Origin of the sequence: Faecalicatena contorta, assembly GCF_022835095.1 — a bacterium.
Lineage (GTDB): Bacteria > Bacillota > Clostridia > Lachnospirales > Lachnospiraceae > Faecalicatena > Faecalicatena contorta.
Genome location: NZ_BQNQ01000001.1, coordinates 3,284,882 through 3,342,552 on the forward strand (window position 1 = coordinate 3,284,882; position 57,671 = coordinate 3,342,552).

A 57,671-nucleotide genomic window follows, 5' to 3' on the forward strand; every position below is an offset into this window, starting at 1 on the left:
CGCACCCTGTCGGGTATTTGACACTTTGGTCTATGTAAGGTACCTCAAGTTTAATCATCTGCAATCACCACATCACTTTTCGGCGTAAACTTTTTCATGAGCGACAAAACGATAAACAGAATTGCAAGGCTAAGCAACAACGTAATCCACCATACTTTTACAAATCCGGCAATAATATAACCAACTACGCAAACGATTGCAACAACCATCGCATACTGCATCTGCGTCGATACGTGATTGATATGATTGCTCTGTGCCCCCGCCGAGGACATAACTGTCGTATCCGAGATCGGAGAGATATGGTCGCCGCACACTGCGCCTGCCAGAACTGCAGATACAGCAATAACCATCATTTCCATATTATTAGCGGAAGAGAACATGGCAACAACGATCGGTACCAGGATCGCGAAAGTTCCCCAGGATGTTCCCGTAGAAAATGCCAGGAAAATTGCCACCGCAAACATAATTGCCGGGATTGCCACGCTTGCGGATGCATTCGCCCCTACTATACCGCCTACAAAATCAGCAATACCAAGCGCGTCTCCCATTCCTTTCAGAGACCATGCAAAAATCAGAATCGCAACCGCCGGAATCATCAGCTTGAACCCTTCCACAAAACTGTCCATAAAGCCCCTGAATGTAATTACCTTTCGCGGCAGATATAAAATAAGCATAAATATAATGGTCAGCATGGTTGCAAAAATCAGGCTTGTCTCCGCATCACATCCCGCAAATGCATCGACTACGCCCGTGGCGCCGCCCTGAAAACCGGTAAATATCATGGCCCCTATGGCCGAAACAATCAACACTACAACAGGAAGTACCAGATCAATAACTCTTCCCTTAGCAGAAGAAGTCTCCTCCTTAATCTGATCAAATTCTTCCGCTCCTGTGGTAAACAGATCCCCTTTTGCCGCATTTTCCTCATGTTTTTTCATCAGGCCGAAATCAAAACCCGAGATGATAATAAATAATACCATGGCAATCGTCAGCAATGCGTATAGATTGTAAGGTATCGTTCTTAAGAACAGCTGGAAACCTGTGATACCAGCATCCTCAGGAACATAAGAATTCACCGCTGCAGCCCAGCTTGAAATCGGCGCGATAATACAGACCGGCGCAGCAGTGGCATCAATGATGTACGCCAGCTTAGCCCTGGAAACTTTATACCTGTCCGTTACCGGCCTCATTACAGAACCTACCGTCAGGCAGTTAAAATAATCATCCACGAAAATCAGAAGACCCAGGCCCGTAGTAGCAAGAAGTGCGCTCTTCTTCGTCTTAATCTTGCTCCCCGCCCAGTTTCCATAGGCGGCAGACCCTCCTGATTTCGCCATCAACACGATAATCATACCAAGCAGTACATCGAATATCAGAATATTCAGATTCATACTGCTCTTCATGATATCAAAAAATGCAACAAAAGAATCCCACGGCTGGAACCCGGTGTACAGCAACGCTCCCACCGCAACACCGATGAATAAAGAGCTGTAAACCTCTTTTGTTACAAAAGCCAGAATAATGGCTAAAAGCGGCGGTACCAAAGACCACCATGTTCCGATAAACATTGAACCGTCCATAAATCAACCTCTCTCTCATTTTTATTCCTGTATCTTATTCCTCAGTTTTGCTCCTGCACCGCCCACAAGGTATAAATAACGGGATGTTCCTGTGGATACCTGATTCTGCAGTTCTGCTGAAGGCCCGTCCGCCTGGCATCAGGTGCGTGGTATCTCCATGGATACTTCACCGCACAGCCTCTCTCCCGGAAATATGTATGGCAGGCATTCTCCGGGGCGAAAAAACGGGAAAATACAGATATGGACGCGTCTGCTTTTGCCGACACTATACTTATTTTATCGAATGAACGTGCAGAATACAATCTTTTTTTGTAATTTGTGTGGGGGCGCTAAGTGAAAGGCGGGCCTGGTTCCCGCGGCGGGGAGGTGTATGCCATTTCAATATCCTGCCCGCCGCGGGAACCAGGCCCGCCTTTCACTTAGCTTGACGCATCCAATCGGTAAAAAAAGATCTCCCTGCCGGGAGGGGCTCACCCACTAATACCGCCCCCTTAAACCATCACCTCTGCGCGTGCCGGGATGGAGGCAGCTGCCCCCGCCCGGGATACCGCGATTGAGGATGCTTTTGCCGCAAGCTTCAGCCCCTCGGACGGTTCCATTTTTTCTATGATGGATGTGATGAAATATCCCGTGAAGGTATCTCCGGCCGCGGTGGTATCCACTGCTTTTACGGGAAAGATTGCCTGTCGGCATATGCTGTCACCGTCCTGGTAAACTGCGCCGTCACCTCCGAGTGTGAGTACGGTTTTTACTGTAGGATACCGTTTTCTCAGCTCCTGCAGGATCTCTTCCGGCTCCTGCTTTCCGGTTACCTGTGCTCCTTCTATTTCGTTCATAAGGAACATAGACACTTTGGAGTAGTCACAGGTATCCAGGGCACTGTTATAAGGGGACGGATTCAGAATGATCATCATCTGTTTTGCATAGGCCTGATCGATCATGTAGTCCACCAGGTTGACCTCATTCTGCAGCAAGAGAATGTCCCCTTTGTCAAAATGTCCGAGAACTGTATCTATGTATTCTTTTGTCATCTTCTGGTTTGATCCGCCGTATAACAGGATGCAGTTCTGACCGTTTTTGTCTACCTGGATTATGGTATGTCCGCACGGTCCCTCCAGTTTTTGGATAAAGTCTGTGTGCACGCCCGCTTCTCTGCAGGTATCGATCAGAATCTCCCCGCCGTCTCCTACAAGTCCGGCATGATATACCTCTGCACCCGCCCTGGCAAGCGCGATAGACTGATTAAGCCCCTTGCCCCCGCAAAATGTCTCCATTCCATAAGAACTCAGCGTTTCACCTGGTAACACCATATGGTCAACCGAATAAACGTAGTCCAGATTTAAAGAACCTAAATTCAATACCTTCATGACTCCCTCGCTTTCTTTGCCGGACTCCTGTCCGCCAATCTATTTCAGTATTTTCATATACAGATTATTATACAAAATCCGGCCCGCAAGTACAAGGACGGATATCCTAAATATCCTAATATCTTATTCTCCGTTCCTTTTTATATATGGAGGGATTTTTTGATCCGGAGTTGCAAGGATGTGATTCGATACGTATTGAAACTTCTCATCTCCTTTTGGGCGCACAGTCACCTCATGTGTAAAGGCACAATCTGTATTTTCGTCTTCCCAGACGGCCTCCACTTTTAACGTAAGAGTGCCGTCCCCATTTTCTCTGTATGAGGTCACCTCCGGAACCGGCAGAATGCAGGAAGGAAAGTCTCCCATACCGCGCACTTTCCACTTATAGCTTCCTTCACCCGCATCAAATGCTGACATGATTTGCAGTACTGCTTCATCTACCTGGAGCCAGGGCTGCATCACTTCCGCAAATTCCTGCTGCGTTGCTTGTATTTCATCATCGTGTACATTGGCCTGGCGTCCCTGTTCTATCCCGTAAAGTTTTTCATACAAATCTTCAAAACTAAGTTCACCATAATCATTTTCTGACCAGTCTGTTAAAAACAGATTGTTGTCCTCATACCCTACCGGCAGAATGTATTTTCTGTTCAACTCCCGGCATTCCTGATCCAGCGGTTCTATTCGCACTGCATGATGGCCGGTTGGACCGTCATAGCCCGGAGGCTGGTATTTTTCAAATAATAAATAACCTTTCTCCGTATAACTCCAAGTACAGGCTGTAAATGTATCCAGGTAAGAGGCAGCAGGTTCACCGTCTGCCCAGGATACGGCATACCGGTCTATCTTCAGTTCTTTTTTACCGGACTTTAGGCTGTACCAAATCAGGCCTCCGTCATCCAGCAGGCGCAACAGTACTGTATCGCCGGATTCCCCCTGTACCGCACGGGTACAGAAGTCTTTTATGGATTCAAAATTGTACATGTCCAGTTGATTGTCCCAATCCACAGCAGAATATCCAGCATCTCCAAGCTTTTTTAAGATCTTCTCCTTCGTTGCCAGACTGTCCAGTGCCTGGCTGTCCCGCGCTTCCCTGTATATTTTTTCATACAGGCTGGCAGCATTTTCTGCCTCACGGAGAGTCTCTTTGTCTTCCAGTTCCTTCCGGCCGTCTGGTTTTTCATTCGTATCATGCGTGTCCACACCGGACTGAACCGGACTGCCTTCCAGGTCCGGCTCCTTCTGTCCCTGACAGCCGGACAAAGAGAGTATAAAACCTGCCAACATAAACAGTCCACTTCTGCAGCATTTTTTTATTCTATTCTTTATCATTATGCCTGCTCCTTTTTGTATCCACCCTGTGTATATCTATAGTGCCAGATTTCTGCTCCCGCCGTTATAGAAAGACATTTCGCAGTTTGAATCTAATCATTATATCAGCTTATTTTTTACCTTTTACTCATAGTCCATCCTTGGTATGTAGTCAGAAATACTCTCTTTTCCGCCCGCCAGGATATGATTGCCCACATACTTCATATGTCCGCTTTCATCAGGCTTCATCGTCACTTCGTGTGTAAATGCGGCGTCCTGCCCCTCCAGAATATATACTGCATCCACCACCAATGTCACGGTTCCATCCTGATGATGTCTGACCTCTACAACCTCAGGTACCTGCTGCGATTGATGTGACGTATTCCATAGTCCCACAGCCGTCCAGTCATAGCTTTTCTCTTCTTCATGATAGCCCGGCATCTGCTGCAGCTTCTCCGCTGATATCGGAAACCAGGATGTTATTACGGCCTCATACAGTGCAGCGGGTACCTTTCCCGGGCTCTGCCGGTCATCGTAAGCCTGCCCGTGTTCCATCTCATATAATATATCAAATACATCATTGAACACAATCTTATCCATGGATCCTTCATCCCATTCCGTCAGGAAAAGATTGCTTGCTTTATATTTTACCGGCTCAATATAATTTCTGCAGTACTCCCTGCACTCTTCTGTAAGGGGCAGTACACGGTACATGCTGTGCATGTCCAATTCATGGTTTTTGGACTTTGCTTTCTCCAGCATAAGCCAGCCCTTTTCCGTATATCTCCAGTCATACATCTGAACCTTTTCCATATAGGAAATATTCGGACCCCTGCCTTTTTCCCACGCTGCCGAAGCATAGGTCATCACCAGCTCACCTGCATCAAATTCCAACCGTCTCCACTCAAACGTACCGCTTTTGGTAACTGTAAAAAACTCCGTTGACACTGACTTCCCCAGCTCTGCCTGCCTCAGCACTTCATCCAAAGCCTCTGCACCTCGCATATTATAATCATTGGAACTGCAGGACGAAGCATATCCCTGGCCGGCAAGGCAGTCTGTCAGCCGGTGCCTATCCTCCTCCTTCAGCACAACATTATCCGCGCTGCCCTTATCCACACTTTGGTAAATATCACCGCAGCCTTCCACCGCCTGCAGAACTGTCTCACGAATCCTGCTCTTTTCCTCTTGGCTCATCGAAACCAAAACCGGCTCCATATCCTTCGTGCTCTCCCGCTCATCCGGACGAAGCATCCTTATATCAACAGCCTCTTCATCCGCAGACTCCGGTTCTGGATCCCGTTGAGTTTTTCCCATTTCCCAGATCAGCATACTGCCCGTAAAGGCTAATATCACTGTTATAATTATAACAGCCGCTTTTTTTTTGCTCATGCCGCCTCCTTAATCTTACACTTGTAGGATTTCATAATATTACACCTCCATCCTGCAAAAGTCAAGAGGAACACAAAAGGGAGATTCCAAGGTACATGTCATAGTCTGGCAGTAACCATGTAATCCCCGCGGCCGGAATCCCCCTTTACACTTTATTAAATTCAGATACAACGGAGCAGCCGCTCCATCTTATTTACACCCTCACGCTGTGATGTTATGATAGCCTGCAGAATGGGAACCAGCTCCGGACAGATATCGAAGCGAAGGACATTCTGAGACATTTGAATCGCGCCCTGATGGTGCGGGATCATTTCACGCATGAAATCCGCATTGATGTTATTGGATGCACAAGTATTCTCCATTTTACTGAACATCGTCTGCGTAATCTGCTGAAAGGCATTTTGATATAGGCATATATCCTGCTGTGAATTCTGCGCTTTGCTGCAGCACTGGAGTATATTCTGCATATTCCCGATGCTTTTTGTCTGTTCTTCAATGATATTTAAGGCAATATCCTGTAACGGCACGCAAGTGGTATACTGCAGCAAATTTTGTGACATTTCAATCGCTGCTTTGTGATGTGGAATCATCTGAACAATGAAGTTGTGCGAAAGGCTGTCCGTAAGCTCTGCGCCTGTCATATTCTCAATCATTTCCTCCAATATCCCATAAAAGCAGCAGAGGTATGATTTTGTAACATTACTGAATCTTTGCTGATCCTGCATAATTTATTCTCCTCTATGATGGCCTGATCTCGTTCCCTAATGTTATTTTATGCGGAAGAACACAGTTTGGTTACAGAGGCGCAACATATGATATTTTATAAAAATGCTTCAAGAATCCCGGCTACTGGCATGGCAGGCAGCAGAGAAACTTTCGTTACTGTTCACACCTTTCGGGCTTGTACAGTAACGACCTCTCCCCGGATGCATCACTTCCCTTGTGTTTTCCTTCATTTTGTTTTAGAATGTTCTCAATATGAGGTGATATTATGACGATTCAACAGTTAAAATACATAATTAAGATTGTAGAATGCGGTTCCATTACGGAAGCCGCACGGCAGCTTTTTATTTCCCAGCCCAGTCTGTCTGCTGCCGTGAAAGAACTGGAACAGGAATATGGCATCGAGATTTTTTACCGCACACCCAAAGGAATCTCTTTATCCGCGGACGGCACGGAGTTTCTCTCCTATGCACGGCAGATTATTGAACAAACGGAATTGATGGAGATAAGATATACAGACAGGAAGCCGGCCAAGCAGCTCTGCTCCGTGTCCACGCAGCATTATGCATTTGCAGTCAACGCTTTTGTTAATCTGATTGCGTCTCTGGATGCGGAGGAATATGAATTTACACTGCGTGAGACGAGAACTTATGAAATTATCGAGGATGTGTCCAATTACCGGAGTGAGGTAGGTGTTCTTTATTTCAGTGATTTCAATCAAAAAGTATTACAGAAGCTGCTCAGGGAAAACCAGCTGGAATTTACACCGCTTTTTCATGCCCACCCCCATGTATTTGTCAGCGCTGCCCATCCGCTTGCCGCAGCAGAAGGGGTCACTCTGGAAGACCTGGAGCCCTATCCCTTCCTAACATTTGAACAGGGAACATACAACTCCTTCTATTTTTCGGAGGAGATTCTAAGTACGGAACCCCGCCGGAAAATCATACATGTCAGCGACAGGGCAACTCTGTTCAACCTGCTGATCGGACTCAATGGCTATACGATCTGTACCGGCGTGTTAAGCAGTGATTTAAACGGTGATCATATCGTTTCCGTCAAATTAAAAACTGGGGAAATCATGCGTGTAGGCCTCATCACAAACAAAAAGGCGCCCTTGAGCTCTGCCGCCAAAAAGTATATCGCAGAGTTGAAAAAATTGATCGGAGAATACGGATATCCTGTGCTGCAGTAGCAACTGTATCTTCCGGCTATGCTGCAAGCACCCGGTGTACCGCTTCATATATCTTCGCGGCTATGTAAGGATTATTCATTGTATACAAATGAATCCCGTCAACGCCCTGTGCCGTCAGATCTATGATCTGGTCTGCCGCGTAGGCGATACCCGCATCGCGCATCGCTTCCGGATTATGCTCGTAGCGCTCCATCATTGCGGTAAACTTGCGGGGCAGATGCACACCGCACAGCGATACCATGCGCTCGATCTGTTTTTTATTGACAACCGGCATGATCCCGGCTTGTATTGGTACATGGATTCCGGCCAGAGAACATCTTTCCCTAAATCTGTAAAAATAATCATTGTCAAAAAACAGCTGTGTGATCAGCTGATCTGCACCGGCATCCACTTTTGTTTTCAGGTTACGGATGTCCGCTGCAATAGTTTCCGATTCTGTATGCCCCTCCGGGTAACAGGCCGCTATCACGTTAAAGCTGCAGCGTTCCCGGATGAAAGCGATCAGCTCGCCGGCATACCGAAAGTCTCCGCTCATCTCTCCGTCCTTTGGGATATCGCCCCGAAGAGCCAGTATATTTTCTATCCCTGCCTCCTTAAAATGCCGGATCTGCGATAAAACATCCTCTTTGCTCAGGCCAATACACGGAAGATGCGCCACACTCTCGATGTGGTAATTATTCTTAACAGCCGCTGCAATCTCAAGAGTTGCTTTGCAGTTCTCGCTCCCTCCCGCCCCATAGGTAACACTGATAAAATCCGGATGCAGCTTCTGCAATTCCTCAAGGGTACTGTAAATGGTATCTACGGCCCCCGTTCGTTTCGGTGGAAAAACCTCAAAAGACAAAACGGTATGTTTTTTAAATATTTCTGTTGTTTTCATGGCTAATTTTCCTTTCCCTCTAAGTGTGAAAGGAGTATAGCATGAAAAGAACATTATCAGGTAATATACATTTTATATAGATTGGCATAGAAAAAAACTATGGACAAATCGTTTTCCCGTTCTTTCCCCGGATTCACAGCAGGATCTCCGCCGTCGTTCCATCTGCCTCAGTTGATCTATAAAACAATTTCCAGCCATGCACACCGGCAATGTCATGACAAAGGCTGATACCAAACCCATGCCGGTCTGTATAAGATGCCGGAGTCCCCTGGCTTCTGTTCATCCATTTCAGCTTCTTTCCGCTGACTGCCTGGCCGTCATTCCACACAGTGATTCGGTAAGCATCCGCACTGACTCTCACCCGACTGCCCCCGGCGGCCGCATTCTGAATCAGATTTTCCAGCATACACCGTACCAGTGTCCTGTCGCCCTGCAGGAAATCCCGCATGCAATTCACCTCAATGTATGGGTACAGGCTCTGAATATCATTTAACATGTGTGCCAGATCTATCTTCTGCATCAGAACCCTGCCTTCCCGCACGCCGCCCATAATCAACAATTTTTCGACGATATCATTCATTTCCCGCGCACTTTGTTCCATCTGCTGCGCCGCAAAAAAGCGATCCTCTTCACTTAGATTTCCAAGCATCAGGTACTGCGCATACCCCTGGATTCCCGTGAGCGGAGTCCTTAACTCGTGGGCGATCCGGCTGACGGGCCGGTTGATCCGTTTCATCGTAAAGTACAGCATTCCACCCACAACTGCAGACAGAAGTACCCCCATCCCAGCCATGAAAAGCGCACGCCGCTGCTGATTCTGCTGCAGGGGAGCCATACTTTCCATATATGCAATTTTTGTAACCGATCCCGCATTTACCAGTCTGTCCTGAATCAGCACATAGGGGATATTCTGATGTTCGATGATCTGTACAGGTTTATCGTTGGGCAGATCCGCCGGTAAAAGGTCTGCTTGGATTCTTCCATCCTGTTCCACTCTCAGTTTCACACCCGAGAGCATATAACTCCGTAACACCGACGACTGATTGATTCGTGATGTATCACCTTCATCAGTTTGGATTTCCCGCAGAAAAAGCGCAATTCCCTTTTCTCCCGAGACGGCCCGGGCCATCCACTGTTCCAGCTCATTCCTGTAGAGAAGGCCATGGAGAAGAAGCAGGCTTCCGTAGATAATAAACAGGAACATCATAAATGTAACCAGAAAGTTTTTCTTCCATAACTGCATGTTATATCTCCAATCGGTAACCGTATTTGAATATGGTCCTGATGTAGTCTTCCATCCCCAGTTTCTGCCGCAGACGCCGAATATGTACGTCCACAGTCCTGTCATCCCCACAGTAGTCTATCCCCCACGCCAGATCCAGAAGCCGGTCCCTGGACAGTGCGATATTTTTATTCTCCAGGAGCACCTTCAGAAGTTCATATTCCCTGGTTGTCAGCTCTACCGGTATTCCGTCTTTCCTGGCTGCAGCCTTCGCCGTATCCACTTCCACGCTGCCCAGCCGGTAATATGTCTGTTCCTTGTGCTGGCGTCTCAGAGCAGCCTGGATTCTGGCTACAAGTTCCTCTACTGCAAAGGGCTTCACAATATAATCTTCTGCCCCGCCGTTGAGGCCTCTCACCCTGTCTTCTATCTCTCCCCTGGCAGTCACGCAGATCACCGGAATTTGTTTCCACTGCTTCAAAAGTTCAAATCCGCTGATGTCAGGCAGATTCATATCCAGCAGAATCAAATCCGGAACCTTCTGGTCAACGGCCTTTAAGGCCTCCCGTCCATCATGGACAGGAAGCCCCCTGTGTCCGGTCATGCGGACGGTACGCCTGATCAATTCATTAATGCTCTTATCATCCTCAACAATCAAAATATCTGCCATTGATGTTCCTCTTCTCATTCCGTTTTTATACACCTGTTACTTAAAGGAAGACCGTTTACTTGGGATGGTCCGATGTATTATAAGCCCTGATACCAATTTCAATCAGTTCCTCTTCGGAAAGATTTGAGACAACTGCTGTGTCTCCGTTGATACTTTTTTCCCGGCAGAACTGCTCGATTACTTTTTCAGCCCCGGAAAATGCATAAATATCCCCAATGTAAGCTTCCAGCGACCACTGTGTCGTACCGTCCTCCTTTTTCTCCGCATGTTTCGCATACAACGGACAGCCGCCGATATTCTTCAGAAGCCAGAGCGCTTCCTCATAATTCGTCATATCCCGTGTAACCTCGCCCATAGTCAGCGTCTCAAAATCCTTGCCGAACTTCTCACATGTTTTCCGCCCAAGATCTGCATCATCCACAAAGTCGCAATACAAATCAGTATCCTTCCAGCCAGGTGAATATGTGACTTCTCCGTCCGTCAAACTTTCCTCAACTTCCTTCGATGCTGCCTGAACCACATCCTTTTCTGCCATAGAATTAGACCAGCCGATCCCTGCCCCCAACGCAGCCGTCATACAGATCACAAGCCCTGCTGCCATCAGTGCAACTTTGTACCTGCTCCATTTTGCCTTCATAAATATACTCTCCTTTCTGCTTATTATAACTTCCTATTGTGCAGCACGTAAAGAGGAACTCCCCCTTACAAAGCGATCATACTCTCCACATATTGCAGACTTATTACAGGAACAGGAAAAATTTCCTATATCATAAAAAAACAGGTATTCTCTGCCGCTAATATAGAGAATAGCCCGTATCTATTACCCAGAGGCCGTCACTTAAAGGTGACAGTTCAGGCAGGGCTGAACTGTCACCTTTGGCGGCTTCTTTTGGGATGTCTATTTGGAGATTTACTGAAAACGCTTTTATTTCTGATACACAGAGCGAAAGTTCTCGTATGTAAACTTCATATTTTCCTGCAGACTGCTATACTGGAATGGAAGGTCTTTTGTGATTTTTTCACCGGTAAATAATTCATTATCCGCTTCGGTAAGTGGAAATGGCAGGGGGATATTTTTTTCTATAATCTCTTTGAGCGGCAGTTCCTCTACTGTAAACGGCAGATCACTGATGCTTTTTAGCAGCCGGATGAATGATTGATAGTCCAATACTTCCGGGGCGCTCAGAATGTAGGCCTGATTCGCCGCCTTCTCTTCTTCTATACAGCTTACAATCGCATTTGCCACGTCTTTTACAAAGACCATCTGGAACTTACCCGAAGTTTCTTTCGGCACCGGGAGGGACGTTCCCTCTATTATCTTCTTAATATAATAGGATTCTCTGGGCGCGTAGTTGAACGGACCGTAGATAAATGTGGGACGCAGGACTACATATTCTGCATCATGCTGCCTTGTGCTTACAAATAATTCTTTTTCTAAGAGCATTTTGTTGTATGTATAGCTTTGTACCTGGTCTGCTCCCCCTTCGCTCATCATTGGGGACTCTTCATTCCTTATTCCTGCTGTCTTCTCATGTACATCTGCAGTACTGATATAGATATATCTGCGGACGCTGCACGGCAGGTAGCTCCACAAATTCTCAATATCCCCAGGAGCATATGCACAAAAATCCACCACCGCATCATATTCTTTTTCCAGCGGAAGTTTGGACACCGTCTGATAGTCATGCCTGTCACAAGCATATTCTGTTACATTCTCATAGGACTTAACGGAGAATCTCCCCCTGTTCACTACCGTCAGCTCATACCCCTTTTGGGATGCCACCATGACAAATACTCTTCCTGTAAAATAGCTTCCACCAAGTACTAAAATCTTTTTACTCATTGTCTTCCCTCCTTTAAAAACTAAAAAAAGTGACCGCTATGATTGCGATAACCATAAATGCAGCCTTCCGCTCAACCTCATGTTGCACTGATTCTATCACTTCCGATTCCCTCTGTCAATCAGCTGTGACAGTCACTTTTGCCTTGACGGTTACAAGCGGAAGCATTCACTGGAATTTTGCGGGTTTAAACAACAGAATATAGGACGCCCCCTTGCAAGCACAGGCAAATTGATGTAGCATTTAAAGAAAATAATAAAAAATTTCGAATGCATCCGCATAAATACAGGCCTTTTGACGATTTCTTCCACTTAATTCCATTTCAGATATTACTTCCCATAGAGATTGTGAAAGAATCCACATAGTCCGAATTGAAAGTGCCTGTTATGTCTGTTATAATCGAAAAGTATGAAAAAGCCGAAAACCGGCAAGGAGGAACTTATATGAAAGTCATTGAAGGTTATATGCCTTATCTCGGGTATCAGACTTATTACCGTATTGTCGGGGAATGCAAAGGTAATAAGAAACCGCTCGTTTTACTGCACGGCGGGCCCGGTTCCACACACAACTATTTTGAGGTGCTGGACAAGCTTGCTGAGGAAGGGCGCGCCATCATCTCCTACGATCAGATTGGCTGCGGCAATTCTTATGTAGACGGGCATCCAAAGTTATGGTGTTCCGAAACATGGGACAACGAGCTGATTGAGCTGAGAAAACATCTCGGTCTGGACGAACTGCATCTGCTTGGACAATCCTGGGGAGGAATGCTCGCAATCGAATACCTCTGCGATTATAAGCCGCAGGGGGTTAAATCTGTTATACTATCCAGCACGCTGCCTGCTGCAGAACTGTGGGCTCACGAACAGCACCGTATGATCAAGTTTATGTCACAGGAGGATCAGGATGCAATTGCAAAGGCGGAAGAGACCGGTGATTTTGATGATCCGGCATATCTGGCCGCAAATGACAGATTTATGCTGCTTCACTGTGCAGGAGCCGTAACTGAAGACTCACCGGAATGCCTGCGCCGTCCGAAAAAGTCCGGAACCGAGGCTTATGTGGCAGGCTGGGGGCCGAATGAATACAACCCCACTGGCAGCCTGGGCGGATGGGAATACCGGGATAAGATTGTAGATATGAAGGAACCTGCACTGATAATCAGCGGTACAAATGACCTATGCACCCCGCTTGTAGCCAAGACTATGTATGATCTGATTCCGAATTCACGTTGGGAATTATTTGACGGATGCAGGCATATGTGCTTTGTGGAAGAAAATGAGAAGTACTGTGCACTCCTGAATGAGTGGATGGATCAGTACGATTCATAGGGTGGCTTCTCAGATGACAGGCCTGCAGAGCCGTACAAAATTCTTATAGGTATATATCATACGGACCGAAGAACCCTCATGAAAAAGAGTTCTTCGGTCCGTGCATCCGAAAAAACAAATTGTAATTTGAAAGAATTTGTAACAGTTCAGGCTGCTCTGAACTGTTACAAGAATTTTACTTCTACTTTGCAATATAGATACCGTCCGCTCCAAGCGCGCTTTCGTGTATAAATATCCCTCCGTTTTTCTCCATCCGGAAACGCCGAACAAACCAGTCGCATTTGCAGAGAAAAAGATAATAAATGTTCAGCCCGCATCCATGAAGCGACTCAAAATTTCCCTGCCCTTTGGATATAATCATATCAGCACCGTGAATCAGCTGTGAGGCCTCATCGCTGATATCACGAAGGGATGTTCCCGGGATAGCAGTTCCATTTCCTATTACAGGCACGACATCTGTCAGGCCGGTCTCTTTTGCGTCCTCAACAGTTGCATCATTGATTACCGCCTCTCCTCTTACAATTGCTGTAATCCGAAGATCCGGGTACTGCTTCCTCAAAAATTCGATCAGCAGCTTATCCAATACGATCTCACCGCAGTTATCGGTCAGATATACCAGGCTGCCGCCTTTCTCCAAATCCCCTTCAAAGCGTTTCAGCGTATCCTTATCAACCTGTTTTTTACCCGCCTCACGCACCAGCATATCCAGAACCGAGCCTTCCACTTCCCGCAGGGCGCCAAAATCTATGTAATTCCCTGTTCTTGCAAATGAAAGGGCGCAGGAAAGCGGGTCTTCAGCCGCTTCGATTTCTTTCCTGATACCCTCCTCCGCCAGCTGCATTTTTTTGTTAAAAGAATGCTTGATTGGGCTGTAATCCACACTTTTCCCAAAATATTTTTCATATGCCTTTTGTACACAAGCCGACAAAACGGGTGTCGTGTCCTCTTCCCTGCTGCTGCCAATTATGCGGAGGACTTCCTTCAGATATGCTGATTTTATCTGCTCATCCTCAAAATCCTTTATGTTTTCCGACTGTTTATCCACCATGCACTGGATACATGCTGCACTTATCCTCATTCTTTTCCACCTCATTATAATTGAACCGGCAGCCTGTCTCCAGGCTGCCGATTATCCCTTTTTTACCGTTCACAGTCAAACCTGTAAACAATGACTACGGATTCTCACTATTCACATTATAGGTGTTTTTTCCCAAGAGTGCAACCTTTCTGACTGCAAAGCAGATTACTATCGTGATCAGCATATCCGGCAGCGTGTTGCCCACGGGCATATCAACATGCATCAGCCCTCTGTATGCCAGAAATCCGATGACCCATATAGCCAGATTCGGCACATTTACTGCTTTGCTGCTCTCGTCCTTTTTCAACAGGAAGAAATCTGCTATCTGGATGGCGATCATTGGAGCAAATACAGAACCGATCAGGTAGAGGAAATCTGTAATATCATCCATGGGGAATGCAATTGCCGCCGCGGTTCCAATTACTGTCACCACGATTCCCACCTGCTTGGGGCTGATTCCTTTGATAATAGATTCGCTGGATACCCCCGCAGAGTATGCATCCAAAAACGTGGTTGTAACCGTAGAGAAAATAATGATCAGAAGCCCTGCAATGCCCAGTCCCGCCTTCACCATGATGGAGGCAATATTTCCTTCGCCGGTAAAGATAGCGGCCCCCATACCTATGGTATACATCCAGCAGCTTACGATCCCATAGACAATGGCACTGACCGCGGTTGCTTTCACCGGCTTTGCCGCCTCACGTGTATAGTCGCTGATCAGCGGCAGCCAGGACAGCGGCATGGCAACGGAAAGCTCTACCGCCGCTCCAAATGTCATCCCCTCCGGACTGATCATTCCGGGGGCTCCGCCTCCAAAAAAAATCACCTTGCATAATATCAGGGTCAGGATAAACAGGGCAGTCATTGCCACTGTATTAATCTTTCCAAGATTTGTTATCCCGATTGCGATCCACAGGATAATCAGCGCTCCAATCACCAGGCACCATACCCAGGCACCCGTCTTCACAACGCCATTGGCAGCCAGGGCTCCGTCATATATCATGATAGATGTCCAGCCCACCAACTGGAGCACATTCAGGATAGAAAACAAAAGGCTTCCCTTCTGTCCAAAGCTCATCTTAACGGTTTCCATCGAACTCTTTCTGGTTTTAGCCCCGATCAGGCCGGCCAGGAAAAGCATGGTACAGCCAATGACGTGGCCCAGTATAATGGCGAGCAGTCCCTTAGAAAACCCCAGAGGAGCCAGGTAGGTCCCCGTCAGGATCTCAGCAATTGAAACCCCTGCGCCAAACCAGATCAATCCGTTTTCAAAAATAGATGTTCGTTTTGTTTTCATGTTTAGCCCACCTCCATTTCTGCTGCTGATGCCTCCGCCGTAAAGCAGCCATCTATTGCAAATCCGTGGTTCATAGGCCCGCTGCCCTGCCCCAGATCCAGCATGGCCCCCAGGGCGCCGGATATATAATCTTTTGCGCGTTCTACTGCCTGCTCCATCGGAAATCCTTTTGCCAAATTGGAGGCAATGGCGCTGGAAAGCGTGCATCCGGTGCCGTGCGTGTTCGGATTTTCAATCCGCTTACCATAAAACCAGTGGGCGCTTCCACTGCTGTATAATAAATCATTTGCGTCGTTTAACTCGTGGCCGCCTTTTAAAAGCACCGCACACTGATATTTGGTACTGATTGCTGCTGCGGCTTTTTCCATGTCCTCTTCTGACAGAATCTGCATGCCCGAAAGAACCTCTGCCTCCGGTATATTTGGCGTGATTACCTCTGCCAGAGGAATCAATTTTTCTTGCAGTGTCTGCACAGCGTCTTCGCTGATCAGCCTGGAACCGCTCGTGGCTACCATAACCGGATCCAGAACAATGTGTTCTGCCCGATACTCAAGCAGCTTGCCGGCAATCGCCTCTATGAGCGGAGATGATGATACCATCCCGATCTTCACTGCATCCGGCCGGATATCTGTAAAAATACAGTCCATCTGCTCCTTTAAAAATTCTGGTGTTACTTCCATTATTCCTGTTACGCCGGTCGTATTCTGAGCGGTAAGCGCGGTGATTGCACTCATGGCGTACACGCCATTTGCTGTCATCGTCTTAATATCTGCCTGGATGCCGGCGCCTCCACTGGAATCGCTTCCAGCGATTGTTAATGCTGTTCTCATGATCTTTGTTTCCTTTCTTTATGTCTGCATTAATTTTATAGAGCGGCAGAGAGTGGTGCCCCCGGTCTGCCGCTGGGTTTATTGCTTTCCTTTTCTTGGTGGCCTGTCTGAATTCAGTTACTGTTCAGCCCGTGCCGTGCACTTTGCTGCGCAGGTACTGAATTCCTTAAATGTTTTCAGATAATAATCGGCTGTTTCTCTAATTTCCTTCTCCTGTCCGGCACTGTATCTGTCGTAGACGGCAGCAGTTTGAAAGCCTGCTTTTCCTGCCGTCTTCAGGGCATGCAGAACATCTTCGAAAACCAGGATATCTACTGGGGCTGCCTGCAGCCTTCGTGCCGCTTCCAGGAAAATATCCGGCTTTGTCTTATCTGTATGCATCTCCGAACAGGTCAGGATCTCCTGAAAATAGGACAGAATTCCATGTCTTGTGAACGCTGCTTCTACATTCACGCGGTCACTGGACGTCACAACAATCATAGGAATCTTCTGCCTTTTCAGTTCTTCCAGGCATTCCGGCACGCCTTCTTTGAGAGGGGCTTCGCAGCTGTAGAACCCGTACAGCATTTTATTGATCCCCTCCATGGCCTGCCGGATATCCAGCTGCAGTCCATAGTGTTCAATCAGATATTGTGTTCCCTGCCTTGTACTCATCGTGTTCAGGATTCTGCTCAGTCCCGGCTCTGGTTTCACACCCATGGATTCCAGATATCTCTCGCTGAGATTCTCCCAGATTTCCATGGAGTCCAGAAGTGTTCCGTCTACATCAAATACTGCCCCCTGTATCCGCCTCATCTTTTCTCCTGAAGCCCGGATACAGCTGCGTCCTCAGAAGGCACCTTTACCATCGCTTCCGTTAATGTCTTCAGTTCCCGCGCCGCTTCTTTAATATCCTGCTGTGCAAAGAGTGCGCTGATGACTGCAATCCCGCAGATACCGCTGCCGGCAAGTTCCATGACATTGCCCGCGCCGATGCCGCCGATTGCGATAACCGGAATATCCACTGCTCCGCAGATCGCCTTGACCGTTTCCATATCCACTTCTATCGCGTCCGCCTTAGAGCCGGTAGGAAAGACAGCCCCTACCCCCAGGTAATCGGCCCCGTGTTTCTGTGCCAGAAGGGCCTGCTCTACCGTCTGGGCGGATACGCCGATGATCTTATCTTCTCCCAGCCTCCTGCGCACATCTCCAGCTTCCATATCGCTCTGGCCTACATGCACACCGTCCGCATCCACGGCCAGTGCAATCTCAACACTGTCGTTGATGACAAAAGGAACCTGATACTTTTTACAGAGCACTTTAATCTCTCTGGCTTCCTCCAGAAAAGCCTCCGTCTCCAGATCCTTCTCCCTCAGCTGGATAAAAGTAGCGCCGCCTTCCAGAGCATCCTGCACCTGCTGGTACAGTGTGGACTCTCCCAGCCAGCTTCTGTCTGTTACCGCATATAAGAGCAGCTCTTCCTTACCGCACTTCATAGTTTGCACCTCTTTCCAGTTCTTCACCCGTCATGTTATAAATAGCATCTATAATGCGGTTCCTGTAGGTTGCATTTCCATCCCCGTCCTGCATTCGTGCAAATCCGGTCTCTCCCGCAAGCCCCATAGCGCAGACTGCAGCCGCAGCCGCTTCCAGCTTATGATCCGGATTCGCCGTAATAAAGGCGGTCATCATACCGGAAAGCTGGCACCCTGTTCCCGTAATCCTGCCCATCTCGGGACGCCCGTTGCGGATCACATAACAGGTTTCTCCGTCACTGACCAAATCAATTGCCCCGGTCACAGCTGCAATACTGCCGCAGCTTTTTGAAAAGGCTTTTACGAAGGCTGCCGCCTGCTCCAGGTTCTCCTCCGTCACTGCATCCGCCACATCTGCATCCACTCCCTTTGTCGTACCGCTCCCCTGGGCCAGTGTCTTGATCTCCGAAATATTTCCCCGGATTACATCGAATTTTATCTTTGCCATCAATTCCTTCGCCGTGCCGGTCCTAAGACTGCTGGCCCCTGCGCCCACGGGATCCAGAAGCACGGTGTGCCCCAGCTCATTGGCCTTCTCACCCGCCAGGATCATACTGCGGATGCTCCGCTGGTTCAGTGTCCCGATGTTGATATTGAGTCCCCCGCAGATCGATGTGATATCCACCACATCCTCCGGCTCATCCGACATAATCGGGCTGCCGCCGCATGCGAGCAGGATGTTCGCCACATCGTTTACTGTCACATAATTGGTAATATTATGCACCAGCGGTGACTTTTCCCTAACTTTGTCAAAACATTCTCTCATCATGGTACCTACCTCCTGTGTATCGTTATTTTGAATGTAAAAATGCGGATACACCAAAATAAGGCATATCCGCATAAAATGCAGTTCAATGTATCCCTACGTTGGCATTATCCAAATCAGGTTATGGGTCTAAGCAATACAGCTTACTCTCAGCCTGCTTCATGCAAGCTCCCCTTTCCAGGTTTTACAGTAATCATTATACTCTATTCTCAAAGAATTTCAACTATAACTTTTATAAAATCGGGATTTAGTCGGCAAGCTTTAGACTTGTCGACGGACGGGGACGCTTCATGACAGGGAGGCCGGGAAGGCACTGGGGCTGTATATGCCGTTGCGATATGCACCCGTGCTGCTAAGTGATTCTAGAACACCCGATGCCGGATAGGCGGGTACGCTGAACACATCACGGGAAATCTGATGATTTCCCGCGCTGGGTTCAGCAAAAACTTGATTTGGAGATCAAGTTTTTCCCCGCCTATCTGGCATCGGCTGTTCAAGAATCACTAAGCGCACTCCAGCATATCGCAACGGCATATACAGCCCCAGCGCCTCCCCGGCCTCCCTGTCATAAAGCTGGCTCATCCAATCGACAGGAAAGCTCGCCAACCGGGTGGGATCCCGGACCAGGGCAGCGGATGTGGATTGGCTATGCGTATCTTTTCATCTTCAAGATGTGTATTGAATTATTTTGATACTGGAACCGTAACCCATTGCTTATGTACACCTACTGGGGGCATAAAAGTCCCGCCAATTCAATACCATACGCTGCCCCCGCTTGAGGCCTCTCCTTAGAAACGAGCTTTTTTCTGCCGGTTGGATGCGCCAGCTCCATGAAGGGATAGCTGAAAGCCTCCCGGAGAACATCCATGTCCTTTCAAAAACGCGGCCGCGGACCTAAGAAATTCTTGGTGGGAAACAGCCCGGAAAATGGAGAGATTTTTGGATTCCGAATCCAAAAATCAGCTGACCCAGCGCGAGAAATCATCGGATTTCTCGTGATGTGTCAGTGGTGCTCCATTTTCCGGGCTGTTTCCCACCAAGAATTTCTTAGGTCCGCGGCCGCGTTTTTGAAAGGACATGGATGTTCTCCGGGAGGTTTTCGGCTATCCCTTTATGGAGCGCCCCCATCCGCGCCGAGACTAAAGCTCGTCGCTAAATCCCGATTGAGATTTCACCTGTTTTAAGAAATTTAATAACTGTTATATTTTATTATTAAATTCTTCGCAACCCCTTGAAAACACTGGATTTGTCGCAGGTGAGCTTTCCCTTATTATTTCCCTTGTGTTATATCGTCCCATCAGTGTTTATGCACTCTGATAAGGGCAAATACAAGGGCAAGAAAAATCTATAAAACAGTATAACACAAAATAAAACTGACATGGTGAACTGATTGAAATGCTTCTTAATTTTTGCTACTACTGATTGATTAAATGATAAGGAGATGGGATACGATGAGAACAATATTTGCAGAATACAATCCACAGTGCAACAGCATTGATGTATATACTAATACGGGCTATATACTCCGTATTGATTGTTGGGAAGCAGAAAAAAATTTAAGAACCACACCTGGATCTGATTGTGCTTTGACATCGCTTGCAATCGATGAGCCATTAGAATATGCAAGGTTATATCTTGATGGGAATTTACAGATGTGGGTAGATGCTGAATATTCATTAGAGTTATGATTATTCCAATCAAAATCTACTAGAATTTATTAAAAATTAGCTTCATAATTTTAAAAGGACAGCCCTATTGTGCTATGAGGCTGTCCTTAAAAATACAATAGATAAACCTAGATTATTCTTGCTACTATCTGATTGTTAAATTTTCTGTATTCCATATTGCAAATCTCCCTTTTCGCAATATTTTATTAGTATGAATGCCAGAATCGCTGAAAAAACACGTGCCAATACCGTACTCCACCATATCATAATCTGTCCACCAAATAAAGGTGGTAAAACAAGCATAAATATCAGCATCAATACTGGTTCAATGAATGTAAGAATGTATGACAATCCACTTTTTTCAGTAGCATAAAATCCAGCTGTCGCTATTCTGGTAATCGCAACAAATGGTAATGACACTAAAAATATAGGTACAATTTTAGAAATCTCAATACTTACTTCATAAGAAGCTCCGAAAACCCCTCCAATATTTGCTCTGTTTACATACATGATAATTCCACCACAAACAGCAAGAATTATTGCAAAAATGTATGCCATTCTCTGAACTCCTCTCAGGCTTTCTTGATCCTTCTCACCATAAAAACGGCTCATTAAAGGTTGACTTCCATCACCTACGCCCTGCAATATGAGATATATGATACAGATAATATAGGATACACATGCATAAGTTGCAATAGCTTTTTCTCCCCCATAAGAAGCGGAGAATCGGTTTATAAACACCAATGAAATATTAGGAGTCAATGCTAGCCCAAATGGTGCAAGACCTACTCTGAATATAGCGCCACACATTTCTTTTACATTTTTTAAGGATACATACACATAAAACTTTTTATTATATAATGCGTATATGATTGCAATTGCTGCAGTCACACCCTGTCCGGCTATTGTAGCTGTGGCTGCACCTTTCATGCCCATTTCATATATCCATACAAAGATAAAATCCAGAACAATATTGGTTATGAATCCACCAACCATCGCAAACATTGACCAGAAAGAGTTTCCATAATTTCTAATGAATGGCATCATTCCAGTTCCAAGAATCTGCAATATTGCTCCAAGTGCTATAATTTTGATATAATCTGTCGCATTTGTTAATATAATTCCATCTGCTCCAAGCAATCCTAAAATTTTAGACGAAAAGGAGTAAATAATTATGGTACTGATAACACTTACTATTACAAGAAGCCACCAGCTTGTAGCAATAAATTCTTCTGCCCGTTTTCCTTTCTTTTCTGCTGCATTAATTGAGTAATAAACAGCTCCTCCCATACCAATTCCTGTTCCAAGAGCCTGAATCAAAGCCTCAATCGGATATGCAATATTAATAGCCGAAAGTCCAGCATCTCCTATGGTATTGCCTACAAAATATCCATCCACTATCGCATATATTCCTGATAATGCAAATGCTATAATAGATGGAATAACATATTTAAAAAATAATGATTTATGATTCATTTTTCTTACAATCTCCTTCCTTGAAAAGTCTGATAAACAGCTCTGTATTATCATTAAGACTTTCTATATTCTCTAATCCCATTTTTTCGATTACATATATTTCTTTTGAGTGCAGTTTTTCTATGATATCTTTCGTATATTCCATTCCTGATTCTGTGAGGCATATCAGCTTATTTCTCTTGTCTGAATCATCAGATACCATATTGATGTATCCTTTTTTCTGAAAATCTTTTAGTATCGTATTTACCGTTTGCTTAGGTATATTCCATTTTTCACTTATCATTTTCTGCGTGCATCTTCCATTACTTTCATAAAATGAATACAAAGCAAAAACTCCATGTGAAGACAGTCCCTGATCCTTTGCCCATTCCTCATACATTGCTGTACATTCTTTCCATAAAGCATAATATCGTTGCAACTGTATTATCATATTATTATCTTTTCTCATCTTTTTCCTCCTTAAATTAGTACGAATCCGGACTTTTGTATTATAGTCCGAGTTCGTACTAATTGTCAAGATTTATTTATATACTTTTTCTTTATATAAACAATCAATAGTCCCTTACTAAGGACAGGAAGATTATGAAATTTCCCTGTCCTCTTTTAATAATATCCTCGTTCTTCCATCCAGTCTTTCACATAACATCTGATTCCAATATAAATAATATGCGACAGTAATAGCAATACAATAAGATTTATCGGATTAGCGTTTTTAATCCATTCTCCAAAGTAAATTACAACAGCTGTACTCGTTATCGCTACCACGATACTGATGATATCCCAACAATATTTCCGGTAGATTTTTCCTACCTGATAACCAATCCCGATTATCAGCCACCCGGTTATTACGAATAAAATTGCCATGACAGTACCGGCAATCAGCCAGTACACAATCCCGGAAAGAATACTGTTAGGTATTCCACTGCTTAACTGTCCGAAAGAGTCTGCACCTGTCACAAACTCCCGAAATAAACTTCCCATTCCTTTTCCTAACGCACCGAAAAAGACGATACAGTCGTTAAGGAAAACCGGCGAAAGAATCGCAGTAAACAGTGTTGTTGTTATGCTGTACCATGCCAGTAGAAACAAGATACTTTCATAACCAATCGTCATATTTTTATATTTCTTTTCTAACTGGCTTTTACGGCTATCGCATTTTTCTTTTGCTTTCCGGTAAGCAGTACGGTCACATTTTTCACATTTCTCATAAGGCACTTTTTTCTCAACAGCTACCTCTACCGTCTTTTGGTGTGTCTGTGCATAAAGTTTTTCCTGCTCTGCTTTTTCATACTTAAATTTCCATGCCACGGCTTCTGCGTCGGCTCTTTTCCTGCTGTCTGTCTCGCTGGTCAATCGTTCCTCTGTTTGCCTTAATCTTGTCCGCAATGCTTCGATATTCTCGGCTCTGTTTTCGCTGTTCAATTTCTCGTTCAAGGTCAGCGATTCGCTTAGCTGCCTGTTTAGTTCCTGGATTGTCTGGTCTTTCTGATCCAGTTCGTCCTGCATCTGTTCGGTCATCAGCAGAAGTTCTTCCACCTGCCCGACGTTCTCTAAGTTTCTGCATTCGCTCATCGATCTCCCTCGCTTTCTCTATCTGCTGTTTAAGGTCAGCAATTCGCTGTTCTGTTTCTGCAATAAGCTGTTCTCGTTGTTCAGCTTCTGCGTTAATTCCTGCCATTGCTGATTCTCGTTTTCCAACTGTTCGATTCTGGTTTTCTGTTGCTCGATCTGTGAGAGCAGTTCTTCTGTATCTGGCAAAAGATTTAGCAGCCTGGATAATTCGCTGTTTAAGCTTTTTAAACTCTGGTTCTGCTCCTGAAAAGACAGGAGCTGCCTGTCCCGTTCCTGCAATTCCTGTACCATCTCTGCCATAAGATTCTGCTGTTCCTCGATCTGGTTTATCATTGTCTCCATCATGGGAATGACTTCCCGGCTTTCTTCTAATGTCACGCAATCGCTCCTTCCATTGTGTTAATGCACTGGATACTTTTCCAAAAGAAATCTGTATTTTATCCAGCAGTGCATTTTGTCTTTTTATGATCTGGTTTTCCTCTACTTTCCATGAAGTAGAGGATGTCTGTCCGTTTTGAAATTTCTCGTCAATTTTTCTGGCATCTGCGCCCTCATGGATCGTCGGTATCTCTAATTTTCCCTGCCTTGCATAAGAACGATGGTCAATGTGATTTTCCGTTTTCAAATGTGCATTACAGACGTTTGCCCATTCGCTCCGCCATAGCTCACAATTTTTCGGATTGTTCCACCCGGTAGCATCGGTTAATACACGTTTCCACTGTTTGCGGTTCCTTGTCCCGACTTTCTGGACTCCATTTTCATCAAGTACGGGGATTCGGATTCCATGACGGTCAGGGTTCTTTTTATCCTGCCACCAGTCCGGATGGGATTCATCCACCACAATATTTCCATTTTCATCTCTGACAAACTCCCAATCCTTGATTTCTTTGTTACCCCATGAGTGGTCTGAATTGAATGGTCGCAACGTCACCAGTAAATGCACATGGGGATTACCATCTCCTTTATCGTGGATACTCCAATCCGCACACATTCCCTTATCTACAAAGGTCTTTTGAATATATTCAGTTGTATAATCAATCTGTTCCTGTCGGCTCCATTCTTTCGGAAGTGAGAACTCAAATGACCTGCCGAGTTGTGCATCTGAACTTTTTTCTATCCTCAAGACTTCATTCCATAAACGCTGCTTCTGAAAAGTAAGTTTGAATTTTTCCAGTGCAGCATTTTGGTTATCTGCCCTTTTATATCGGACAGATTTCTGGAACCGTCTGATATTTTCAGCAGGTACATTCTGCCATTCCTGTGGTGCATTTTCACACATCAGCAGGCTGGTATAAACGACTTCTTTTTTTGAAGTATAGTAGCTGATCCTGCCTGTTTCTTCATTTTTCATCACATCGCCATTGAGATAAGCAGACGCCGATATGATGGATTTTCCTTTGCTGCGTCCAACAATCTTTACTGTATAATGAAAAATCGCCATGCTCCGTTTCCCCCATTCTGCCGTATCCGGCTTTGATTTCCGGCAGGTAACGTTTTTCCTAAAAGAAAATGGTATCTGCCGGAGCACCCTCTGCGTAAGAGTGCCCTGTGCATAACAGCCTGCATGGAATGTGCCCCTCTGGCGAAGAGTGCCTCCTGCGGCATGAGCAGGTCTGGCTGAAAGCCCCGCCGACGGAACGAGCCCGGCAAGCGTAAGCGCAGACCGGTTGCCACCTGTGGCAAACTTATACGGACGACCTCTGGTTGTCCATAAGTGCGCCCTTCATAAAAAAGCAATGAAGGGAATGGAAACTCCACTCCCTCCGGCATTACACTTCCTCCGTATTTGCAACTGGCTCTTTCTGCATTGCCTTTGAGAAGAATTTCCCATTTGCTTCCTGCCTTTTTAAGAAGCCGATCAGCTTTGGGATATCATCTTCCTCAATCGCAGAACCCAGTACCGATTCCACTGCACCGCCAATCTGGCAGAGCCTGTGTGTCCGTTTTTTGGTTTCCACATCTTTCTGACGTTTCTTCAGTTCCCGTTTCTGTGCTGCATACTGTTTTGCTTTCTCAAGGCTTTCCTGTTCTTTCTTTTCCAACTGGAGCATACGCTCCTCATAACTCTTTGTTGATCTTGCCATAAATATCATCGTCCTTTCTTTTTTTCCAAACATAAGTTTCCTGTTGTCTGTCAGACGAAGTACATGGTATAATCTGCTTGCGTGTAGGTATATCATGACTCCGGTCTGATAGAACCTTTGGCGGTTTCTTCGGGAACCGCTTTTTTAAGTTGAACCGTTTCTTGTGACTGCTTTCACATTTCCCTTATCCCTCAAGTCCCTGCCCTCGTTGGCTTCCATAAAAAGTTCCAGCATATCCGTTTTGATCAGGACTTTTCTCCCAACCTTCAATACCGGAAGTTTCTTCCACTCTACCAACTTTCGCAGGGTGTTCCTGCCAATTCCCGTATAATCAGCAGCTTCCTCAATAGATAAGGCAATCTTTCTTTGCGTCATATGACCACCTCCTTTCGAATTGCATTATGCAATTTCATTTGTGCTGTCAGTATAGCGTGTTTATATTGCTTTGTCAAGCATTATGAAATTTTTCTGCTTTTCTTAAAATTGCATATTGCAATATATTTTGTTGCGTGGTATAGTAATGACATACCGAAAAAGGAGGCACATCAGCATGAAAGATAAAGAACTACGCAAGCTGATCGGCAGCAGGGCAAAACAGCGCCGTCTGGAATTAAATCTGACACAGCCTTATGTCGCAGAGAAGATGGGAGTTACCGCTTCCACAATCCTGCGTTATGAGAATGGTTCGATTGACAATACCAAAAAGATGGTACTGGAAGGTCTTTCGGAAGCACTTCATGTATCGATTGAATGGCTCAAAGGGGAAACCGATGAATATGAAACTGATATTACGGATAAGAAAGAATTGCAGATTCGTGATGCGATGGGCGACATTCTCAAACAGTTTCCTCTTGACCTCAATAAAACAGAAGACGCTTTTTCTAAAGACTTACTGCTGTTAATGTTAAAGCAATATGAACTGTTTCTGGATTCGTTTCAGTTCGCCTGTAAAAATTACAAAGGCAGTACCAAAGATGCGGACATTGCCAAAGTAATGGGATTTGAATCGAAAGATGAATATAATGAGATTATGTTTCTCAGGGAGATCACACATACTGTCAACGCATTTAATGATATGGCAGATGTTGTAAGGCTCTATTCAAAGAAACCGGAAGCGGCAGAACAAAGGCTTGCAAATCTTTTATCCGAAGTTATGTATGACGATTCTGAATCGGTATAGTAAGATAATCGGAGTTATGATACAATGAGCGCAAGCGAGTCAAGCTGTTTACAGATTTGACGAGCGGCGAATTGGCTTATGGACTTGTCCATAAGATGCCTACACGCAAGAAGCATTTCAGCAGTTCCGATTGTCTGATATCGAAAGGAGACATACGATTATGGCAAAAGGATCTGTTAGAAAAAAAGGAAAAAAATGGTACTATCGTTTCTATGTAGAAGATGCAAGCGGTAAAATGGTTCAGAAAGAATACGCCGGAACCGAAAGTAAAAGTGAGACGGAAAAGCTTCTCCGCAAGGCACTGGAAGACTACGAAGATAAGAAGTTTGTTGCAAAGGCAGATAATCTTACCGTAGGGGAACTTCTGGATATGTGGGCAGAAGAAGAACTGAAAACTGGGACACTCAGCAACGGTACAGTGGAAAATTATCTTGGTGCAATCCGATGTATCAAAAAACACCCGATTGCAGACCGCAAACTGAAAACAGTTACTGCCGAACATTTACAGGCATTTCTTGATCTGCTTACATTCGGTGGTGAGTTTCCAGACGGGAAAGTAAAAAAGGGATACAGCAAAGATTATATCCATTCTTTTTCCGCAGTGTTACAGCAGTCATTCCGTTTTGCAGTATTTCCAAAACAGTTAATCAGTTTCAATCCGATGCAGTATATTAAGCTGAAAAAGCAGGCAGAGGAAGTTGACCTCTTTTCCGATGATGAAGTGGAAGAAGGTACACAGCCGATTTCACATGAGGATTATGAACGGCTTATCCAATATCTGGAAAAGAAAAATCCACCTGCTATTCTTCCAATTCAAATTGCGTATTATGCCGGGCTCCGTATCGGGGAAACCTGTGGTCTTACATGGCAGGACATTAACCTTGAGGAACAATGCCTGACCATAAAACGCAGTATCCGCTACGACGGCATGAAACACAAAAATATTATCGGACCAACGAAACGGAAAAAAGTAAGGATTGTTGATTTTGGAGATACGCTGACTGAAATACTGAAAGCTGCCAGAAAAGAACAGCTCAAAAACCGGATGCAGTATGGCGAATTATATCACCGCAATTACTACAAAGAAGTGCATGTGAAAAACAGGGTATATTATGAATACTATCATCTTGACGGAACACAGGAAGTCCCGACAGATTACAAAGAAATCTCCTTTGTCTGCCTGCGACCAGATGGCTCTTTGGAACTGCCGAGTACACTCAGCATTGTATGCAGATCAGTGGCAAAGAAGCTGGAAGGATTTGAAGATTTCCATTTTCACCAGTTGCGTCACACTTATACCAGCAATCTGCTTTCCAATGGAGCTGCACCGAAAGATGTACAGGAACTGTTAGGACACTCTGATGTCAGTACCACAATGAATATTTACGCTCACTCAACAAGAAAAGCAAAACGGGATTCCGCAAGACTTCTTGATAAAGTAGCGAGCAATGCTTAACTAAAAATTTCCCTTATTTCCCTTGCGGATTCCGCATAAGGGCAAAAATAAGGGAAAATACATATCATTTCACTATTTAATGGGCTGAAAAGCCTGTAAAATAAGGAAAGTTCAGGAAATCTCTCCACAAATTCCGATTTATTGGTTTGGGAGTGATCAGCAGCGTCCCGGTAATACTCTGTAATCTCTGTATATCCCTGCTCTATCAACTGTTCTTTCTGGAACTTTTTATTTTTTTTCATTTTTACAATCAAGACCTGCCTGCCCGCCGCGCGTTCTCTTTTTGCAAGCTCCAATACTTTGAGCATTCCTTCAGCCGGCAGGTTCTTTTCTATCAGAAATGCTTTTTTCTCCCTGCCTGACGGCACCACAAAGCCCCGCTCCAGCAGGAGCATAACGATGCGTTCAAATCCGATAGAAAAACCAACCGCTGGGATATTCTGTCCAGTAAATTTTCCAATCATTTCATCATAGCGCCCGCCGCCACCGACACTTCCGCCGAACTCATCCATTGCGATTTCAAAAATGGTTCCCGTATAATAGGACATTCCCCGCACAAGCGCAGGATCGAAAATAATTCTGAAATTTGCTTCTTTTGCGCTTTTCACACTGGTAATGATCATTTCCAATGAATCCGCCGCCTCATCCTCAAGAAAACCTTTTAGTTTTTCTTTGCAGCTTCGTACACCTTCCACATCATTCGTAATCTCTTTAAATAACTGAAGATATTTGTCCACGGATTCTTTTGCATATCCGTTTTCCTCTAATTCTGCAGCCACGCCGTTCACTCCGATTTTATCCATCTTATCCAGTGTGATGAGGACACTTTCATAATCCGCTTCTGCAAATCCACTGTACGCCGCCATTGCTTTCAAGAATCTGCGGTCGTTGATACGGATAGTAAAATTCTGAAAGGAAAGTTTTCCAAGCAGCGTCGTGGTCGCCAGAATCAGCTCTATCTCCGCCAGGTTTCCCGGTTCATCCAGAATGTCAATATCACACTGCATGAACTGGCGGAAGCGTCCCCGCTGCGGCCTGTCCGCGCGCCACACATTCCCGATCTGCAAAGCTTTGAAGGGAGATGGCAGCTCATTTGCATGATTGGAATAATACCGGGACAGCGGCACCGTTAAATCATAACGCAAACCGCCATCCACCAGATCGCTCTCCTCTTTGGCTGTATCGATCTTCAGCTTTTCTCCGCGTTTCAAAATCTTAAAGATTAGTTTTTCGTTGTCCCCACCCTGTTTACTACACAAATTTTCAATATGTTCTACACAGGGAGTCTCGATTGAGGAAAATCCAAATGATTTATATGTCTCCTTGATCAGCCCAATCACATAATCCCTGATTTCCATTTCTCCGGGCATCATGTCCTTCATTCCGGTGACCGGTTTTTTCTTTAACGCCATAACCTTACTCCTTTTTTAAACATCGGTAAAATACCAATACTTTCGATTCTATTTTCTGATTTTAACTGCCAGGGCATGTGCCTTCATCCCCTCGGACTCTGCGAGCTGAATGATATGATCCGCATTCTGCTTTAATGCAGCTTCCGGATAATGAATGACACTATATCCTCTCATAAATTCCAATACTGACATGCCAGAAGAAAATTTTGCAGTCCCGCATGTTGGAAGAATATGATTTGTTCCGCAGAAATAATCGCCAACGGGTTCGGTACTGTACTCACCAACAAATACTGCGCCGGCATTCGTTAATTTTGTCAGTGCATCCTGATAATCATCTAACAACAGTTCCGCATGTTCCGGGGCAATTTCATTGACGGCATCCACAGCTTCTTCGATAGAATCAACGATAAAAATGTCTCCATAATTTTCAAATGTTTTTTGAGTTGCTTTTACAAGACCATGTTCTTTGCACAGACGGTTGATTTCAGCTTTAATTTTTTGTGCCTGCTCTTCCGATAAACAGAAAGCAGTACTTGCCTCAAATCCCGTTCCGTGCTCTGCCTGAGACATCATATCAGCAGCAATAAAAACAGGGTTCGCATTTCTGTCAGCGATAATTGCAATTTCAGAAGGCCCGGCGATAGAATCAATTTTCACTTCGCCAAACAAAAGCTTCTTTGCCATTTGGGTAAAGTTATTCCCAGGACCCGTTATTGCATCGACTTTCCTGACAGTTTCCGTACCATATGCGACAGCTGCTAAGCCCTGGGAACCGGAAATTTTATAATAGTTTCTAATATTTAGATAGTCAGCTACATAAAGTAAATGTTCATCAATCGTTCCGTCTATTCTTGGTTTTGTCAGTATGTATATGTTCGGAACTCCGGCCACGATGGCGGGAATCACGTTCATATATAGTGTAGAGACGAGCGGCGCCATATTTCCGGGAACATTGATAGCCAGACTGTTAATCGGAGTATATCTTCGTTCGAGTACAGCGCCATCCTGGTAGGTTTCTGAAAAGCTCACAGGTAATTGCTTTTTATGAAATCTCATTAAATTGTCACAGGCTCTTTTTACAGACTCTTTAAATTCTTCTGATACTTTTTCTCTTGCATCTGCAAATTCTTCCTCTGTTACGAATAAGCCGATTTCATTCATATCAACATGGTCAAATTTCTTCATATACTCATACAAAGCTTCGTCGCCCCGTGTCTTTACATCCTTCAGCACTTCCCTGACCGTAGTTTCCACCTCTTCTGGAATGCTGCTTCTTCGTTTAAGAAGATGATTGAATCTTGGGTTTTCATAACTAAATTTGCTGATTGTTACCATGGCTTTTCTCCTTTTCTTTTGATTATATAGACGTTTGTAAAACGCCTGAACCCGTTGTTTTACTGGGTTTTCTTACACTTAATATGTTTGTTCTCTGTTCTGGACGTTTACGTTTTAAAATAAAAAAAACGCCTGCAAGAGAATTTTTCCCTAACAAGCGTGGATCAAGCATCTGCCTAATATCAGTTAAAATAATAGCAATACAACTCTCATTTGTCAAGCCCAATGTTATCCAAAAACTGTCTTGACAAGCCAAATTAGTTAAGCTATAATAATTAAAACAACTTAACCAATTACAAAAGAGAAAATTAAACTTCACCCGGGGGGATGTAAACCAATGGATTTAAAAACGGCTTTGGATGCATTTTATTACAGTACAGTTTTATGTGACCTGCGACTGATGAACAAGCAGTTTGTAGATGAGACTCTTACCTATAACAGCCTGCTCTATCTGGAGCTTATTTTTTCAATGAAGGGAAAATGTACGGCTTCCAGAATTGCAAATTTACTCCAGGTCTCAAAACCTGCCATTACGCTAAAAATCAATGCATTGATCCGTCAGGGGCTGGTGCTGAAAGTACCGGATCCTGATGACCGCAGACAGAACATCTTAACTGTCAATGAGGAAGCGGTACTGAAATACAAAGTCTACCGCAGGCAGGACAATGAAGCGATCGCACGAATCCAAGAAAATTTTTCCGAGGAAGAGATCCAGCAATTTTGCAGAATGTTAGACATTATATCTACAATTAACTACGAGGAAATTGATGTAAAATGAGAGGTGAGGGAATATGAAAGTTCTTTTGGTAGATGAGAGGTTTTTTGATTTTAATTTATTGCGGAATTGCGTCGGCGACGGCATCTGCTCGCTGTTGGACATTGACATGTTTGTGACGGGCAATGAAAAATCCACGCCGGTACAAAGCCTTGAGCCAAAGCCGGATAAACCAGCTTTTTCAGAAGCATCCTTCGACGTATCCCGCAGAAACCAGCAGCAGATGATACTTAATCAGGCTAAGGATTACCTGGACAATCATTACATGGATTTTGATTGTTCCTTATCTTCTGTAGCGAAATCCATACATATATCACCCAGTTATCTGAGTCTCATATTTAAAAAAGTAGTGGGGATAACATTTGTCAATTATCTTACTCTTTTACGCATCAATAAGGCAAAGCAATTGTTATCCTCCACTGATCTCATGGTCTACGAGGTTTCGACAAGCGTGGGTTATGAAAATTATTCCTATTTCAGCACAGTGTTTAAAAAAGCCACAGGTCTTTCTCCCAGAGAATACCGCTTGAATTACCACCACAAAGAAGAGCCCTGTGACCTATATTTCTGAAATTAAAATAACGCCGACAATACACATAATTATGCCGACCAACCGTTTAAGGGTAACTTTTTCTTTATAGAAAACGGCTCCAACAATCACCAGGGCAATTGCCAGTAATACATATAATAAGACACTTCCAACACTGAGATTCCACCCCATACGGAACATCAGCAGTACGGATACGTCCATACATACAAGGCATATGCCAAGTGCAGGTGCAGTCCAGTTGATTTTTTTCAATTCCAACATAAAGTTTTGCCCTTTTTTCGTTAAAAAAAACATTCCAATTACAACGACAAGACACACACCATAGCACAGACAAAGAGAAACATAAGGATCGATGGTTTCTGGTGTAACCTTCTGAATAATCATATAAGGAACACGAGAGGCAACCATTAAGATTGCTGGAGCCAGATAATTTAATTTTGTAACTTTTTTTGTATCTTTCATATTTTATCCTCCATTGTAAATGTGACATTAGGTTATATTTTTTTTCTTGCGGCCTTTTCAGGGGAATTTATGATATAAAGTCCAACCGCGCAGACAATTACACCAGTAATTTTCATCGCGGTGATACTTTCTCCAAAAAAAAACACACCAATGATTACAACAATTACTGAGCAGGCAATATTAGCTATCAAAGATCCAATGCTGATATCCCAGCCGGCTCTGAATAATAAAATGAGCGAAAGATCAGCAAACACAATACACACTCCCAGACAATAGGACGTCCAATTTGCTTCAGCGGCCGCAGCAAGCAGATTTTTTTCTCTGCTTGTCATAAGGAACAGGGCAATACAAACCAGAAGTGCCATACAGTAGGTAACTGCAAGAGAAACAAAAGGATTTATTTTCTCAGGTGTCGATTTTCCTACTACATTGTAAAATACATTGCCCAGAATTCCCAATAAAAGTGGTGAAATAAATATCAAAAAACTCATATAAATCTCCTTTCCGCGCGCCTTCGGGCGCTGCATGAATCGTAATAAAAGTATTGAGGCTCAGGTTCTTTTAAACGAACTGTTTCCCCTCTAATCAATAGTGAAAAGACGCGCCTGATACCTTTTATGATATCAGGGCGTCTTATGTTTTATTCCTCCGCCTTCCAGCTGGCATATCTGGTATAGACTGCCATGGTCTTCCCCACATGGATATGCCCCCCCGGGATCTGCACAATGCGGGGCTCTTTCCCCTCTGCCTCCCGGATCTTTACCTCTCCCTTTTCCAGGCGCTTCAGGGCCGGGCTGTGCCCTGCCATGTAGCCCTCCTGCCCCGAGGCTTGCTCTACCACGACCATCTCCACTTCCCCGGAATAGAATAACTGCTGCGGAGTTACAATCTTTAATAAAAAACTTTTTGCTGCCATCCGCCCTAAGCCTCCTTCTGCACACGGTCCGCTTCCGGGCCTCCCTTATGCGGTCTGCCCCTGGGCGTACTTCTCTGTCACGTCGTCAATCCCTCCTGCAAACAGGAACATGGATTCCGGAATCTCATCGTGCCTGCCTTCCAGGATCTCTTTAAAGCCCCGGATGGTTTCTTTCAGCGGCACGTACTTCCCGGCCATCCCCGTAAACTGCTCCGCCACATAGAACGGCTGGGACAGGAACCGCTGCAGCTTCCTTGCACGGGCTACCGTCAGCTTATCTTCCTCCGACAGCTCCTCCATCCCCAGGATCGCGATGATGTCCTGCAGGTCCTTATATTTCTGCAGCACCTCCTGCACACCCCGGGCGGTCTGGTAATGCTCCTCCCCCAGGATTAACGGGTCCATGATCCGGGACGTGGACTCCAGCGGGTCTACCGCCGGGTAAATCCCCAGCTCCGTGATCGCACGGCTGAGCACCGTGGTCGCATCCAGATGCGCAAAGGTCGTTGCAGGCGCCGGGTCTGTCAGGTCATCCGCCGGCACGTACACGGCCTGCACCGAGGTGATGGAACCATCCCTCGTGGACGTGATCCGCTCCTGCAGCGCCCCCATCTCCGTTGCCAGGGTGGGCTGGTAGCCTACCGCAGAGGGCACGCGCCCCAAAAGCGCCGATACTTCCGACCCCGCCTGGGTGAAACGGAAAATGTTGTCAATGAACAGCAGCACGTCCTGGTGCTCCCTGTCCCGGAAATGCTCCGCCATGGTCAGCCCCGTCAGCGCCACGCGCATCCTGGCTCCCGGCGGCTCATTCATCTGCCCGAATACCATGGCCGTCTTATCGATAACCCCGGATTCCTGCATCTCATAATACAGGTCGTTCCCTTCCCTGGTACGCTCGCCTACCCCTGCAAACACAGAGATCCCGCCGTGTTCCTTGGCGATGTTGTTGATCAGCTCCTGGATCAGCACGGTCTTTCCTACCCCCGCTCCCCCGAACAGGCCGACCTTCCCCCCTTTTGTGTAAGGGGCCAGCAGGTCAATGACCTTGATCCCGGTCTCAAAGATCACAGAAGACGTGTCCTGGTCCTTATAGTCCGGCGCCGGGCGGTGGATCGCATCGTAACGCTCCGCCTCTACGGCGCCCTTCTCGTCAATCGTCTCGCCCAGCACATTGAACAGGCGCCCTAATACTTCTTTCCCGACCGGGACCTTGATCGGCTCCCCCGTGTCGGTCGCTTCCATCCCCCGGTACATCCCATCCGTGGATGAAAGGGCAATACACCGGGCCTGATCCGCACCAATGTGCTGTTCCACCTCTGCTACAATGGTCTTTCCGTTTTGCTCGATATGTATTGCATTAAGAAGATTCGGCATCTGTTCCTCATCAAACTTAATATCAATAACCGGTCCGATAATCTGTTGAATGATTCCTTTATTCAATTGCCTCACCTCTTAATTTCTGAGCCTCCGAGCCGGCGATGATCTCAATGATCTCACTGGTAATCGCCGCCTGTCTCGCTCTGTTATAGTAAATAGATAATTCTGTCAGCATCTCGTTGGCACTGTCGCTGGCATTCTTCATCGCAATCCTGCGCGCCGAATGCTCGCACAAGGTCGCCTCCGCGATTGCACTGTACAGGTACAAAGCCAGGTACTCCTGCGCCAGGCTGTCAAACAGCTCCCGCCCGGCCGGTTCGTATTCCATCAGGGTCAGGTCACAGTCCCCTGCCTGCCCCCCTGCCTCCAGCGGGAACACCGGGGCCGCCTTCACCTCATGGGAAATCGAGTTCAGGTAGGAAGCATACAGCACCCGGATGCTTGTAAAACGGCCTTCCCGGTACAGCTCCAGCACTTCCCCTGAGAGCCGGTACGCTTCCTCGTACCCCATCTCATCCATCTGCTCCCGCTCCGTCTCCAGCATCTCCAGGCCTTCCCGGATGCAGAACTCTTTTCCCTTTGTCCCAAGGGCCGCGAAACAGCAGCTGCCTTTTTCTTCCTCTGCGATCTGCCCCGCCGCCTTCGTGATGGAGGTATTGTAGCTCCCGCACAGCCCTTTGCTGCTGGTGAGCAGGATGTACAGCGTTTCCCCGTCCCTTGGTTCCAGGTACACTTCCGGCACCCCCTCCTCGGTACGCAGGACCTGCCCGTAAAGCCGCTTTTCCTCCTCCAGGTGTTTCCGGATATAGTCGAACCGGTTCGTTGCCTGCTTCAGTTTCGCTGCGGAAACCAGTTTCATGGCATTGGTGATCCTCTCCGTGCTGCTGACGCTTTTCATCCTGCGCTTAATCGCCTGCATCTGGTCAGCCATCGAATCTACCCGCCTTCCTGCATTCTTCTATGCCCTTCAAAAGCTGTTCCTCTGTCTCCGCTTCCAGTTTCCCTGTATCCGCAATGGCTTTCCCCACATGGGGGTAATTCGTATCCATGTACTGGTACAGTTCCTTTTCAAACCGCTTCACCTGGCTTGGCGCAATGCCCGCCAGATGCCCTTTTACTGCCGCATAAATGATCATGACCTGGTGTTCCACCGCAACCGGCTGGTACTGCCCCTGCTTCAGGATCTCCATCAGGAGCATGCCGTTCTCCAGCCGCTCTTTGGTATCCTTGTCAATGTCTGACCCAAACTGCGAGAACCCTTTCAGCTCCCGGTACTGCGCCAGCATCAGCTTGATCGTTCCCGCCACCTTCTTCATGGCCTTGATCTGGGCGCTGCCCCCTACCCGTGACACCGAGATCCCGGCGTTTACCGCGGGTCTCTGGCCCGAGAAGAACAGTTCCGACTCCAGGAAGATCTGGCCGTCCGTGATGGAGATGACGTTGGTCGGGATATACGCCGACACGTCCCCTGCCTGGGTCTCGATGATCGGCAGCGCCGTAATGGAACCCCCGCCCAGCTCATCGGAGAGCTTCGCGGAGCGCTCCAGCAGACGGCTGTGCAGGTAAAAGACATCCCCCGGGTACGCCTCTCGTCCTGGCGGACGCCTCAGCAGCAGGGACATGGCACGGTATGCCACCGCGTGTTTGGACAGGTCGTCATATACGATCAGGACATCTTTCCCTTCATACATGAATTCCTCCCCCATCGCACACCCTGCATAGGGCGCTATGTACTGCAGCGGCGCCACGTCGCTGGCCGTCGCCGACACGATGATGGTATAGCGCATCGCATCCCGGTCTTCCAGCGTCTTCACCAGCTGCGCGATGGTCGACTTTCTCTGGCCGATGGCCACATAGATGCAGATCACGTCCTTGCCCTTCTGATTAATGATGGTATCAATGGCGATGGCCGTCTTTCCCGTCTGGCGGTCCCCGATGATCAGTTCCCGCTGCCCCTTTCCGATGGGGATCATGGCGTCAATCGCCTTGATGCCCGTCTGCAGCGGCTGGTGCACTGACTTCCTCTGCAGCACCCCCGGCGCCGGGCTCTCGATGGGCCGCGTCTTATCCGTCTCTACCGGGCCCTTCCCGTCAATGGGCTCACCCAGCGGGTTCACGACACGGCCAAGGAGCTCTTCCCCCACAGGCACTTCCGCTACCCGGCCTGTCGGGCGGACAATGTCCCCCTCCTTGATGCCCCGGTCTGCTCCGATGATAACCGCCCCTACATTCTTTTCCTCCAGGTTCATGGCCATCCCGTAGATCCCGCCGGAAAACTCCAGCAGTTCCCCCGCCACACAGTGGCGCAGGCCTGTCACACGGGCTACCCCGTCCCCCACTTCCTGCACGGTGCCAAAATCCGTGATCTCCATCTGGCTTGTATAGGTTTCTATCTGCTTTTTGATCTGGCTGCTGATCTCCTCTGTATTCCACATCATAGAGAACTCCCCCCTTCCGGCCTGCTTCGAAGCCTCAAGCTTAAATCTTCCATTCTCTTCTTCAGGGAAGCATCAATGAGTTTCCCGTCTGCGGAGATCAATACCCCGCCGATGAGGCCTTCATCGATCATGTTTACCAGGGTCACCGGCTTGCCGATCAGTTCCGCCGTCTGCTCTTCCAGGCGCTTCACCATTTCCTTCTCCAGCGGCACCACCGAATATACCGTCCCACGGATCCCCTGTCTTTCTTCTCCCAGAAGCTCCAGCCCTTCGGCCAGCACCTGGCTGAAATGGTACAGGCCCTGGCGGTCTAACAGGATGCAGAAGAACGCCAGCGTCTCATCGCTGATATGGCTCCCAAATATGTCCCGCATCCACCCAAGCCTTGTTTCCTTCCCGATTTCACCCAGCGTCAGCATCTGGAAAAAGTTCTCTTCCTCCATAAGGAGTCTTTTCAGCACAGCCAGTTCTTCAGTCACTGTATCTATTTGCCCGCACAGTTTCTTTACCTCAGTCTGTTCTGTTATTCTTTCCATGATGAATCCTCAGCTTCTTCTATAATCTTTTCTACTACTTCTGCCTGTCTTTTCGGGTTCAGTTCTTCTCCTATGATTTTCCCTGCTGCAAGGACAGCCATGTCTCCAATCTCTCTTTGTAGCTCTTTCTTCGCAATCATCTTGTCCCGCTCGATTTCACGGCGCGTCTGCTCCCGCACCTGCCCCGCTTCTTTGCTTGCGGTCTCAAGCACCGCCCCTGCCTGGGCCTGGGCCTCCTGCATTGCCTTCTTTATGATCTCCCGTTTCTCGGACTCTGCAAACGCCATCTGCGCCTCATACTCTTCCAGCTTCTGCTGTGCCTCTTCGCGCGTCGTCTGGGCTTCCTGCAGCGTGTTCACCACCTGCTGCTGCCTTGCCTCCATAAACTGGTGTACTTTCTCAAAAAAGAATTTTTTTAAGATTAACACTAACACAACCACGGTGATCAGCGAAAAAAGCAGGTTCCAGTTGATTGTAAGCAGATCCTGATATAATTGTACTTTCAAATCCGGCTGCCTCCCTTCTCTCTTATACCTTTCCCGACAGCATAATGGCGATAACGAAGGTCAGGACACCGATGGTCTCCATAATTGCCATACCTACAATCATACCTGTCTGGATCTTGCCTGCTACTTCCGGCTGCCTTGACATGCCTTCCAGCCCCTTGCTCAGTGCCAGCCCCTGCCCCAGGCCGATGCCCAGTGCTGCTAATCCCATACACATCCCGATTCCCAGTGCAACCATTCCCATATCTATTTCCTCCTGTAATCAATTCCTATTATTTTTTCTTTGAATCTTTTCAAAACCATCAGCAGATACGCTGCAAGCCCATATAAGCCGCCTTTCGCAGTGGGGCCTGCTTTCGCATATTTGATATTTTCGTACAGACAATCCTGTAAATACACCGTCCTGTACTGATTTACTGTCTTTCTTTTTCCTTTACTCGCTGTGTCCCACAGACATTATTTTGACTGCTGCACCGAGGTTTATCACGGTCAGCGTGGTAAATATGTACGTTTGGATTAACGGTTCCGCTATGTCAAAGATCGCATTCAGCGGCAGTACCGTAACCGCACGCAGAAACGGGACCGTCGTAATCATGTTGCTTAGGTGCGTCATCAGATGCAGCCACAGTTCGATTACGATGAACCCTCCCAGGATATTCCCGAAAAGCCGGAGCCCCAGGGAGATCGGTAATGTGCACTCCTCCAGGATCTTCAGCGGGAACATGAACGGGTACGGGTCGCACATCTCTTTGAGTTTCCCCTTTACCCCGTGCACTCTCAGTGAGTTGGCCAGGATCATCAGGAACGTCAGCCCTGACAGGGCAAACGCCACATTTAAGTCCGCCGTAATCGGACGGATCCCAAACAGCCCCAGGCAGCTCGCACAGAATACGAACCCAAGGATGCTCCCTACATAGGGCGCATAGGACTTGTTCTCCTTCCCCATGTTGTTCTCCGTAAACTTATACACCCAGCCCACGATAAATTCCGCCACCACCTGTTTTCCTTTCGGTACCGTCTTCAGCCCGCTTCCGAGCCAGATCCCCAGCACCGCCAGTATCACGGCAATCACGAGTCCAAACAATGTACTCTCTGTGATAAACAGCTTTCCCTCTCCGAAGCCCAATATAATCCGGGCGCCGAGTTCTTCCACGTTTATCATTGTTTTTTTACTCCTCCTATTCCAGATGCGATAAATATTGCCAGTGACATCTCTCCTCCCTTAAAATGTGTACGGAAAAGGAAGTGCTGCAAATAGCACCTTTCGGCTGCCGTTCAGCACCTCCCCTTGACTTTCTCAGAGATTCCCGGAGGCTTTGGGGCTGACGGGAAATGAAATTAACAAACTATAAATTGAGGCGGACTATGAAGTCAGTAATATATAGTTTGAATCATGCATTTTCCGACGGCCTCTTCTCCCCGAAGATGTCCCCACATTTTTATGCAAGACTGACGAGTATAACTCCGACAAGTGCTATTCCAATACCTATCAGACGTTTTGTAGTCAGTTTTTCCTTGTAGGCAACACGTCCAAGAATTACCAGTACAATTGCCAGTAATACATAAGCCAGCAGCAGTCCCACGCTCAAATCCCAGCCTACGCGGAAAAGTAAAATCGTTGAGACTTCCAGGCATACAAGGCAGGCGCCCAGTACCGGAGCCGTCCAGTTAGCTTTCTTAATCTCTTTAAAATAGTTTTTATTTTTACTTGTGATAAAGAACATTAAAAGCGCATAAACAATGCAGACCAAGTATGTCAGAGATACGGAAGCAAAAGTATCTACATCAGAAGGAGTTACCTTTGCAGTTATACTATAAGCAAGATTTGCTACAATCATCAGCAGAACTGGCATCCACATAAGCAGACCCTTCTTTTTCCCTGCAGCATTGCTCTTTGTTTCCTCACCTTCCAACACAGCAGTCTTGTTCTTCTTCTCCGGGGAATTAACCACGTAAAGTCCCAGGATACAAACAACGATACCGCCGCCCTTAATCATAGTCATTGCTTCACCAAAGCAGGCAACACCCACAACTACAGACATCAGTGATACACCGATATTTGCAATCAAGGAACCGATGCTGACATCCCAGCCGACCCGGTATAACAAAATAAGTGCCAGATCAATGAATACAATCGTCAGGCCCAGCACATAAGAAGCCCAGTTTGCTTTGGAAACAGCTGCAAGTATATTCCCCCCTGGATTGGTTACAAAGAATAAAATCACACACAATACCATACCAACCATGTAGCTTAAGGAGAGGCTGGCAAACGAATTTACCTTTTCGGGTGTACCCTTTCCTGCCACATTATAGATCGTATTGCCGAATACATTCAGCAAAAGCGGTGCAATAAAAATCAATAATTCCATAATCAGTTCTCGTCCTTTCTATCATCACATACAAGACATGCACTATACCTCGTACACAATACGTCCATCGCAAACAGTGAGTTCCACATTGCACTTCAAAATGTCATCCACAGGAATCTCAAAGAGATTGCAATCCCAGACAGCAATATCGGCAAGCTTTCCATTTTCCAGGCTTCCAAGCACTGCTTCTTTCCCTGCTTTGTATGCGCCGCCCCATGTATATGCATATAATGCATCCCACAGGGTGAGTTTCTGTTCCGGATTCCAACCAGAAGCAGGCTGCCCGTCTGGGAATGTACGTGTTACTGCCCTATGCAGGCTGATACGGGGATCATAGGAAACAACCGGAAAATCAGTTCCAAAAGCCAGATGAATCCCATTGTCCAGCATACTCTTAAATGCCCAGAGGCTCTTTGTCCGTACGGGACCCACACAATCTGCATACTGCTCGTCCTCATACGTTGGAAAGAGCGCCAGATGCTGTGGCTGTACCGAACAAATAATGCCTGCCTTTGACATACGTGCCCAGTCTTTGGGTGAAGACATATCCAGATGCTCAATGGACATTCTGGAAGCCGTCTCGCCATTTTCTGCAATGGCATCCTCATACATCTCGATGGTTTTGCGCACTGCCCCATCCCCTACTGCATGGAACTGCAGGTTGATACCATTTTTATGATATTCCTTCACGCGCTGCGCATCATATTCCAAATCTGTTGCCCAGAAGTTATAGTCTGCGTCCGCATCGTCTGTGTAAGGATCCAGCAGCAAACCTGTATGTGCAACAACAATTCCATCCACAAATTCCTTGACCCCTGAATAGTAGATCATTTGCTCCGGATCGCCGTATTTCCCGGTGTGCTCCAATGCTTCCTCAATCGTACCCGTCAGGCAGGTAGCATAATTATACCGAAACTTCAGCGCACCCTCATCAGCCATGTCTTTTATCACGTCCAGGTTTCCCATATTGTAGTTATTCAGTGCACGCATATCAATTAAAGAAGTGACTCCATACTTGCAAATGTCATCACTCTTTTCTTCCATCAGCTTGCGTTCCTTCGCATAAGGAATATTAAAAGCAAGCCGCACAACCGGGTTCTGTGCTTCCTCAACCAGATATCCCGTGATATGCCCCTGCTCATCCCGTTCAAAACGACCAAACCGCGGATCCGGAGTATCCGGCGCCAGTCCGGCTAATTCCAGAGCTTTAGAATTTACCCATGCAGCATGCAGATCGCTGTCGTAAATATATACCGGACGTTCCGGAAAATATTGATCCAAAATTTCCTTTGTCGGCGGCTTCGGGTCATCCCACTCCGCAATCACAAAACCACAAGAACTCAGCCATTCTCCTTCTTCATATTCGTCTTCATGCGCCTGATAATACTCGTACAGCGATTTTGCACATTCTTCTGCGCTCGAATACCCTCCAACATAAGGAGCTGACATCATATAAGCCCCTGCAAACAAATGGACATGTGAATCGCATATCCCCGGTGTTATTAATTTGGTGCCAAAATCTCTAACATCCGTATCCTCATCTGCCAGTGCAAGTACTTCTTCTTTTGAGCCAATGCAAAGAATTTTATTATCTGCAATGGCTACCCCTCCTGAAACCATCCCCAGTGAACCTGCGGTAAATATGTTTTCACTTAGTAAAATCATATCTGTTTTCATCCTTTATGTACCTCCTGTAATTTTATCTATTAAAATATAGCAACTCTTAATTTGAATGTAAATCAATATTATTTTTGAATTCTTTCGTTTTTTTGTGATTCTTTCATTTTTTTACTATTATGATAATTATTTTAATTATTTTTCATATTTTTTGTGCAACTATTCCGAGATACCGAAGAGTTTACAGAAATTAATTTTCATTTTTTTCACAGTATCGTCAAATAAATATAGAAAAAAAGGAATTCCATAGTTGAATATCAACATATGGCATCCCTTTTCTTCTGTTACAGCATCTACTCCCTAGAAATTCATCTGCACTGAAGGGGGCTGCGAGCCATTACGCACGTTTAGCATGGGCCAAAGCGGAGCAAAGACTGGATGTCTGCAGCCACTATATTTTCTTACGGTCTGGGTAGCAAATGCGCAGACCTGTCTAATCTGTTACCAAACGCCTGCCGGGAGCATTCCATCTCACATTATGCACTTTCTATGAATTGCTATTTATGGTATAGTATAATAAATGTACTCTCTTTCGTTGAAAAGAAAGGATATCCTGTGAATAAAAAAACGAACATTAAAATTAATTATTTATATAAAGTTTTGCTTCTCTGTGCTGTACTGGTTTTTCTGTATGTGTTCTACAGTATCTTTCATATAGAACATATGCCGGACAGCCGTTTCATACCAGATCCGCCTGTCAGTTTATCCGAAGGCTGGTATACCCTTGATGCTTCGGGCGGAAAAACGGCTCTGCCTGAACTTAATACCTGGAGTATGAAAAGTGATGCCCCTGTAACAATCCACAGGGAACTGCCCCCGCTGTCCGACAAGGATTACCTGTTCATTGAGAATAACTTCAACTACATAAAGGTCTTTGTTGACGGCGCCTGTATCTATGATTATTCTGACGATACCGTAGACCTGCCTGCCAATATGTCGGGCCATTTCATCTGCCAGATTCCGCTTGACCGTGACTTTTCCGGACGGATCTTATCTGTTGAGATTACTCAGCCCCATACGTTTCTCAGTGTCGGAGTTAAAGATATCTCGATAGGCACGGCAAGCTCCTATATTATACAATATCTTTATTCTCATGCCGAACTAATCATCAGTTTATTCGTAATGCTTCTTGCCAGCCTGTGCCTATTTTCTGCCTTTCTCTGGCAGAAGCACAGAAAGCTGGATTACAATTATTCCGTATTTGGTGAACTTTCGCTTCTGACACTAATTTCGACTTTATGGATATTTACCGATTCCCAGCTTCCTCAGTTGTTTTGGGGGAATACTGTCGCCGTCTGTGTCCTCTCTTTCTTCAGTTTTATGGTGCTGCCACTGCCTATGCTTTCTATCACCAGCACACTGTGCCAGGACAGCCGAAGAGTTCTTGCTCGTATGAAATGTATTCTGATCTTAAATGCTGTGGTCCAGGGTATTCTATACTCTTTTGGAAATGTCAGCCTGGTACGTATGCTTCCGATTACACATAGCCTGATCGCGCTGAACGGCATTGTACTGCTTCTATTTTTACTGCACAGGCTCAAAGGCAGTTCGTCCCATTTAGCAAAACCTATGCTGCTTTCCCTGATTCTGCTGATCCTCTCCGCAGTACTGGCGCTGATACAATTTTATATCAACCCGCAGGCAGATAACAGCCGGTTCTACCGTTATGGCTTTATTCTATTTATCTCAATCCTGATTTACGTAAGCATAAAAGCTATGCTGAATTTTTTAAATAATTATACCGAACATAAAATACTGAAAAAACTGGCTTATACAGATATCCTTACAAACGTGGGCAGCAGACTGGCATTTGAAGAGTTCATGAATGAACTCAGAAGCCGCACAACCCCTTTTCCCGGAGTATTTTATGTCTGTGACCTGAACAACCTAAAAGTAACCAATGATACTTACGGCCACAAGGCAGGCGATATTATACTAAAAGAAGCTGCCCGCTGTATAGCAAAAGTCTTCCAGGATTCCGGAAGAATCTTCCGGATCGGAGGCGATGAATTCGCTGCTTTCATTCAGGCACCGTTCCATGAACTGCCTGATTACGTCTCTATGCTGGAGAAAGAAATCGAGAGCGCGGACAGTTCCTGTGAGTATAACTTCTCTCTTTCAATTGGCTGGGATGCTTCTGATACGATCATAGGAAATGAAATCGACAGAATATTTCGACAGGCAGACGACGACATGTATAAAAGCAAGATGAAATACCGGGAAGAAAAAAGAATAAAATGAACACAGGAGAATAAAGTGGTCAAGCCCACATCGACTCCCCCCTCACTCATGGGGGCCTGCACACTTTGGCGCCGCCGCGATGCCGCTTCGCGGCTATATACTTTATCGCGGCGTGTGCATCCCACGGAGGGTTTTATGATATAGGAAATTCCAAAGGAATTTCCTATATCAATAAATAAAGGCAGCGTTGTTACCGCTGCCCTTTCTTTTTATTAAAAACCGCTTCTCTTGCTACTTCTGCTGCATTCATTGCATTTGATGTGTAGAAATCTGCTCCGATTTTCCCGGCAAAGGATTCCGTTACAGGAGCTCCCCCAACCATCAGTATATATTTATCCCGCAGCCCCCTTCTCTCCAGCTCAGCCGTACACTCTTCCATCCGGATCATCGTCGTGGTAAGCAGTGCTGACATACATATGATATCCGCGCCAATTTCCTCAGCCTTATCAATGAATACTGACGTTTCCACATCAACGCCCAGATCATAAGTTTCAAATCCGGCACCTTTGAGCATCATAATGACCAGATTCTTCCCGATATCATGCAGATCACCAAAGACAGTACCAACAACAGCTTTCCCCACAGGCTCCGCCCCCGCGGCAGCCAGTCTGGGTTCAAGTTCCTTCATTCCCGCATGCATGGCGCTTGCCGCAACCAGAACCTCAGCAACAAAGACTTTATTATGCTTAAACTTCAGTCCAAGCTCCATCATTCCTGCAAGAAGCCCTTCCTCCAATATCACTTTCGGATCTATATTCTCGGCCAGAGCCTGCCGGATCAGAGCCTTAACCATTTTAGCCTTTCCCAATTGAAGATATTCATTAATTTCCTGAATCAGTTCCATACTTTTACCCCCGACCTGATCTCAGTGGAGGATACCGATTTCTCTCCGCCCGCCACTGCCGCTAACCTTGTTTTTATTGATTGATCCCTCCGCCTATAGGGATGGCAGAATCCTCATTTATCTTGTCAAAAATAGTATAACTATAACAATCATATCACATCATTCGAATAATTATCTCATACGTTCAAGCATTTTACAAACAAAATCGGGATTTAGTCGGCAAGCTTTAGACTTGTCGACGGACGGGGACGCTTCATGACAGGGAGGCCGGGAAGGCGCTGGGGCTGTATATGCCGTTGCGATATGCACCCGTGCTGCTAAGTGATTCTAGAACACCCGATGCCGGATAGGCGGGTACGCTGAACACATTACGGGAAATCTGATGATTTCCCGCGCTGGGTTCAGCAAAAACTTGATTTGGAGATCAAGTTTTTCCCCGCCTATCTGGCATCGGCTGTTCAAGAATCACTAAGCGCACTCCAGCATATCGCAACGGCATATACAGCCCCAGCACCTCCCCGGCCTCCCTGTCATAAAGCTGGCTCATCCAATCGGCAGGAAAGCTCGCCAACCGGGTGGGATCCCGGACCAGGGCAGCGGATGTGGATTGGCTATGCGTATCTTTTCATCTTCAAGATGTGTATTGAATTATTTTGATACTGGAACCGTATCCCATTGCTTATGTACACCTACTGGGGACATAAAAGTCCCGCCAATTCAATACCATACGCTGCCCCCGTTTGAGGCTCCTCCTTAGAAACGAGCCTTTACCTGCCGGTTGGATGCGCCAGCTCCATGAAGGGATAGCTGAAAGCCTCCCGGAGAACATCCATGTCCTTTCAAAAACGCTCAAAGCGAACCTTAGAAATTCTTGGTGGGAAACAGCCCGGAAAATGGAGAGATTTTTGGATTCCGAATCCAAAAATCAGCTGACCCAGCGCGAGAAATCATCGGATTTCTCGTGATGTGTCAGTGGTGCTCCATTTTCAGGGCTGTTTCCCGCCTAGAATTTCTTAGGTCCGCGGCCGCGTTTTTGAAAGGACATGGATGTTCTCCGGGAGGCTTTCGGCTATCCCTTTATGGAGCGTCCCCATCCGCGCCGAGACTAAAGCTCGCCACTAAATCCCGATTTAGTTCAGGAAGTTCTCGATGATAACTGATTCTGCCTCTTCCTCCGACATCCCAAATGTCCGCAGCTTAACCAGCTGCTCGTCATTGATCCTTCCAATCGCGGCTTCATGCACGATCTGCGCATCTACATGTTTCGCATTGATCTCCGGTATTGAGCTGATCTCGGCCTGATCCATAATAATAGAATCACACTGAACATGTGCATGGCACAGATTGTTTCCGATTGCCCTTGGATGGAAAACCTGCCTTGAGGTTCCTTTTGCCACGGAACGGGAGATGATCCTGGCAGAACTATTCTCTCCGCTCAGCTGGACATCCATGTTCGATACTGCAGTCTGCTCCGCATGGGTCATGAGCTTCTCTGTAACGAAAAGTTTTGCCCCACGGGACAGTTCTACAAATGTTTCACGCTCTGTGGAATCGACACCCTTGATCTGGGTGGTCTCCAGTGTAAATACCGAATTCTCTCCGATATAAATCTTTGTCACCGGATTTAATACTTTACCGCCAGTTCCTTCGCCCTCTGCGTAATGGTTCTCTACGTACTTCACATTCGCATCTTTTCCCACATGGAAGGCATGAATACCGTCGTGGCGGCTCTCGCTGCAGCCGTCATTGTGTATTCCGCAGCCTGCTACGATTACGACGTCTGCCCCGTCCTCTATATAAAAATCATTATATACTACATCCTTCATGCCAGATTCGGACATGACAACCGGAATATGGACCTGTTCCTGCTGAGCTTCTCCGCTGATATAAATATTAATGCCGGGCTTATCTTCCTTTTTTTCAATCCGGATATGGCGGCTGTCTCCGTGGCAGACTGCCATACCGTTCAGGCGCAGATTATAGGCGCCTTCCTGCTTAAATCCCAGCGAATCTATTACCTTTAGTACATTTTCCGTAACCTCATTAAGCTTCACAGATGTCACCTCCCTTTTCCTTCATGCACGCACAGGAATCGATATTTTCTCCAAGCAGCTGCGGCATGATCTCCGCTGTGGGCCCGATTGAATCTAACTTCCCGTCGGATATTACCATAATCCGGTCCGCCATCTGGATAATCTTCTCCTGATGAGAGATGAGGATCAGGCTCTCTTTTTTCTCTTTATGGATCTTTTCAAACCGCTTGATCAGCATGGAGAAGCTCCAGAGATCAATGCCGGCCTCTGGCTCATCAAAGATACAGATATTGTGCTTTTTCGCCAAAACAGTCGCAATCTCGATCCGCTTCATCTCCCCGCCAGACAGGGTCGAATCCGCTTCTCTGTCTATATATTCCATGGCACACAGACCAACACTGCTCAACAGTCCGCAGCACTTTTCCTCGGTCAGTTCCTCGCCCGCTGCCAATGACAGCAGACGTCTCACAGTCATTCCCTTAAAACGGGGAGGCTGCTGGAATGCAAATCCGATGCCTGCCTGTGCCCTTTCATTGATCGATAAACCTGTGATATCCTCACCGTTCATAATAATCCGGCCCGCCGTTTCCTTATTAATTCCCATCAGAATCTTTGCCAGTGTGGACTTTCCGCCTCCGTTAGGCCCGGTGATGACCAGCATCTCTCCGTCCTCCACCGTAAAGTTGATATCGGAAAGTATTTCCGACTGCTTCCCTTCCTCAGATACATCATATGATAAATGCTCTACCTGTAACATCTCTGTCACTTCCTTTTCTTATGCTAGCCGCACGCTTTATTCACCGGAAAACTGGCGGAATAATCCTCTGTAAGTATCTGCATAGATGCTCCCTCGTCTCCATATAAAAGTAAAATCATGGGTAATCCCGAAATTCCTCAGTGAAATTACTTTGAGTTCTCTCTTTTCCAGTTCTTCCCTAACTGCGACCTCATATAAAAATGTAATACCACAGCCGGCTTTTGTCAACTCTTTAATCGCATGTAAACTGCCTATTTCCGCAGTTCTGACAAAATCTTCGGTTCCATAATTCTGTGAATCCAGATAACGCTCCAGAACTTCCCTGGTTCCTGATCCCGGTTCCCTGAGCAGAAGGCGTTCGCCAAACAAATCTTCCAGCTTCTCCGGCTTTTTGCTAAACGGGTAAAAAGGGCTGCACACAGCCACATAGCGCTCTGTGGAGTAATGCAGATAATCGTATTCATTCTTTTTATAAAATCCCTCAACAAGGGCAAAATCTATCTCTCCGTTATCCAGCCTTGTAAGCAGCTCCTGGGTATTCGCCACTTCCATATGTAACTTCACATCCGGATACTTTACAAGATACCGCTCCAGAATCCGCGCCATGACAACCTCCCCAACCGTCATAGTTGCACCAAATCGGATATTCTGATATCCATCTGTCAGATGCTGCATATTACTCTGCAGAGAAAGCTCGTCGTGCATCATGGTAAGCGATGCACTGCGGAGCATCTCTCCTGCCTCTGTCAGTTTCAGCTTCTTCCCCTCATACTGGAAAAGTTTTGTCCCGTAGTGCTTCTCCAGATAACGCACATGCTGCGAAACCGCAGGCTGTGTGATATTGAGTTCTTCAGCTGCCCTTGTGAAATTCATGCATTGACATACCGTCAGAAATGTTTCCATCCGAAAATCCAACATATTCATCCCTCTTTAAATGAATCCAGGCGGAGCTTCCTCTCCTCAAAAGCTCCGCCTTTATATTTTAATTACTCCCTGTATTTACTATAACATATTATTATCATAAAATAAAGATATATAATTTTATTTTATAGTTTTTTTATGCTATGATAAATGTGACAGACAAAATATGGAAAAAGTTACGCCTTTCTTGTCTGATCAATTATCTAAATCTAAAGGTATAAGAACGGAGGATTTGTAACATGGAATTTATAAAACAAAAAGGACCTGGATTATTGTTCTGCCTGATTATTGCAATTCCGTCATGGTTTTTGGGCCGGGCACTCCCGGTGATCGGCGGCCCTGTTTTCGCAATACTCATTGGAATGGTATTAACATTAATCATCAAGCGGAAAGATACCGTACAACCCGGAATAGCTTATACATCCAAAAAGATTCTGCAGGCAGCTGTTGTATTTCTCGGCTTTGGAATGAACCTGACAGAAATACTTGCCAAGGGCCGTCAGTCCCTTCCTATCATTCTTTCCACAATCAGCACTTCTCTAATCATTGCTTTTATCCTGTATAAAGCAATGAAACTGCAGCCAAACAACGCCATACTGGTCGGAGTCGGCTCATCCATATGCGGAGGCTCCGCGATCGCAGCTACAGCCCCGGTTATCGATGCAAACGATGAAGAAGTTGCACAGTCCATCTCAGTCATCTTCCTCTTCAACGTCATCGCTGCACTGATTTTCCCTGCACTGGGAGGAATCCTGCATCTGAGTAATGAAGGATTCGGCCTGTTTGCAGGCACTGCCATCAATGATACATCTTCCGTAACGGCAGCTGCAGCCGCATGGGATGGGATTCACGCCAGCCATACACTGGAGGCGGCGGCCATCGTCAAGATGACAAGAACACTGGCGATCATCCCAATCACCCTGTTTCTGGCCCTCTACAAAGGCAGAAAAGAAAAAAAGACCGAAGGATCTTCCTTCAGCCTGAAAAAAACATTCCCATATTTTGTATTGTTCTTCGTCCTTGCGTCGGTCATCACTACAGTATTCCAGCTGCCCCCGGCAGTTACCGCGCCATTAAAAGAACTGAGCAAATTCCTCATCATCATGGCAATGGCAGCAATCGGCCTGAACACAAATATCGTAGATCTCGTAAAAACCGGCGGCAAGCCAATCTTCACCGGCTTCTGCTGCTGGGTTGGAATCGCAGTCGTCAGCTTAGGAATGCAGCACCTTATGGGTGTCTGGTAGGCGGGATTTTGGGATCGTGCTTTAGTGTTGCGGGCGGGGGGACGCCTGCCGTGGAGCGGGACGGGGGGACAGGAAAAAACACGTTCCCCGGTTGGGATCCCATACGGTGGGGACGGATGAAACCGGCTATGCGTGTCTTGTATCTTGCTTAGACGTATTGAAACTATTTATACAGTGAATTCTATATAGTTTTCAGCCGAATCAAAACATCAGTTTTTTCACAAATCATACAAACTCTATTCGTACAGATAAACCCCAATACAGATGATCCCTAATGCGCAGCCAGCCCACATCCGCTTCTCCCGTTAGGATCCCCACCGGGAAACGAATCCTATCCTACCGCCCGGATGAACCTAGCTTACCGTGGGCCGGGACGTGCTGTGAAAAGCACCTGTCCTGTTGGAAATGCTTTTAGCGAGCCTAGCAGCAGTTAGAGGAAATCCGCAAAATCAGCCGGAGAAAAGTTGCTTCCGAAGCAACTTTTCAGAACACATTCACCGCTTAATCATCAGATTAAGCGGTGAATGTGTTCGGTTCCGGCTGATTTTGCGGATTTCCTCTTACTGCTGCTTGGCGCAGCGGCTGTATTTCCAACAGGACAGGTGCTTTTCACAGCACGTCCCGGCTCACGGTAAGCGAATCCTCCATCCGCGCCCGAGACTAAAGCTCGTTCCCTAATCCTTATTGTACTGTCGCGATATCGATTAAGGTGAGTTTTTGTATGTCTGTATTTTCCAGGCTTGTGATCAGCGCCTGCGCCGTATCCATAGCTGTCAGCACGTTCACTCCTGTCTCGATTGCATTTCTCCGGATGATGAATCCATCCCGGGAGTGGTCAGCGCCCTGCGCGGGGATATCGATGACCAGGTCGATCTCGTGTCCCAGGATCAAATCCAGGAGGTTTGGAGACTCCTGCTCGATCTTGCGGACCGGAATCGCCTTGACGCCCGCCTCATTCAGCGCCTTGGCAGTTCCCGCCGTGGCAAAGATGCGGTATCCGATGTCGGCAAATCTTCTTCCGATCTCTACTGCATCCTGATGGTCTTCGTCGCGGACCGTCATAATCATATTTTTGAACTTCGGAAGTTTGATTCCGGCTCCGATAAATGCTTTGTAAAGTGCCTCTCCAAATGTCTTCGCGATTCCCAGACATTCTCCGGTGGACTTCATCTCCGGACCCAGACTGATGTCAGCGCCCCGGATTTTTTCAAATGAGAATACAGGCATCTTGATGGCAATGTACTCGGCCTCTTTCTGGAGTCCGGGGGTGTATCCCAGTTCTCTGATCTTCCCGCCGATGATTACTTTTGTGGCCAGCGGTACGATCGGAATTCCGGTTACCTTGCTGATATATGGTACTGTCCGGCTGGAACGTGGATTTACTTCGATTACATAGACGTCCTCATCCCCGCATACGATAAACTGAATATTAATCAGGCCGATGACATGAAGGGATTTGGCCAGTCTTCTTGTGTACTCGGCAATCTTGTCTTTTGCCGCCTGGCTCAGGCTCTGTGCCGGATATACAGAGATGCTGTCTCCGGAGTGGATTCCCGCGCGCTCGATATGCTCCATGATCCCAGGTATCAGAATATCTTCCCCGTCGCATACGGCATCCACCTCTATTTCCTTGCCCTGAAGATATTTATCTACAAGGATCGGGTGGTCCTGTGCGATTCTGTTGATGATTCCGATAAATTCGTCGATGTCGTGATCGTTAATGGCGATCTGCATTCCCTGGCCGCCCAATACATAGGAGGGTCTCACCAGAACCGGATACCCCAGCCTGTTTGCCACTTCTTTTGCCTCTTGTGCCGTATATACGGTACCTCCGGTTGGGCGCGGAATCTGACACTGTTCCAGGATCTCGTCGAACAGCTCCCTGTCCTCGGCTTTGTCTACATTCTCGGCGGAGGTACCCAGGATCGGCACTCCCATCTTCATCAGGCTTTCCGTCAGCTTGATGGCTGTCTGGCCGCCAAACTGTACGACCGCACCGTCCGGTTTTTCTATGTCTACGATGCTCTTTACATCCTCCGGCGTCAGCGGTTCGAAATACAGCTTATCCGCAATATCAAAGTCTGTGCTGACAGTTTCCGGATTGTTATTAACAATAATCGTCTCGTAACCTTCTTTTGAGAATGCCCAGGTACAATGCACGGAACAGAAGTCGAATTCGATTCCCTGTCCGATGCGGATCGGACCGGATCCAAGCACCAGGACTTTCTTTCTGCCTCTGGTTACTTCTACCTCATTTTCTCTTCCATACACAGAGTAGTAGTATGGCGTCTCGGCAGCAAATTCTGCGGCACAAGTATCTACCATCTTATAAGAAGCTACAATGCCGTTTGCATGGCGCATATCGTGGATTTCCTCTTCGCTCCTTCCTGTCAGGGCTGCAATCACCTGATCCGGAAATTCGATCCTTTTTGCCTCTCTGAGAAGTTCCGGGGTAAGTTCCTCTGACTTCAGCGCCTCCTCCATCTCAACAAGGATGGCCAGTTTATCAATAAACCAGAAATCAATCATCGTGATCTTATGGATCTGCTCATAAGTCATGTTTCGGCGGATCGCCTCTGCAATTCGCCAGATACGCATATCGTCTACAATCGCAAGCTGCTCCCTCAGCATATCATCTGAAAGTCCCGTGAAATCATAAGACATTAGGCTGTCAACGTGCTGTTCCAGAGAGCGGATCGCTTTCATCAAGGCGCCCTCAAAGTTGTCACAGATGCTCATGACTTCTCCGGTCGCCTTCATCTGTGTCGTCAGCGTCCTCTTGGCGCTGATGAATTTATCGAAGGGAAGCCTTGGAATCTTTACCACACAGTAATCCAGCATCGGCTCAAAGCTTGCATAAGTTTTTCCGGTTATGGCATTTTTGATCTCATCCAGTGTATAACCCAGCGCGATCTTCGCCGCAACTTTGGCAATCGGATAACCGGTCGCTTTGGATGCCAGAGCAGAGGAACGGCTGACACGTGGATTCACCTCGATTACACAGTATTCAAAGCTTTCCGGATTCAGGGCATACTGTACGTTACATCCTCCCGTGATATTCAGCTCGCTGATGATATTCAAGGCAGATGTACGCAGCATCTGATACTCTTTATCCCCCAGCGTCTGGGATGGGGCAACGACAATACTATCGCCGGTGTGCACACCCACCGGATCAATATTCTCCATGTTACAGACTGTGATACAATTCCCCTTGGAATCCCGCATCACCTCGTACTCGATTTCCTTCCAGCCCGCGATGCAGCGCTCTACCAGAACCTGTCCCACACGGGAAAGGCGCAGACCGTTTTCCAGAATTTCCACCAGCTGCTCCGAATTCCGGGCTATTCCGCCGCCGCTTCCTCCCAGTGTGTATGCGGGGCGGAGTACGACAGGGTATCCGATCTCATTGGCAAATGCAAGGCCGTCCGCAACATTCTCCACAACAAGGGACGCAGCCACGGGCTCACCGATCTTTTCCATTGTGGCCTTGAATTCCAGGCGGTCCTCCGCCTTTTTAATCGTCTCGGATGTGGTTCCGATCAGGCGCACGTTATTTTCTTGAAAGAATCCGGCCTCGTCCAGCTCCATTGCCAGATTCAGGCCCGCCTGCCCTCCCAGCGTCGGCAGTACACTGTCAGGCCGTTCCTTCCTGATCATCTGTTCTACAACTTCTACGGTAAGCGGTTCAATATACACCTTATCGGCTATATCTTTATCGGTCATGATTGTGGCCGGATTGGAGTTCAGCAGCACAACCTCAACCCCTTCTTCCTTCAGGGAGCGGCATGCCTGTGTCCCCGCATAATCAAACTCTGCGGCCTGTCCGATAATAATCGGGCCGGAACCGATGACTAATACTTTTTTGATACTGTTATCCTTTGGCATTATTTCGCTCCTCCCATCATTTCCATAAATCTATCGAACAGATAACCCGAGTCCTGCGGTCCCGGGCAGGCTTCCGGATGAAACTGCACGGTAAAGATATTTTTTCCCTGATATTGCAGACCTTCATTCGTTTCGTCATTGACATTGACAAATGCAGGCACAGCAATCTCCGGATCCACGCTCTTATCATCTACCACATAGCCATGGTTTTGTGAAGAAATATACACGCGCCCCGTCAGTAGGTCCTTGACAGGATGGTTGCCGCCGCGGTGACCGTACTTCAGCTTATGTGTGGCCGCACCAGTAGCAAGAGCCATCAGTTGATGCCCCAGGCAAATCGCAAAAATAGGAATATCGGTATGGTATAATTTTTTGATTTCTTCGATAATAGAAGTGCAGTCTGCAGGGTCACCAGGGCCGTTAGAAAGCATGATGCCGTCAGGATTTGCTGAAATGATTTCCTCTGCAGTTGTGTTGGCTGGATAAACAGTCACTTCACAACCACATTTATTTAAAGAATTGGCTATATTATTTTTGGCGCCCAGATCGAGGAGTGCTACTTTCTTCCCGCTTCCTTCCAGCACATACTTTTTACTGCATGTCACTTTGGAAACAACATCTCCCACCCTGTAAGCCCTTAGTTTTGGAAGAATCTCTTCCAGGCAGTAATTTTCATTCGTGGTAATCATCCCGTTCATGGTTCCTTTTTCCCTTAATGTCTTCGTAAGGGCACGGGTATCCACATCAGCAATCCCCGGAATATCCTGCTTTTCAAGAAAATCCTGGATCGTTCCTTCACACCTGAAGTTGCTCGGCATCCTGGACAGCTCCCTCACGATGTATCCGTCCGGCCATGCCTTTTGGGATTCCATGTCCGGTGTTATGCCGTAATTCCCGATTAACGGGTATGTCATAACGACGGCCTGTCCCGCGTAAGAAGGGTCAGTCAATACTTCCAAATACCCTGTCATGGAGGTATTAAATACGATTTCACTTATCATCTCTTTTTTCGAACCAATGCTTTTTCCTGAAAACACGGTTCCGTCTTCCAATATCAGAAACGCTTTCATCTGTTCACCTATTCCCTTCATGTATTTTGCCGCCCCCGTAAGCCCTGTAAACAGCGCCCGGAAAGCAACAAACAGAATCTCATTTATTTTACATGACAAAGGCACTCTTGGAGTCTTTCAATCCAGAGCGCCCTCGTTCTCAAATTGTAAAGATTATACTACATTTAAAAACAGATTTCAACAAAATTTTTAAACAACATTCTGTAACAATTTTCCGGAAAATTATTGATAGTTCCAGAAAATCGTGATCTTATTCATCGTCTCATCCTCTATATAGGTATACTGCACAGATTCAAGTCCGTAGTATTCCAGCAGATTCTGGGCCGCTCTCTGAACCAGGTCGTTCAGGATACTGTCATGTGCCTGCTGATAGAGTGTATCATTTGCAAACTTGCAGGTAAAAGAATCTGCCCTGCCGTAGATGGTGTCATTCATATCCTTCAGCAGCTGATCCGGCTGATATTCCTCGTAGTACATGCCGTTGAGTTTATAATAGTTCAAATCCATAGAACTGCAGGGCGGGTATTCCACTGTCGTATCCATAGTATGGTTTTTCATGATTTCCGCATCGCTGCAGCAAAGATAATCATAATTAATACTTTGCTCCGGCAGATTTTCCCCGCTCTCTGTCTCCAGGAATACCGGATCCCCGAAAGTAACATCCATTTGATAGTATTGCCCGTCACACTTCACGATATTCCAGGCATGCGCTCCCTGTCCTGGAATCGTTCCGGTTACATAGATGCACTCAATGCCTGTCTGCTGCAATAGATACTGTGCGGCGCGGGAATATCCCGCGCATACGGATGCCTTCCCCGCCAGGGCACTGTATATGTTCTGATTGTCAGGGGCCTCCATATTATAGTCCACAGTATTTACCAAATATTCAAAAATGTATTTGATCTTATCATATTCCGAAGTATTCCCGGCAATTCCTTCGAAGCATGCAGATACAGCACCATCAATCTGCGCCTGCTTCTGTGTCCGCTCCTCCTGTGTGCAGGTATATACAGGCTGTACTTCCGAATAGTCCGTATAGCTGGTCACCTGCATCTCCCCGGTACACCAGAATATCTCCGGCCTGTCGCTGAAAATAAACTGGCACACTTTTTTGAGCACCTCCACATCGGGTGAATGCATATAGATGGATTCGTCAAAATCCATCATACCCTGATAAAGCTCTTTATACAGGTCCTGCTCCGTTTCCGGAAGCTGCCGGTAATAGTACCCCTGTGCCACATCGTCTTCCGGTATTCTGACTTCCTCAAAGGGAATACTTGTGCTTTTCTCCACCTGAACCTTAACCGTCTCTATTACTTCTTTTGTGGACGCAAAAAGGCCTGGGAGCTGCTGAAAAGCCACCGCTCCCAAACCTGTAAAAATGCCTGTCAGAATGAATATTCCGGCCACGACCGGCCATTTTTTTCTTTTTTTCCTTCTTCCTGCCATAATCCTTCCCCGTTCTGCCGCTTTCCCATGCCTGTGCAGTCCCCGCCGTTCGTACAGAGGGAGCCCAGGCTCCGCCGGTGCGGCGGGAGAGCAGCTTAAAGAAGAGACCTGAACAGCGCTGCAATGTCCTCTACTGAAGTCTCCTTCGGATTCCCTGGCCTGCAGGCATCCGCATATGCCGATTCAGACAAAAACGCAATGTCCTCCTCTTTTGCAATGCCTTTGAGGTCTGCCGGGATTCCGACATCTGCAGATAGTTTTTTCACTGCTTCCACTGCCGCCCTGCGGTACTCTTCCTGTGTCATATTTTCAGTTCCTTCCACACCCATAGCTTTTGCAATCTCCCTGTACTTCTCTCCTGTAGCGTCTGCATTGTACTCCATAACCGTTGGGAGCAGAATCGCATTCGCAACCCCGTGCGGTGTGTCATAAAGTGCGCCGAGTGTAT

The 57,671-nt window shown here is 46.6% G+C and carries 55 protein-coding genes and 1 riboswitch (2 of these 56 running past the window's edge); of the genes, 9 read left to right on the forward strand and 46 right to left on the reverse strand.

Features of this window, described 5'->3' with window-relative positions; translation table 11 throughout:
* From MWG26_RS14785 to MWG26_RS14810, 6 genes are all read right to left on the reverse strand, one after another.
* Positions 1-58, reverse strand: partial view of a C39 family peptidase gene (locus MWG26_RS14785; protein ID WP_025656872.1) — the beginning only. Its footprint begins 554 nt before the window's first position; 58 of the gene's 612 nt are visible here — the first part of the coding sequence; it begins with the start codon at positions 56-58; its stop codon lies off the left edge, out of view.
* The gene (locus MWG26_RS14790) at positions 51-1,580 is read right to left on the reverse strand and encodes a Na+/H+ antiporter NhaC family protein (protein WP_025656871.1); all 1,530 of its coding nucleotides are present in this window, start codon (positions 1,578-1,580) and stop codon (positions 51-53) included. The genes MWG26_RS14785 and MWG26_RS14790 overlap by 8 nt, the downstream gene beginning before the upstream one ends.
* 491 nt (positions 1,581-2,071) lie before the next feature.
* Entirely contained in the window at positions 2,072-2,947 is an 876-nt protein-coding gene (locus MWG26_RS14795; RefSeq protein ID WP_025656869.1) for a ribokinase, read from the reverse strand.
* A 123-nt stretch (positions 2,948-3,070) separates the two neighbouring features.
* The gene (locus tag MWG26_RS14800; protein ID WP_025656868.1) at positions 3,071-4,276 is read right to left on the reverse strand and encodes a DUF6070 family protein; all 1,206 of its coding nucleotides are present in this window, start codon (positions 4,274-4,276) and stop codon (positions 3,071-3,073) included.
* Between the two features lie 123 nt (positions 4,277-4,399).
* The gene (locus MWG26_RS14805; RefSeq protein ID WP_025656867.1) at positions 4,400-5,647 is read right to left on the reverse strand and encodes a DUF6070 family protein; all 1,248 of its coding nucleotides are present in this window, start codon (positions 5,645-5,647) and stop codon (positions 4,400-4,402) included.
* Between the two features lie 161 nt (positions 5,648-5,808).
* The gene (locus tag MWG26_RS14810; RefSeq protein WP_025656866.1) at positions 5,809-6,372 is read right to left on the reverse strand and encodes a DUF305 domain-containing protein; all 564 of its coding nucleotides are present in this window, start codon (positions 6,370-6,372) and stop codon (positions 5,809-5,811) included.
* 266 nt (positions 6,373-6,638) lie between these two features.
* Between MWG26_RS14810 and MWG26_RS14815 the strand changes: the two genes are divergently transcribed.
* Positions 6,639-7,562, forward strand: a complete 924-nt coding sequence (locus MWG26_RS14815) for a LysR family transcriptional regulator (RefSeq protein ID WP_025656865.1) — start codon at positions 6,639-6,641, stop codon at positions 7,560-7,562.
* Positions 7,563-7,578: 16 nt separating this feature from the next.
* Here the strand turns inward: MWG26_RS14815 and metF are convergent, their stop codons facing one another.
* The 5 genes from metF to MWG26_RS14840 form a co-directional block, all read right to left on the reverse strand.
* On the reverse strand, positions 7,579-8,442 hold the full coding sequence (gene metF / locus MWG26_RS14820; protein ID WP_025656864.1) for a methylenetetrahydrofolate reductase [NAD(P)H]: 864 nt from the start codon (positions 8,440-8,442) through the stop codon (positions 7,579-7,581).
* Between the two features lie 133 nt (positions 8,443-8,575).
* Positions 8,576-9,685, reverse strand: coding sequence for a sensor histidine kinase (locus MWG26_RS14825; protein WP_025656863.1), 1,110 nt, complete (start codon positions 9,683-9,685; stop codon positions 8,576-8,578).
* A gap of 1 nt (position 9,686) precedes the next feature.
* Positions 9,687-10,334, reverse strand: coding sequence for a response regulator transcription factor (locus MWG26_RS14830; protein ID WP_025656862.1), 648 nt, complete (start codon positions 10,332-10,334; stop codon positions 9,687-9,689).
* A gap of 55 nt (positions 10,335-10,389) precedes the next feature.
* On the reverse strand, positions 10,390-10,971 hold the full coding sequence (locus MWG26_RS14835) for a hypothetical protein (protein WP_025656861.1): 582 nt from the start codon (positions 10,969-10,971) through the stop codon (positions 10,390-10,392).
* A 288-nt stretch (positions 10,972-11,259) separates the two neighbouring features.
* Positions 11,260-12,177, reverse strand: coding sequence for an NAD-dependent epimerase/dehydratase family protein (locus MWG26_RS14840; RefSeq protein WP_025656860.1), 918 nt, complete (start codon positions 12,175-12,177; stop codon positions 11,260-11,262).
* Between the two features lie 441 nt (positions 12,178-12,618).
* Between MWG26_RS14840 and pepI the strand changes: the two genes are divergently transcribed.
* A complete protein-coding gene (gene pepI / locus MWG26_RS14845; protein ID WP_025656859.1) occupies positions 12,619-13,503 on the forward strand; it encodes a proline iminopeptidase in 885 nt (294 codons plus the stop codon).
* Positions 13,504-13,684: 181 nt separating this feature from the next.
* Here pepI and MWG26_RS14850 read toward each other — a convergent pair whose 3' ends face one another.
* From MWG26_RS14850 to thiM, 6 genes are all read right to left on the reverse strand, one after another.
* Positions 13,685-14,581: a damage-control phosphatase ARMT1 family protein gene (locus MWG26_RS14850; protein ID WP_025656858.1), complete on the reverse strand. Its 897-nt coding sequence runs from the start codon at positions 14,579-14,581 to the stop codon at positions 13,685-13,687.
* Positions 14,582-14,675: 94 nt separating this feature from the next.
* Positions 14,676-15,878 (reverse strand): putative hydroxymethylpyrimidine transporter CytX, encoded by a 1,203-nt coding sequence (gene cytX / locus MWG26_RS14855; RefSeq protein WP_117441361.1) that lies wholly within the window; start codon positions 15,876-15,878, stop codon positions 14,676-14,678.
* A gap of 2 nt (positions 15,879-15,880) precedes the next feature.
* Entirely contained in the window at positions 15,881-16,708 is an 828-nt protein-coding gene (thiD, locus tag MWG26_RS14860; RefSeq protein ID WP_025656857.1) for a bifunctional hydroxymethylpyrimidine kinase/phosphomethylpyrimidine kinase, read from the reverse strand.
* Positions 16,709-16,825: 117 nt separating this feature from the next.
* Positions 16,826-17,503, reverse strand: coding sequence for an HAD family hydrolase (locus MWG26_RS14865; protein WP_044927206.1), 678 nt, complete (start codon positions 17,501-17,503; stop codon positions 16,826-16,828).
* A complete protein-coding gene (thiE, locus tag MWG26_RS14870; RefSeq protein WP_025656855.1) occupies positions 17,500-18,183 on the reverse strand; it encodes a thiamine phosphate synthase in 684 nt (227 codons plus the stop codon). The genes MWG26_RS14865 and thiE overlap by 4 nt, the downstream gene beginning before the upstream one ends.
* The gene (gene thiM, locus MWG26_RS14875) at positions 18,170-18,991 is read right to left on the reverse strand and encodes a hydroxyethylthiazole kinase (protein ID WP_025656854.1); all 822 of its coding nucleotides are present in this window, start codon (positions 18,989-18,991) and stop codon (positions 18,170-18,172) included. Before thiM ends, thiE begins: the two co-directional genes overlap by 14 nt.
* 73 nt (positions 18,992-19,064) lie before the next feature.
* A riboswitch (TPP riboswitch) is annotated at positions 19,065-19,173 on the reverse strand.
* A gap of 1,266 nt (positions 19,174-20,439) precedes the next feature.
* On the opposite strand from thiM, the gene MWG26_RS14880 reads away from it, so the two are divergent.
* The gene (locus MWG26_RS14880; RefSeq protein WP_118014090.1) at positions 20,440-20,676 is read left to right on the forward strand and encodes a DUF6061 family protein; all 237 of its coding nucleotides are present in this window, start codon (positions 20,440-20,442) and stop codon (positions 20,674-20,676) included.
* A 135-nt stretch (positions 20,677-20,811) separates the two neighbouring features.
* Here the strand turns inward: MWG26_RS14880 and MWG26_RS14885 are convergent, their stop codons facing one another.
* The 6 genes from MWG26_RS14885 to MWG26_RS14910 all read right to left on the reverse strand — a co-directional run bounded on the left by MWG26_RS14885 (position 20,812) and on the right by MWG26_RS14910 (position 26,162).
* Positions 20,812-22,131: an MATE family efflux transporter gene (locus MWG26_RS14885; RefSeq protein ID WP_002595210.1), complete on the reverse strand. Its 1,320-nt coding sequence runs from the start codon at positions 22,129-22,131 to the stop codon at positions 20,812-20,814.
* Entirely contained in the window at positions 22,121-22,579 is a 459-nt protein-coding gene (locus tag MWG26_RS14890; protein ID WP_118409424.1) for a MarR family winged helix-turn-helix transcriptional regulator, read from the reverse strand. The genes MWG26_RS14885 and MWG26_RS14890 overlap by 11 nt, the downstream gene beginning before the upstream one ends.
* 155 nt (positions 22,580-22,734) lie before the next feature.
* On the reverse strand, positions 22,735-23,439 hold the full coding sequence (locus MWG26_RS14895; RefSeq protein WP_021369328.1) for a DUF6040 family protein: 705 nt from the start codon (positions 23,437-23,439) through the stop codon (positions 22,735-22,737).
* Positions 23,423-25,144, reverse strand: a complete 1,722-nt coding sequence (locus MWG26_RS14900) for a MobA/MobL family protein (RefSeq protein WP_109214826.1) — start codon at positions 25,142-25,144, stop codon at positions 23,423-23,425. Before MWG26_RS14900 ends, MWG26_RS14895 begins: the two co-directional genes overlap by 17 nt.
* A 328-nt stretch (positions 25,145-25,472) precedes the next feature.
* Complete coding sequence (locus tag MWG26_RS14905) at positions 25,473-25,787, reverse strand: DUF3847 domain-containing protein (protein ID WP_002578306.1); 315 nt, start codon at positions 25,785-25,787, stop codon at positions 25,473-25,475.
* Between the two features lie 144 nt (positions 25,788-25,931).
* Positions 25,932-26,162, reverse strand: coding sequence for a helix-turn-helix domain-containing protein (locus MWG26_RS14910; protein WP_002578307.1), 231 nt, complete (start codon positions 26,160-26,162; stop codon positions 25,932-25,934).
* Between the two features lie 175 nt (positions 26,163-26,337).
* On the opposite strand from MWG26_RS14910, the gene MWG26_RS14915 reads away from it, so the two are divergent.
* Together MWG26_RS14915 and MWG26_RS14920 are read left to right on the forward strand one after the other, a co-directional pair.
* Entirely contained in the window at positions 26,338-26,967 is a 630-nt protein-coding gene (locus MWG26_RS14915; protein WP_009243739.1) for a helix-turn-helix domain-containing protein, read from the forward strand.
* A gap of 160 nt (positions 26,968-27,127) precedes the next feature.
* Positions 27,128-28,423 carry a tyrosine-type recombinase/integrase gene (locus MWG26_RS14920; RefSeq protein WP_009321335.1) on the forward strand — a complete coding sequence of 432 codons (1,296 nt, stop codon included), beginning with the start codon at positions 27,128-27,130 and terminating at the stop codon, positions 28,421-28,423.
* Here the strand turns inward: MWG26_RS14920 and hisS are convergent.
* Positions 28,420-29,835 carry a histidine--tRNA ligase gene (gene hisS, locus MWG26_RS14925; RefSeq protein ID WP_244062749.1) on the reverse strand — a complete coding sequence of 472 codons (1,416 nt, stop codon included), beginning with the start codon at positions 29,833-29,835 and terminating at the stop codon, positions 28,420-28,422. The two genes, MWG26_RS14920 and hisS, sit on opposite strands and share 4 nt — an antisense overlap.
* A 48-nt stretch (positions 29,836-29,883) precedes the next feature.
* Entirely contained in the window at positions 29,884-31,170 is a 1,287-nt protein-coding gene (gene hisD, locus MWG26_RS14930) for a histidinol dehydrogenase (RefSeq protein WP_025656852.1), read from the reverse strand.
* Between the two features lie 337 nt (positions 31,171-31,507).
* On the opposite strand from hisD, the gene MWG26_RS14935 reads away from it, so the two are divergent.
* Together MWG26_RS14935 and MWG26_RS14940 are read left to right on the forward strand one after the other, a co-directional pair.
* Positions 31,508-31,948: a MarR family winged helix-turn-helix transcriptional regulator gene (locus MWG26_RS14935; RefSeq protein WP_025656851.1), complete on the forward strand. Its 441-nt coding sequence runs from the start codon at positions 31,508-31,510 to the stop codon at positions 31,946-31,948.
* A gap of 13 nt (positions 31,949-31,961) precedes the next feature.
* On the forward strand, positions 31,962-32,516 hold the full coding sequence (locus MWG26_RS14940) for a helix-turn-helix domain-containing protein (RefSeq protein WP_025656850.1): 555 nt from the start codon (positions 31,962-31,964) through the stop codon (positions 32,514-32,516).
* Here the strand turns inward: MWG26_RS14940 and MWG26_RS14945 are convergent.
* The 13 genes from MWG26_RS14945 to MWG26_RS15005 all read right to left on the reverse strand — a co-directional run bounded on the left by MWG26_RS14945 (position 32,505) and on the right by MWG26_RS15005 (position 42,776).
* On the reverse strand, positions 32,505-32,957 hold the full coding sequence (locus MWG26_RS14945) for an EamA family transporter (protein ID WP_025656849.1): 453 nt from the start codon (positions 32,955-32,957) through the stop codon (positions 32,505-32,507). The genes MWG26_RS14940 and MWG26_RS14945 overlap by 12 nt on opposite strands.
* A 32-nt stretch (positions 32,958-32,989) precedes the next feature.
* Complete coding sequence (locus MWG26_RS14950; protein ID WP_025656848.1) at positions 32,990-33,448, reverse strand: EamA family transporter; 459 nt, start codon at positions 33,446-33,448, stop codon at positions 32,990-32,992.
* 149 nt (positions 33,449-33,597) lie between these two features.
* Positions 33,598-33,873, reverse strand: coding sequence for a F0F1 ATP synthase subunit delta (locus tag MWG26_RS14955; protein WP_240285797.1), 276 nt, complete (start codon positions 33,871-33,873; stop codon positions 33,598-33,600).
* Between the two features lie 45 nt (positions 33,874-33,918).
* On the reverse strand, positions 33,919-35,313 hold the full coding sequence (atpD, locus tag MWG26_RS14960; RefSeq protein WP_275891930.1) for a F0F1 ATP synthase subunit beta: 1,395 nt from the start codon (positions 35,311-35,313) through the stop codon (positions 33,919-33,921).
* The gene (gene atpG, locus MWG26_RS14965) at positions 35,306-36,181 is read right to left on the reverse strand and encodes an ATP synthase F1 subunit gamma (protein WP_025657868.1); all 876 of its coding nucleotides are present in this window, start codon (positions 36,179-36,181) and stop codon (positions 35,306-35,308) included. The genes atpD and atpG overlap by 8 nt, the downstream gene beginning before the upstream one ends.
* On the reverse strand, positions 36,174-37,688 hold the full coding sequence (gene atpA / locus MWG26_RS14970; RefSeq protein ID WP_025657869.1) for a F0F1 ATP synthase subunit alpha: 1,515 nt from the start codon (positions 37,686-37,688) through the stop codon (positions 36,174-36,176). The genes atpG and atpA overlap by 8 nt, the downstream gene beginning before the upstream one ends.
* Entirely contained in the window at positions 37,685-38,224 is a 540-nt protein-coding gene (gene atpH, locus MWG26_RS14975) for an ATP synthase F1 subunit delta (RefSeq protein WP_117440579.1), read from the reverse strand. Before atpH ends, atpA begins: the two co-directional genes overlap by 4 nt.
* Complete coding sequence (gene atpF, locus MWG26_RS14980) at positions 38,212-38,730, reverse strand: F0F1 ATP synthase subunit B (protein ID WP_025657871.1); 519 nt, start codon at positions 38,728-38,730, stop codon at positions 38,212-38,214. Before atpF ends, atpH begins: the two co-directional genes overlap by 13 nt.
* 22 nt (positions 38,731-38,752) lie before the next feature.
* Positions 38,753-38,974: an ATP synthase F0 subunit C gene (gene atpE, locus MWG26_RS14985; RefSeq protein ID WP_025657872.1), complete on the reverse strand. Its 222-nt coding sequence runs from the start codon at positions 38,972-38,974 to the stop codon at positions 38,753-38,755.
* Between the two features lie 2 nt (positions 38,975-38,976).
* Positions 38,977-39,129, reverse strand: a complete 153-nt coding sequence (locus MWG26_RS14990) for a hypothetical protein (RefSeq protein WP_244062715.1) — start codon at positions 39,127-39,129, stop codon at positions 38,977-38,979.
* A 34-nt stretch (positions 39,130-39,163) separates the two neighbouring features.
* A complete protein-coding gene (locus tag MWG26_RS14995; protein ID WP_025657886.1) occupies positions 39,164-39,892 on the reverse strand; it encodes a F0F1 ATP synthase subunit A in 729 nt (242 codons plus the stop codon).
* Positions 39,893-40,169: 277 nt separating this feature from the next.
* Positions 40,170-41,099, reverse strand: coding sequence for an EamA family transporter (locus MWG26_RS15000; protein WP_049915801.1), 930 nt, complete (start codon positions 41,097-41,099; stop codon positions 40,170-40,172).
* A 42-nt stretch (positions 41,100-41,141) separates the two neighbouring features.
* A complete protein-coding gene (locus tag MWG26_RS15005; protein ID WP_025656847.1) occupies positions 41,142-42,776 on the reverse strand; it encodes an amidohydrolase in 1,635 nt (544 codons plus the stop codon).
* A 555-nt stretch (positions 42,777-43,331) separates the two neighbouring features.
* On the opposite strand from MWG26_RS15005, the gene MWG26_RS15010 reads away from it, so the two are divergent.
* Positions 43,332-45,017 (forward strand): GGDEF domain-containing protein, encoded by a 1,686-nt coding sequence (locus tag MWG26_RS15010; protein ID WP_162149281.1) that lies wholly within the window; start codon positions 43,332-43,334, stop codon positions 45,015-45,017.
* 190 nt (positions 45,018-45,207) lie between these two features.
* Here MWG26_RS15010 and MWG26_RS15015 read toward each other — a convergent pair whose 3' ends face one another.
* The 4 genes from MWG26_RS15015 to MWG26_RS15030 form a co-directional block, all read right to left on the reverse strand.
* Positions 45,208-45,861: a cobalamin B12-binding domain-containing protein gene (locus tag MWG26_RS15015; protein WP_025656845.1), complete on the reverse strand. Its 654-nt coding sequence runs from the start codon at positions 45,859-45,861 to the stop codon at positions 45,208-45,210.
* A 1,130-nt stretch (positions 45,862-46,991) separates the two neighbouring features.
* Positions 46,992-47,915, reverse strand: a complete 924-nt coding sequence (locus tag MWG26_RS15020; protein WP_025656844.1) for a SufB/SufD family protein — start codon at positions 47,913-47,915, stop codon at positions 46,992-46,994.
* Positions 47,905-48,651: an ABC transporter ATP-binding protein gene (locus tag MWG26_RS15025; RefSeq protein WP_025656843.1), complete on the reverse strand. Its 747-nt coding sequence runs from the start codon at positions 48,649-48,651 to the stop codon at positions 47,905-47,907. Before MWG26_RS15025 ends, MWG26_RS15020 begins: the two co-directional genes overlap by 11 nt.
* Before the next feature lie 36 nt (positions 48,652-48,687).
* Positions 48,688-49,575: a LysR family transcriptional regulator gene (locus tag MWG26_RS15030; RefSeq protein WP_330641657.1), complete on the reverse strand. Its 888-nt coding sequence runs from the start codon at positions 49,573-49,575 to the stop codon at positions 48,688-48,690.
* Between the two features lie 236 nt (positions 49,576-49,811).
* On the opposite strand from MWG26_RS15030, the gene MWG26_RS15035 reads away from it, so the two are divergent.
* On the forward strand, positions 49,812-50,819 hold the full coding sequence (locus MWG26_RS15035; protein WP_025656841.1) for a YeiH family protein: 1,008 nt from the start codon (positions 49,812-49,814) through the stop codon (positions 50,817-50,819).
* A gap of 681 nt (positions 50,820-51,500) precedes the next feature.
* On the opposite strand, the gene carB is transcribed toward MWG26_RS15035, so the two are convergent.
* The 4 genes from carB to fucO form a co-directional block, all read right to left on the reverse strand.
* Complete coding sequence (gene carB, locus MWG26_RS15040) at positions 51,501-54,704, reverse strand: carbamoyl-phosphate synthase large subunit (protein ID WP_117440704.1); 3,204 nt, start codon at positions 54,702-54,704, stop codon at positions 51,501-51,503.
* The gene (locus MWG26_RS15045) at positions 54,704-55,774 is read right to left on the reverse strand and encodes a carbamoyl phosphate synthase small subunit (RefSeq protein WP_025656839.1); all 1,071 of its coding nucleotides are present in this window, start codon (positions 55,772-55,774) and stop codon (positions 54,704-54,706) included. The genes carB and MWG26_RS15045 overlap by 1 nt, the downstream gene beginning before the upstream one ends.
* A gap of 222 nt (positions 55,775-55,996) precedes the next feature.
* A complete protein-coding gene (locus MWG26_RS15050) occupies positions 55,997-57,223 on the reverse strand; it encodes a transglutaminase domain-containing protein (protein ID WP_025656838.1) in 1,227 nt (408 codons plus the stop codon).
* 95 nt (positions 57,224-57,318) lie between these two features.
* Positions 57,319-57,671, reverse strand: partial view of a lactaldehyde reductase gene (gene fucO, locus MWG26_RS15055; protein WP_025656837.1) — the final stretch only. 796 nt of this gene lie beyond the right edge of the window; 353 of the gene's 1,149 nt are visible here — the last part of the coding sequence; its start codon lies off the right edge, out of view; the stop codon is at positions 57,319-57,321.

What these genes read in the sequence shown, in the direction of transcription:
- MWG26_RS14800 (WP_025656868.1), bottom strand. Translation starts at nt 4,276, where the DNA reads ATGATAAAGAATAGAATAAAAAAATGCTGCAGAAGTGGACTGTTTATG.
- atpG (WP_025657868.1), bottom strand. Translation starts at nt 36,181, where the DNA reads ATGGCTGACCAGATGCAGGCGATTAAGCGCAGGATGAAAAGCGTCAGC.
- MWG26_RS14810 (WP_025656866.1), bottom strand. Translation starts at nt 6,372, where the DNA reads ATGCAGGATCAGCAAAGATTCAGTAATGTTACAAAATCATACCTCTGC.
- carB (WP_117440704.1), bottom strand. Translation starts at nt 54,704, where the DNA reads ATGCCAAAGGATAACAGTATCAAAAAAGTATTAGTCATCGGTTCCGGC.
- hisS (WP_244062749.1), bottom strand. Translation starts at nt 29,835, where the DNA reads ATGGCGTTAAAGAAAAAACCGGTCACCGGAATGAAGGACATGATGCCC.
- thiD (WP_025656857.1), bottom strand. Translation starts at nt 16,708, where the DNA reads ATGAGAACAGCATTAACAATCGCTGGAAGCGATTCCAGTGGAGGCGCC.
- MWG26_RS14995 (WP_025657886.1), bottom strand. Translation starts at nt 39,892, where the DNA reads ATGATAAACGTGGAAGAACTCGGCGCCCGGATTATATTGGGCTTCGGA.
- atpH (WP_117440579.1), bottom strand. Translation starts at nt 38,224, where the DNA reads ATGGAAAGAATAACAGAACAGACTGAGGTAAAGAAACTGTGCGGGCAA.
- MWG26_RS14850 (WP_025656858.1), bottom strand. Translation starts at nt 14,581, where the DNA reads ATGAGGATAAGTGCAGCATGTATCCAGTGCATGGTGGATAAACAGTCG.
- MWG26_RS14840 (WP_025656860.1), bottom strand. Translation starts at nt 12,177, where the DNA reads ATGAGTAAAAAGATTTTAGTACTTGGTGGAAGCTATTTTACAGGAAGA.
- MWG26_RS15050 (WP_025656838.1), bottom strand. Translation starts at nt 57,223, where the DNA reads ATGGCAGGAAGAAGGAAAAAAAGAAAAAAATGGCCGGTCGTGGCCGGA.
- hisD (WP_025656852.1), bottom strand. Translation starts at nt 31,170, where the DNA reads ATGGTAACAATCAGCAAATTTAGTTATGAAAACCCAAGATTCAATCAT.
- MWG26_RS14940 (WP_025656850.1), top strand. Translation starts at nt 31,962, where the DNA reads ATGAAAGTTCTTTTGGTAGATGAGAGGTTTTTTGATTTTAATTTATTG.
- MWG26_RS15000 (WP_049915801.1), bottom strand. Translation starts at nt 41,099, where the DNA reads ATGGAATTATTGATTTTTATTGCACCGCTTTTGCTGAATGTATTCGGC.
- MWG26_RS14790 (WP_025656871.1), bottom strand. Translation starts at nt 1,580, where the DNA reads ATGGACGGTTCAATGTTTATCGGAACATGGTGGTCTTTGGTACCGCCG.
- MWG26_RS14885 (WP_002595210.1), bottom strand. Translation starts at nt 22,131, where the DNA reads ATGAATCATAAATCATTATTTTTTAAATATGTTATTCCATCTATTATA.
- MWG26_RS14915 (WP_009243739.1), top strand. Translation starts at nt 26,338, where the DNA reads ATGAAAGATAAAGAACTACGCAAGCTGATCGGCAGCAGGGCAAAACAG.
- MWG26_RS14865 (WP_044927206.1), bottom strand. Translation starts at nt 17,503, where the DNA reads ATGAGGCGGATACAGGGGGCAGTATTTGATGTAGACGGAACACTTCTG.
- thiE (WP_025656855.1), bottom strand. Translation starts at nt 18,183, where the DNA reads ATGAAGTGCGGTAAGGAAGAGCTGCTCTTATATGCGGTAACAGACAGA.
- cytX (WP_117441361.1), bottom strand. Translation starts at nt 15,878, where the DNA reads ATGAAAACAAAACGAACATCTATTTTTGAAAACGGATTGATCTGGTTT.
- MWG26_RS14795 (WP_025656869.1), bottom strand. Translation starts at nt 2,947, where the DNA reads ATGAAGGTATTGAATTTAGGTTCTTTAAATCTGGACTACGTTTATTCG.
- MWG26_RS14905 (WP_002578306.1), bottom strand. Translation starts at nt 25,787, where the DNA reads ATGGCAAGATCAACAAAGAGTTATGAGGAGCGTATGCTCCAGTTGGAA.
- MWG26_RS14890 (WP_118409424.1), bottom strand. Translation starts at nt 22,579, where the DNA reads ATGAGAAAAGATAATAATATGATAATACAGTTGCAACGATATTATGCT.
- MWG26_RS14910 (WP_002578307.1), bottom strand. Translation starts at nt 26,162, where the DNA reads ATGACGCAAAGAAAGATTGCCTTATCTATTGAGGAAGCTGCTGATTAT.
- MWG26_RS14805 (WP_025656867.1), bottom strand. Translation starts at nt 5,647, where the DNA reads ATGAGCAAAAAAAAAGCGGCTGTTATAATTATAACAGTGATATTAGCC.
- MWG26_RS15025 (WP_025656843.1), bottom strand. Translation starts at nt 48,651, where the DNA reads ATGTTACAGGTAGAGCATTTATCATATGATGTATCTGAGGAAGGGAAG.
- MWG26_RS14900 (WP_109214826.1), bottom strand. Translation starts at nt 25,144, where the DNA reads ATGGCGATTTTTCATTATACAGTAAAGATTGTTGGACGCAGCAAAGGA.
- metF (WP_025656864.1), bottom strand. Translation starts at nt 8,442, where the DNA reads ATGAAAACAACAGAAATATTTAAAAAACATACCGTTTTGTCTTTTGAG.
- MWG26_RS14830 (WP_025656862.1), bottom strand. Translation starts at nt 10,334, where the DNA reads ATGGCAGATATTTTGATTGTTGAGGATGATAAGAGCATTAATGAATTG.
- MWG26_RS15035 (WP_025656841.1), top strand. Translation starts at nt 49,812, where the DNA reads ATGGAATTTATAAAACAAAAAGGACCTGGATTATTGTTCTGCCTGATT.
- MWG26_RS14835 (WP_025656861.1), bottom strand. Translation starts at nt 10,971, where the DNA reads ATGAAGGCAAAATGGAGCAGGTACAAAGTTGCACTGATGGCAGCAGGG.
- atpA (WP_025657869.1), bottom strand. Translation starts at nt 37,688, where the DNA reads ATGATGTGGAATACAGAGGAGATCAGCAGCCAGATCAAAAAGCAGATA.
- atpE (WP_025657872.1), bottom strand. Translation starts at nt 38,974, where the DNA reads ATGGGAATGGTTGCACTGGGAATCGGGATGTGTATGGGATTAGCAGCA.
- MWG26_RS14880 (WP_118014090.1), top strand. Translation starts at nt 20,440, where the DNA reads ATGAGAACAATATTTGCAGAATACAATCCACAGTGCAACAGCATTGAT.
- MWG26_RS14945 (WP_025656849.1), bottom strand. Translation starts at nt 32,957, where the DNA reads ATGAAAGATACAAAAAAAGTTACAAAATTAAATTATCTGGCTCCAGCA.
- MWG26_RS14920 (WP_009321335.1), top strand. Translation starts at nt 27,128, where the DNA reads ATGGCAAAAGGATCTGTTAGAAAAAAAGGAAAAAAATGGTACTATCGT.
- MWG26_RS14935 (WP_025656851.1), top strand. Translation starts at nt 31,508, where the DNA reads ATGGATTTAAAAACGGCTTTGGATGCATTTTATTACAGTACAGTTTTA.
- MWG26_RS14815 (WP_025656865.1), top strand. Translation starts at nt 6,639, where the DNA reads ATGACGATTCAACAGTTAAAATACATAATTAAGATTGTAGAATGCGGT.
- pepI (WP_025656859.1), top strand. Translation starts at nt 12,619, where the DNA reads ATGAAAGTCATTGAAGGTTATATGCCTTATCTCGGGTATCAGACTTAT.
- MWG26_RS15030 (WP_330641657.1), bottom strand. Translation starts at nt 49,575, where the DNA reads ATGAATATGTTGGATTTTCGGATGGAAACATTTCTGACGGTATGTCAA.
- MWG26_RS15045 (WP_025656839.1), bottom strand. Translation starts at nt 55,774, where the DNA reads ATGAAAGCGTTTCTGATATTGGAAGACGGAACCGTGTTTTCAGGAAAA.
- thiM (WP_025656854.1), bottom strand. Translation starts at nt 18,991, where the DNA reads ATGATGAGAGAATGTTTTGACAAAGTTAGGGAAAAGTCACCGCTGGTG.
- MWG26_RS15005 (WP_025656847.1), bottom strand. Translation starts at nt 42,776, where the DNA reads ATGAAAACAGATATGATTTTACTAAGTGAAAACATATTTACCGCAGGT.
- MWG26_RS14950 (WP_025656848.1), bottom strand. Translation starts at nt 33,448, where the DNA reads ATGAGTTTTTTGATATTTATTTCACCACTTTTATTGGGAATTCTGGGC.
- MWG26_RS14825 (WP_025656863.1), bottom strand. Translation starts at nt 9,685, where the DNA reads ATGCAGTTATGGAAGAAAAACTTTCTGGTTACATTTATGATGTTCCTG.
- MWG26_RS14955 (WP_240285797.1), bottom strand. Translation starts at nt 33,873, where the DNA reads ATGGCAGCAAAAAGTTTTTTATTAAAGATTGTAACTCCGCAGCAGTTA.
- MWG26_RS15015 (WP_025656845.1), bottom strand. Translation starts at nt 45,861, where the DNA reads ATGGAACTGATTCAGGAAATTAATGAATATCTTCAATTGGGAAAGGCT.